Genomic DNA, 57671 nt, shown 5'->3' with positions numbered 1-57671 from the left:
CGAGGGGAGCCTGCAGCGTCGTCGACACGACCGTCGTCGGCATGGTCCGCATCCGGGTGTTGAGCGGGTCGGTGACCTGGGCCGGGTCCAGGAACTGCACGAACTCGCGGAAGGTGGCCGCTCCGAGGACCAGCCGCTGGTCCGCGCGGTACTGCGCGAGGCGGTGGTCGAGGAACTCCGGGCCCTCCTTGCCCCAGTAGCCGCCCCAGTCGCCGTCCTCGCCGTAGGAGCCGAAGCCGTCGAGGCTGGAGAAGACGTCGAAGGTGTAGGTGGCGGTCACGGGGCCCTCCGGGGATGTGGTCGAGCGGCTGTCAGGAGGGACCGCGGACCGCGCCGGAAATCATCGCGCCGGTCCGGGTGCGGCCCCCGCCGCGGGCGGTCAGCACTCGAGCCCGCCCTCGGCGACGCCGACGTTGACGCAGTCGAGGGTGGCGGCGAACTCCCTGCGCTCCGCTGCCGTGAGACCCCCGGGTTCGAAGCGGACGACGATCCACCCGGAGAGGTGGGCCTCCCCGGCGAACGCGCGGGCCGTGGCCACCGCGTCCTCGCGGTCCGCGAAGCGGTACATCGTCAACGTCTCGGCCCGCACCGCCTGGATGCACGGGAGGTCGGCGCCGCACAGCTCGTCCGTGGCCCACCGCGCTCCGGGCACCACGGACTCCGTCCAGGGGTCCTCGGCCCGGACCCAGCTCCCCAGGTCCACGTGCTCGCGGCCGCCGTAGAGGAAGCCGTCGCTCCCGAGGTACACGGCCAGCCCACCCACGGCCGCCCCCACGACCGCACCGGCCGCCGCCGGGACCCACCTCACCACGCGCCTCGCTCCCTCCGCCGGACCCGCACGGGCACCCGGGTACCACATCGGCGGGTCCTCGCGGCTGCTCCAGCCGGATGGCCGCATCCGGACCGCAGTGGACGCCCCCGGGACGCCCCCGGGACGCTGCCGGCACCTCCCGGCCTCGACCAGGGGAGAGCGCAGCCGCGATCAGCCGTGGGTCGCGGTCATCCCCGCGCCGATCCTGCTCCGGCTCCGACGACCCGGGGAGACGGGTCCTGGGCCCGTCGGGCGGCGTAGCGCAGCAGGACCACACCGTTGCCGAACCGCCGGGTCTCCAGGAGCTCCAGGTCGGTGGGGTCGTCGGAGGTCTCGAACAGCCGTCGCCCGCGGCCGACGACGACCGGGTTGACGTAGAGCCGGTACTGGTCGACCAGGTCCAGCCGGCGGAAGGTCTCGACCAGGTCGGCCCCGCCGAGCGTCATGTCCCCGCCGGGCTGCTGCTCGAGTGCGCGGATCTCGTCGGGGTCCACCTCCGCCCGCAGCGAGGCGTTGGGCCCGACCTCCTGCAGGGTGCGGGAGAACACGATCTTCGGCACCGCTCGCCAGATGCCGGCGAACTCACGCACGACCGCTGGGTTCTCCGGGTCCTGGTCGGCGGTCGGCCAGAACGCCTCCATGAGCTCGTAGGTGACCCGCCCCTCGATGAAGGCGCTCTGGGTCGCGAGCTGCTCGTTGAAGTGCGCGTGCAGCTCGTCGTCGACGCAGTGCCAGCTCAGGTCGTGGTCCGGCCCCTCGAAGAAACCGTCCAGCGACAGCATCATGTGCACGACGATCTTCCGCATCCGTCCTCCTGGTCCTCGCCCCGGTCCGGGAGCCGGGACCGGCGGACGCGGACGATCTCATCGGTCCCGTCCGTCGGGAGCCGCCCCGGGCGACACGGCAGAGCGCCCCCTACGCCGGTACCTCCTGGAAGGCGCGGACCTCGATCCGTGCGCCGAGCGCCCTAGACGCCTTCGCGGCCCAGGAGACGGCGGTCTCCCGGTCCGGCGCCTCGACGACCCAGAAGCCACCGAGGTACTCCGGCGCCTGCGTGTACGGCCCGTCGGCGACGGCGAGGTCGTCCCCGGTGTGGTCGACGGTGACCGCGGTCGACGGCGGGTGCAGCCCACCGGCGAAGACCAGCGCGCCGGAGGCCACCAGCTCCTCCAGGAAGGCGCCGGCCGCCGCCAGGGCGGCCTCCAGCTCGGCGGGGTCCATCGACGCCATCGTCGGTTCCTCGGCCGAGTCGTGCGGCATGGACAGCAGGTACTGCGTCACGGGTCCTCCCGGGTCGTCGCCGCGGCCCGTCCGGCCGCCCCCACGAGAGAGGACCCCGGTCGCTGCGGCGACTCATCGGTCGGGTCCCGCCGGTGAGGGTCGGGTCGCGGGCACACCGACAGCCACCTGACACCGGATCCGGACGACCGGACGCCGTCGACCCGGTCGTGCGCGGGTCGGCGGGGAGCGTCGACCGCTGCCTGCCACGTGCCCCTGGCGGCGGCTCCAGGGACCGTCGCGCCTCAGTGCCTGGTCTCGTACCTGGTCAGGAGCACGCCGTCGGGGAACGTCCGGGTCTCGACCAGGGTCAGGTCCACCCAGTTGTCCAGCGCCGTGAAGAACGGCGTGCCCCCGCCCACCAGGACCGGGTGGGTGACGATCGCGTACTCGTCGACCAGCCCGGCCCGCATGGCCGCCGCGGCGAGGGTGGCGCCGCCGACGTCCATGGGACCGCCGTCCTCGGTCTTGAGTCGGGCGATCTCGGAGACGGCGTCGCCGGTGACCAGGCGGGCGTTCCCGTCGACCGCGCTGATCGTGGAGGAGAACACCACCTTCGGCATGTCCCGCCAGCGGCGGGCGAACTCGATCTGCGCCGGTGTGGCGCCGGGCTGCTGGTCGGCGGTGGGCCAGTGGGAACTCATCCCCTCCCACAGCCTGCGCCCGTACAGCGCCAGGCCCGTCGCCCCCACCCGGTCGGACCACCACTGGAACAGCTCGTCGCTCGGCACGCTCCAGCCGAGGTCGTCACCGGGCGCGGCGATGTAGCCGTCCAGGCTCGCGTTCATGCCGAAGGCGAGTTTCCGCATGGCGTCATGCCTCCCGTGAGTCGGTTCGGCGTACAGACCAGCACGGCGCGGGGAACTGATCGGTCAGGCCACACCGAGGGCCGGCCGCCGCACGGCGTCCCCGCGGCCGTCTCACGACCCGCGGCGCGCCGCGCCTGGCTCGGTGGCGTGACGTGCACTCCCTGTCGCCCCCTGGACGCACGGGTCCAGGTCGGCGGCGGGCGACGGACGAGTCGGCCTGTACGCCGGGTTCTGTCCTCGGGCGCCTCGCGGCCTCCCGATGGGCGGTCATCCATCTAGGCCCGCCGTTGCCGGCGGGCTCGAGCGGTCCACCCGCAGGCTCGGGCGGGCAGCCCTCGAACGCCTGCGCAGGACGGCGTCCGGTCGCCCAGCCGCCGCCCCTTCTCGACCTTGCTCCGGGTGGGGTTTACCGAGCCGCACCGGTCACCCGGTGCGCTGGTGGTCTCTTACACCACCGTTTCACCCTCACCAGCAGCGAACTGCTGGCGGTCTGTTCTCTGTGGCACTGTCCCGCGGGTCACCCCGGGTCGCCGTTAGCGACCACCCTGCCCTGTGGAGCCCGGACGTTCCTCGGCGGCGGGGTCTCCCCCGCCGACGCGACCGCCCGGCCGACTCGTCCGTCGTGCCGACCAGTCTACGGACCCTCTCAGCGGAACTCATGAGTCCGCGCTGCGGGCCCCGGCGGACGCTCCTACGGTGGCTGCGTCCGGCCGGTCGTCACGTCCTCCACCGGGGGAGCCGAGCCGGGTGCCGCCGAGTCACGGCCACCGCGGGTGGCCGCGAGCCGGGGACCCACCGCACCACCGGGGTGAGTCCCACCTCCCGAGCCCCGGGAGGGGGTAGGGCGCAGATCCCCGCCCGAACCCGTCAGCTGACCCGGTAGGCGGCCACGGGAGAACGGAGAACCACCACGGGGTGCGCCGACGGCGCCTGCCCCGGCGTGCCCCGCCCCCTGCGACGAGCGCCGCGACCCGCCCACCTCCGCCGGTCGCCGCCCTCCACGGACCGGAACCGACCGCCCTGGCGTCGGCCTGCCCTCCAGCAGTCGCCCGCCGCCCGGCCGCGCGCCGGCCCGTCCCGCAGGTCCCCCTCACGCGACGGGTGACCGCCGAGCCACGGACGGCGCCGCGCGACACCGACGTCAGGAGCTCTCCTCGTCATGCCCTCCAGCAGCAAGCGCACGATCCGCCGCACCCTCACCGCCGGCGCCCTCGCCGTCGCCTTCGGGCTCACCGGCCAGTCGGCGGCCCAGGCCGACTGGGACGGTCCCCGCCGCGACCGGTCGGACAGCTGGTCCCAGGACCGGGGAGGAGCCGCGGCGCCCGCGGCCCCCGCCGCACCGGCCGCGGCCCCCGCCGCACCGGCCGCGGCCCCCGCCGCCGCGGCGGCGGTGTCCACGAACCTCACCGGCAGGCCGACCGCCTCCTCGACCTCCTACAGCGCCTGGGCGGCGCACGTCCGCCCGGTCGTCGCCGAGGTCGCGCAGCGGTTCGGGGTGTCCACCGTGCTGACCCGCCCCGGGCACTCCCCCACCCAGCAGCTCGCCGCGGACTTCATGGTCTACGCCGACTCCGCCAAGGGGAACGCCGTCGCCCAGTACGTCGTCGACAACGCCTCGCGCCTCGGCGTCGACTACGTCATCTGGAGGCAGCGGATCCTCGTGATCGGGAGCGGCGGCTGGCGGGCGATGGAGGACCGCGGGTCCCCCACGGCCAACCACATGGACCACGTCCACGTGAGCTTCAACCCCTGACCGCCCCGGACGCGGCCCCGGGAGCTCCCCGGGGCCGCGTCCGGCGTCAGCCGGCGTACAACGCGAAGCCGGCCACCCGCCGGCCGTCGACGACCGGGGTCGCCATGTCGACCTGTCGCCGTGCCTGCTCCTCGACCGGGTCGGCCGACAGCGCCTCCAGGTAGCGGCGGTGCTCGGCCAGCGAGGCCACCGCCCGGTCGACGACGTCGGTCACGTCGACGGTGTGCGTGACCCCCACCGGCGTGGAGACGGCGGTCCAGCGCACCCCGCGCCACGGTTCCGGGTCGGCGAGCTCGGCGAAGATCCACTCGTTGGCCGCGTCGCCGACGGCGTCGACCACCGCCCGGCCCAGCACCCGGTGGTCGGCGCTGTTCCAGTAGCCGAGCGCGGAGCCGGGCGGCGTCCACGTGTCGCCGAAGTGCAGCGTCACCACGAGGTCGGGCCGGTGACGCCGGATCGCCGCCGCGATCGCCCGCCGCAGGTCCAGCCCCTCGGTCAGCCGGCCGTCGGGGTGGCCGAGGAACTCGACCACCGACACGCCGACCACCGCCGCCGCGGCCCGCTGCTCGCGCTCGCGCAGCGGCCCGGCGGCCTCCGGCGGCAGCCCGGCGATGCCGGCCTCGCCGCTGGTGGCCATCACGTACCGGACGTCGCGCCCGGCCGCCGTCCACGCCGCGACGGCGGCCGCGCAGCCGTACTCCACGTCGTCGGGGTGGGCGACGACGACCAGGGCGCGCTGCCAGTCCTCGGGGAACGCCTCCGCCATGCGGGCAGTCTGCCGGGCTCAGCGCCGGCGTCGGCCGGGGGCGCGGCCGCTGACGCCCCGGTGTCCCCGGGCCACGCGCAGCGCTGCGGCGATCATCGGCGCCTGCAGCGGCAGCCGGACCGCCGCCGCGGCCACCAGCGCAGGCCGCCCGCGCGCCACCCGGAAGTGGTGCAGGTGGGCCGGCACGAACGCGGCCAGCAGCACGGCCGCGGCCCATCCCCCGGCCCGGCGGCTCGCCGGCGCGGCCAGCAGTGCCGCGGTGCCGACCTCGGCGACCCCGCTGCCGAGCACCCAGGCGCGGGCGTCGCCGAGCTCGGGCGGGACCAGCCACTCGAACGTCCGCGGCCGCACGAGGTGCAGCACGCCGGAGCCGCCGAGGGCGGCGGCCAGCCAGGTCGCCGGGGCCGGGGGTCGCATGCGCCGACCGTAGGCTGGCGCTCCGTGACGGCCGCCGACCTCCTGATCGCGGCCGCGGTGGCCCTGGGCGCGGGAGCGGTCAACTCGATCGCCGGCGGCGGGTCGCTGATCCTCTTCCCCACCCTGGTCGGGCTGGGCCTGGGGACGGTGGCGGCCAACGTCACCAACTCGGTCGCGCAGTGGCCCGGCTACCTCGGCGGGATGGCCGGGTTCCGCCGCGAGTACGCCGGCCAGCGCGGGCGGCTGGTCCGGCTGGGCGCCGTCTCCGCGCTGGGCGGCGTCGCCGGCAGCGTGCTGCTGCTGACCACCCCGAGCGAGGCCTTCGACGTCGTCGTGCCCGTGCTCGTGCTGCTGGCCAGCCTGCTGCTGGCGGTGCAGCCGCTGCTCACCCGCCGGCTGCGCGACCGCGACGACGGCGCCGCCCGCGACCCGTGGTGGCTGTACCTCGCGCTGTTCCTCGCCACCGTCTACGGCGGCTACTTCGGCGGCGCGCTCGGCGTCATCCTCGTCGGGGTCCTCGGGACGGCGCTGCACCGGCTGCCGCTGGCCAACGCGCTCAAGTCCGCGCTGTCCGCGGTGACGGCGACGGTCACGCTGGTCGTGTTCGGTGTCTTCGGGCCGGTCGCCTGGCAGGTGGTCGCCGTCGCGGCGCCGGCCAGCCTGGTCGGCGGGTTCCTCGGCGCCCGGGTCGCCAGCCGCATCCCCGCGACGCCGCTGCGGGTGCTGATCGTCGTCTTCGGCGTCGCGGTGTCGGTCTACCTCTTCACGCGGATCTGAGCGTCACTCACCGCCGCGGCCGGGCTCGCCGATGGCGATCATCGCCTCGACGGCGCGGCGGGCGTGGGCGGCGGTCTCCGGGTCGACGTCGACCGCGCCCTCGCCGGTGCGCAGCGTGTGCAGCAGCTTGGCCGGGGTGATCATCTTCATGTAGCGGCAGGCCGCGCGGCTGTTCATCGGGATGAACGCCGTCCCGCTGTTGAGCGCCCGCAGCTGGTGCAGGATGCCGACCTCGGTGGCCACCAGCACCTGGCCCGACGAGGTCCGCGCAGCGGCCTCGACCATGCCGCCGGTGGACAGCACGCGGGTGCGGTCGGCGGGCAGGTCGCCGTGGCTGACCAGGTCGAGGACCGAGGTGGTGCAGCCGCACTCGGGGTGCACGAGGATCTCGGCGTCCGGGTGCGCGGCGACCTGCGCGCGGACGTCGGCCGGGCTGATGCCCGCGTGCACGTGGCACTCCCCCGCCCAGACGTGGATGTCCTGACGCCCGGTCACGCGCTTGACGTGCGCGCCGAGGAACTGGTCGGGACAGAACAGGATCTCGCGGTCCTCGGGGATGGAGCGGATGACGTCGGCGGCGTTCGACGACGTGCAGCAGATGTCGGTCTCCGCCTTCACCGCGGCGGTGGTGTTCACGTAGCTGACGACGACGGCGCCGGGGTGCTCGGCCTTCCACTCGCGCAGCTGCTCCGCGGTGATCGAGTCGGCCAGGGAGCAGCCGGCGGCGTGGTCGGGCAGCAGCACCGTCTTGTCCGGCGAGAGGATCTTCGCCGTCTCGGCCATGAAGTGGACGCCGCAGAAGACGATCTCGCGGGCGTCGGTCTGCGCCGCGACCCGCGACAGGTAGAGCGAGTCACCGGTGAAGTGGGCGACGTCCTGGATCTCGGGCACCTGGTAGTTGTGCGCGAGCACCACCGCACCGCGCTCGTCGGCGAGCCGGCGGACCTCCGCCGCCCAGCTCTCGTACTCGGCGGGAGACAGGGTGCGCTCGTCGCCGGCGACGGTGGTGGTGGCGGGCGCGATGGTCGCGGTCACGGGGCTCCTCGGGATGCGGGGGGCTCATCGTCCCCGGAGCGCCGCGGCGGGCGGCGGCGGGGTGTCCGGTACAACGCCGGACCCCCGGGCCCGCTTCCCGTCCCGACGACGTCAGCGCCGCACGTCGTAGAGCAGGTGGGTCACCCGCCTGCCCTGCACCACCACCGGGTCCTCGAACGGGATCTCCGGCGGGCCGCCGGCGCCGAAGTACGGCCGGCCCGAGCCCAGGACCACCGGGACCAGGGCCAGCACCACCCGGTCGACCAGGCCGGCCCGCAGCGCCTGCCCGCCGACGTCCCCGGCGCTCACCGTGACGTCCCGGTCGCCGGCGAGCTCCCTCGCCCGCTCGATCGCGGCCGGCACGTCGGGCGCGAAGGTGAACGGCGCGGTGCCCCGGTGCGGCCAGTCGTCGGCCGGCCGGTGGGTGACCACGACGACGTGCTCGCCGTTCGGGGGCACGCCGCCCCAGCCGTCGGTGATGTCGAACAGCCGGCGCCCGCACACCATGACGCCCACCCGGGTGGCCATGTCGGTGAGGAACTCCGCCGTCTCCGCCGTCACGTGGAAGGGCCGGTCCGGGTCGCTGAAGGTCATCTCGACGTCGCCGTTCGCGTACCAGTCGAACAGCGGCCCCGGCATGTCGTCGTCCCGCCCGACGTACCCGTCCAGCGACACCGCCGCGAACAGCACCACCCGCCCCATGGCGCACCTCCTCGGTCCCGGCTCCGGGGTGGAGCCGCCTGGAGGGGAGACCGGCGGGCGGTCGTCAACTCATCGGTTGACGACGGGCTCAGTGACCCGCCGGCGCAGGCTCCCCTGCCGAGATCCCGTGATCTCGACGTCTAGAGGCCTCTGCGACGTCGAGATCACGGGATCTCGACGGGACGGCGCCTCAGCGCAGGTGGGCGGTGTCGTTCACCAGGCGGACCGAGGTGCGGCCGTCGGAGCTCCACGCCACCGTCGACAGCGACGCCGCCTCCAGGAAGACCCGGTGCACCACCTCGTCGCCGGTGCCGAGGCCCGCGGCCAGCAGCAGCTTGATCGGCGTCACGTGGCTGACCACGAGCACCGTCCTCCCGGCGTGCCGCTCGAGCAGCCGCTTCCTCGCCCGGGCCACCCGCCGCGACACGTCGGCCACCGACTCGCCTCCCGGCGCGGCCACCGTCACGTCGGCCGTGAACCGTCGGGCGGCCAGCGGGTGCCGCCGCTGCGCCTCGGTGGCGGTGAGCCCCTCGAGGTCGCCGAAGTCGAGCTCGACCAGGTCGTCGTCGATCTCCACCGGCAGGCCCAGCGCGCCGGCCACGACCTCCGCGGTCTCCCGGGTGCGGCGCAGCGGCGAGGCGACCACGACCTCGATGCCCAGCTCCTTCGCCCGGACGGCGGCCGCCTCCGCCTCCGCCCGCCCGGTGGCCGACAGCGGCAGCTCGTTGCGGCCGCTGTACCGGCGCTCGGGGGTGTGCTCGGTGCGCCCGTGGCGGAGCAGGTGCGTCACCGTGGTGACGACGGGGGCGGGCTCGGCGGCCGGCTGGACGTCGTCCCCGGCCACCGACGGCTCGGCGGCGGCGTCGCGGTGCACCGGCCGGCCGTCCATCGCGCTGTTGGCCAGGGCGTCGGCGGCGCCGTTCTGCGCGCGCGGCACCCACGTGTAGCGGACGCTGCCCAGCTGCCGGGCGATGTCGCGGGCCTGGACGGCGAGCTTCTGCATGTCCGGGTGCTTGATCTTCCAGCGGCCCGACATCTGCTCGACGACGAGCTTGGAGTCCATCCGCACCTCGACGTCGGCGCTCGCATCGAGGTCCAGCGCCGCCTGCAGCCCGGCCACCAGCCCGCCGTACTCGGCGACGTTGTTCGTCGCCCGGCCCACCGACGCCGCGCGCTCGGCGAGCACCCGCCCGGTGGCGGCGTCGCGGACCAGCGCGCCGTAGCCGGCCGGGCCCGGGTTGCCCCGCGAGCCGCCGTCCGCCTCGACGACCAGCTTGCGGTTCACAGGCCCGACTCGCCGGTGCGCACGAGGATCCGGCCGCAGTTCTCGCAGCGGACCACCTCGTGGGGGTCGGCGTTGCGGACGGCGGCCAGCTCCTTGCCGAACAGCTCGATGCGGCAGCCCTGGCACTGCCGGGCCTTGAGCATCGCCGCGCCCGTGGTGCCGGTCTGGGTGCGGATGCGGTCGTAGAGCGCCAGCAGCGGGGCGGAGAGGCCACCGGCGACCTCCGCGCGCCGCGCCTCGTGCCGGGCGGTGGAGTCGGCGATGTCGGCGAGGGCGTCGTCGCGCAGCTGCTCGGCCCGCTCCCGGTCGGCGACGGCGGAGGCGCGGCCGGACTGCGCGTCGGCCAGCGCGGCGTCCGCGGTCTCCCGGCGCTCCATGAGCTCGAGCACCTGGTCCTCCAGGTCGGACTGCCGCCGCGCGAGCGACTGCAGCTCCGACTGCAGCGAGGTGATCTCCTTCGGCGTCGCCGCGCCGGAGTCGATCCGCGACCGGTCGCGGTCGGCCCGCTGCCGGACGGTGTCGACGTCGGCCTCGAGCCGCTTCTGCTCGCGGTCGAGGTCGCGCACCTCGGTCTCCGCGCGGACCTCGGCCTCGGCGAAGGTCCGCTCGGACTCCGCGGCGGCCTCGACCGCGGCGACCTCCGGCAGCGTGCGCTTCCGGTGGGCGAGCTGGGTGAGCGCGACGTCCTCGTCGGCCAGGGCCAGCAGCTTCTGCTGCTCGAAGTGGTCGGCCTTCACCCACTCAACCTACCTGCGCCCGCTGGCCTCCCCCGTCGCGCCGCGACCCGCGCCGGGCGGCGCGGACTCCAGCGGGTCGGGCAGGTCGCGGAAGGTCGGGTCCTCCCGCTCGGCGGTGTAGTCGCTCTCCGCCGTGCCGTCGACGCCGTCGTCCACCTTGGCCGCGCGCAGCGCCACCGTCACCAGCACGGTGACCAGCAGGTTGACCAGCAGCGCGAGCAGGCCGGTGTAGACGGTGTAGGTGGTGTCCAGGCCGAGCTTCGACAACGCGAACGACGACCCGCCGAAGTGCTCGCGGACGACCTCCTGGTTCGGTCCGAGCCGCGGGGTGTTGTAGAGCATCAGCAGGCCGGCGGCCATGCCGGCGACCCAGCCGGCGATCAGCCCGCCGCGGTGCATCCACCGGGTGTAGAGGCCCAGCGCCACCGACGGCAGCGTCTGCAGGATGATCACGCCACCGATGAGCTGCAGGTCGATGGAGAACTGCGGGTCGATGAACAGGATGGCCGCGACCGCGCCGACCTTCACCACCAGTGAGGTCACCTTCGCGACCTGCGCCTCCTGCCGCGGGGTCGCGTCCTTCTTGAGGAACTCCTTGTAGATGTTGCGGGTGAACAGGTTCGCCGCGGCGATCGACATGATCGCCGCCGGCACCAGCGCGCCGATGCCGATGGCGGCGAAGGCGATGCCAGCGAACCAGCTCGGGAACATCTCCTGGAACAGCACCGGGACGACCGTGTTGCCGTCCTCGCCGATCGGCGTCACGCCGGCCGCGATCGCCATGAAGCCCAGCAGCGCGATGAAGCCCAGTGCCAGGCTGTAGACCGGCAGCGCGCTCATGTTGCGCTTGAGCACGTCGCGGTTGCTGGCCGCCAGCAGCCCGGTGATCGAGTGCGGGTAGAGGAACAGCGCCAGCGCCGAGCCCAGCGCCAGGGTGGCGTAGCCGAGCTGGCCGCTCGCCGGGAGGAGCAGCCCCGCCCCCGTGCCGGCGGAGAACTTCTCCTCCGCGGCCCCGAAGATCGCGTCCCACCCGCCGAGCTTCGACGGGATGACGATGACCGCCACGATGATCGTCAGGTAGATCAACGTGTCCTTGACGAAGGCGATCAGCGCCGGTGCCCGCAGCCCGGAGTTGTACGTGTAGAGCGCCAGGATCACGAACGCGACGATGAGCGGCAGCTCGCCCTCGACGCCCATCGCCTTGAGGATCGCCTCGATGCCGACCAGCTGGAGGGCGATGTAGGGCATCGTCGCGACGATCCCGGTGAGGGCCACCAGCAGAGCCATCGTCGGGGAGTCGAACCGGGAGCGCACGAAGTCGGCCGGCGTCACGAACCCGCGCACGTGGCTGACCGACCACAGCCGGATGACGACCAGGAAGACCAGCGGGTAGATCACGACCGTGTACGGGACGGCGAAGAACCCGGCCGCCCCGGCGCCGAACATCAGCGCGGGGACCGCGACGAAGGTGTAGGCGGTGTACAGGTCACCGCCCAGCAGGAACCAGGTGATCCAGGTGCCGAAGCTGCGCCCGCCCAGCCCCCACTCGTCCAGGTGCATGAGGCTCTCCGCCCGCCGCCAGCGCGACGCGACGAACCCCATCACCGTGACGACCAGGAACAGGACGACGACGATCGTCAGCTCGACGACGTTGACCCCGTCCACGGCTCAGCGCTTCCTGTCCCGCTCGATGGCGGCACGGGCGGCGGCCTGCTCCGCCGGGCTGCGCCGGGTGGCGCGGTAGACGACCACGGTGGTCAGCACGCCCAGCCCGACGAACAGCAGCTGCAGCCAGTAGAAGAACGGCCAGCCGAACAGGGTCGGCTCGACGCGGTTGTACAGCGGCACCAGCAGCGGCACCACGATCGGGACCAGCAGCAGCCAGTTCCAGGGGCTGCGGTCGCTCCTCCGGGGGACCGCACCCCCCGTCGGCGGTCGTTCGGCGGTGGCCACGGCGCCCCTCCCCGTCTCAGCCGGCCGTGCGGGCCGGGTCCCCTCCTGCCGTCCGGTCCCGGTGCACCGTCCACGGGTCGGTGCGGCGCCGGGAGGCGACCGCCTCGACCCTGCCGGACAGGTCCGTGGCCAGCACGTCGGCGACCACGGGCACCCAGGGCCACTCGGACGCGAAGTGTGCCACGTCACACAAGGCCGGTCCTGCCGCCTCCCCGGACTCGGAGACCGGGTGGTGCCGCAGGTCGCTGGTGAGGAGGACGTCGGCGCCGGCCGCCGTCGCCTCGGGCAGCAGCGAGCCGCCGCTGCCCCCGCAGACGGCGACGGTGCGCACCGGCCGGTCCGGGTCCCCGGCCGCGCGGACCCCGCCCGCGGTCTCCGGCAGGACGGCCGCGGCGTGCGCGGCGAACCCGGCCAGCGTCGTCGGCTGCGCCAGCTCCCCCACCCGGCCGAGCCCGGCGCGGGAGCCCGGTGCGACCGGCTGCAGCGGGCGGGTGCCGGTCAGCCCGAGGACGGCGGCCAGCGCGTCGTTGACGCCGGCGTCGGGGGCGCGGTCGGCGTTGGTGTGCGCGACGAACAGCCCGCAACCGGCGCGCACCAGCCGGTGCACCAGCCGCCCCTTCGGGTCGTCGGCGGGGACGCCGTGCACCGGGGTGAGGAACAGCGGGTGGTGGGTGACCAGCAGCCCGGCGCCGAGCTCGAGCGCCTCGTCGACGACGGCGGCCACCGGGTCGACGGCGACCAGCACCCGCTCCACCGGCTCGGCGGGGTCCCCGCAGACCAGGCCGACGGCGTCCCAGCCCTCCGCGAGCGCCGGGTCGTAGCGGGCCTCCAGCGCGGCGACGACCTCGCCCAGGATGGCGGTCACGGGCGCCGACCCTAGGTCAGACCCCCGGCCGCGCGGTCAGCCGCCGCAGCACCTCGGGCAGGAACCGGCGGCGGAAGGGCCGCGTCAGCGCGAGCCGGGCCCGGCCGAGCGCGTCGTACCGCTGCGCGACGGTCACCGCCACCAGCTCGTGCCACCCGGCGACCGGCCGCACGTGCAGCACCAGCCGCAGGTCCAGGTGCCGGTCCCCGCCGCCGGCGACCACCGTGTCCGCCGTCGCCGCGCGGACCGTCCACGGGGTGCGCCGCCCGGCCGGCGCGCGCGCCGGCGACCGGTCCGCGGCCGGGCCGACCAGCGCCCACCACTCGCGGGCGTCGACCGGGGACCCGGCCGGCAGCGGCACGGTGAAGGCGTCGGTCGCGTCCGGGGCGGCCAGGCCCGCGGCCGCGACCAGGCCGGGCGGTGCGAGCACCGGGCGGACCCGGGTGGCCGGGTGGCCACGCAGGCCCCGGGGACCGCTCCGGACGGGGCGTTCGTCACCGGGTCGGGCGTGGATGTCCACGGTGGGCCTCCGTAGGCGGGGGACGGCTCCGGCCACCGTGGCGCACAGGAGTCCGGGCGGACGAGGACGTCCGCGACCGTCGGGGTCCGCCGCGCTGCCCCCGCCGCCGCGTCGCCACGTGCCGTGCCCCGCCGGTGCCGACGCGCTGCCGGACCGCGGGGCCGGCGTCCGGCCGGGGCCCCTCGTCGTCCGCACCGCCGCGTGCACCGGGTGAGAGGCTGCGGGGCGTGGCGGACAGGTCGCTGCGCGCACCGGCGTGGCTCGAGGAGCTGCTCCGCACCACTCCCCCACCGGTGCCCTGGCGCGACGTCGTCCGCTTCGCCGTCGTCGTGCCCGCGCCGCTGGCGGTGGCCCTGGCCGTCGGCGGGCAGACGGCGCTGGGCGCCGGCGTCTTCGCCACCACCGGCGCGCTCGCGGCCACCCTCGCCCCGCAGGGCGGCCCGCTGCGCGACCGGCTGCGCCGCACCGCCGCCGCGGTCGGCCTCGGCGCGGTCGGCCTGGTCGCCGGGCAGTTCGCCGCCGGCGGCGGCGTGTGGCCGGTGGTGGTCGTGGCGGTGCTGTCGGTGGCTGCCGCGGTGATCAGCGCCGTCAACTCGGCGATGTCGCTGGGCGCGCTGCAGCTGCTGGTCTACACCGCGCTGGCTTCCGGGTTGGTCACGCCGCTGCCCCAGGCGGCCGAGGTGGCGTTCTTCGCCGCCGGCGCGGCCTGGGCGACGCTGGCCACGCTGGTGCAGGCCGCGACCGAGCCCAGCGACCCCGACCGCAGCGCCGTCGCCGCGGTGTTCACCCGGATCGCCGGGCTGCTCACCGCCGTCGGCACCGAGGGCACCGACGACGCCCGCCGTGAGCTCACCACCGCGCTCAACGCCGCCTACGACCGGGTCATCCGCACCCGCAGCCTCGCCGCCGGCCGCAACCGGCAGCTGTCGGAGCTGGCCGGGGTGCTCAACGCCGCCGCCCCGCTGGTGGAGGCCGCGGTCGCCGCCGCCCGCGCCGGGGTGCACGCCGACCCGCACGACGTGACGGCGGTGCACGCCCTCGCCGCCGCCGTCTCCGGCAGCCGCGAGCTGCCCGCCGAGCGCCCACCCGCCCTCGACGACGGGCCCGCCGTCCGCCGCGCGGTGCGCCACGGCGTGCGGCTGGCGTGGGCCGTCGTCGGCGACCCCGAGGAGCGCGCGGGGGCCGCCGTCACCCCGCCCCGGCCGCCCTGGCGGGACCGGCTGCGCGACCTCGCCGACCGCACCCTCGGCAGCACCGACACCCGCGAGTTCGCCCTCCGGCTGACGCTGTGCATGACCATCGCGGAGGTCGCCCGCCAGCTGCTGCCCATCGAGCGGCCCTACTGGGTGCTGCTCACCGTCGCGATCGTGCTCAAGCCCGACTACGGCTCGGTGTTCACCCGCGCGGTGCAGCGCGGCGCGGGCACGCTGCTCGGCGTCCTCATCGGCTCGCTGCTGCTGTCGGTGCTGCCCCGCGACGGCTGGGTGGTGGTCGCCATGGCCGTCGCCGCCGGCCTGCTGCCCTGGGCGCGCGGCGCCAACTTCGGCCTGTTCTCCGTCTTCCAGACGCCGGTGATCATCCTGCTGCTCGACCTCGCCGTCCCCGGCGGGCCGGAGCTGGTCGGCGCCCGGCTGGTGGACACCCTCATCGGCTGCGCGATCGTGCTGGTCGCGGGCTACCTGCTGTGGCCGCAGACCTGGCGGGCGCCGCTGGAGGACGCCCTGCGCGCGGCCGCGCTGGCCCTCGACGCCTTCGTCGGCGCCGCCTTCGGCGAGGACCCCGTCGCGCGCCGCCGCGCCCGCCGCGCGACCTACCGGGCGCTCACCGAGCTGCACACCCAGCTGCAGCGCCGGCTGGCCGAGCCGCCGCCCATCAGCACCCGCGCCGCGGCCTGGTGGCCGGTCATCGTGCAGCTGGAGCGGACCGCCGACGCCGTCACCGAGGCGGTCATCGCCGTCCGCGGCGGGGAGCCCGGGCCCGACCCGGCGCAGGTCGCGGTGCTGCGGCGGGCGCTGCGCGAGCTGGAGGACGACGTCCGCGCGCACCGGGTGCCCGACGACGCCGAGATCCACGCCGACGGCGTCCTCGCCCCGGTCGCCCGCGAGGTCGACGCCGCCCGCCGGATGGTCCGCGACGCCGCGCCGGGCCGCCGCCCGGAGACGGCGGCGCCCGGGAGCTGAGCCCCCGCCGATCCCCACGGGACGGCGGCGCCCCGGAGCTGAGCCCCGGTCCGCCCTCCGCGCGAGAGGCGGCTGAGTCGCCGCTCCCCCGGAGCTGCGCTGTCATGGACGGGTGCCGCTCCGCCGCTACCGCCCCGCCCCCGTCCCGCCCCGCATCCCCGTCGTCCCGGGGATCGACGGACCCCCGCCGCCGGGCTCGCGCACCGTCCGCACCGACGACGGCGTGGACCTGCACGTGGAGTTCGACGGACCCGAGGACGCCCCGGTCACCGTGGTCTTCTCCCACGGGTTCACCGCCCGCCTCGGCGAGTTCCAGCTGCAGGTCGAGGCGATCCGCGACCGCGCCCGGATCGTGCTGTGGGACCAGCGCGGCCACGGCCGGTCCCGCTGGGTCGACCCGCGGACGGCGACCATCGACCGCACCGCCCGCGACCTCGGCCAGGTGCTCGACGCCGTCGTCCCCGCCGGGCGGCCGGTGGTCCTCGCCGGCCACTCGATGGGCGGCATGACGATCATGGCGCTGGCCCGGCAGCGGCCCGAGCTGTTCGGCACCCGCGTCGTCGGCGCGTTCCTGCTGGCCACCTCGGCCGGCGGCCTGGTCGCCCGCGGGCCCCTGGGGTTCGCGGTGAAGGCGATGCGCGCGCTGCACCTGCTGGGCCTCTACCTGTGGTGGCTGCGGCTGCTGGCCCCCGGGCTGGAGCGGCTGCGGCGGCGCGGCACGCGGCTGGGCCACCGGTTCACCCGCCGCTACCTGTTCGGCCGCGACGACGCCACGCGCGAGGCCGTCCGCGTCGTGCAGGCGATGCTCGAGGAGACGCCGCTGACGGTGACCATGGCCTTCTACGGAACCTTCCTCGACCACGACGAGACCGCGTCCCTGCCGGTGCTCGGGCGGGTCCCGTGCACCGTCGTCGCCGCCGAGTACGACCGGCTGACCCCGGCCGAGCACGGCCGGCAACTGGCCGAGGGGATCGGCGAGCGGGCCGAGCTGGTCGTCGTCCCGGGGGCCGGGCACAGCGTCAACCTCACCCGCACCGCCGTCGTCGACCGCGCCCTCACCGACCTGCTCGACCGGGTGGCAGCGGCTGGCCCCGGCAGCGTCCGGCAGGCAGGCTGACCGCGGACCTGCCTACCGTGTCCGGCACCACACGACCGTGTTCCGACGGCCGGGTCGCTGGATACGGGACCGGCCGACACCGTCTCGACGAGTTGGGGAGCGACCGTGGACCGCCTGAGCGCGACCGATGCCGGCTTCTACTACGCGGAGACCGAGAACGCACCGCTGCACGTGGGCTCGGTGGCGGTCTTCGAGGGACCGGCGCCGTCCTACGGCGACCTGGTGCGGCTGCTGCTGAGCAAGCTGCCGCTGGTGCCGCGCTACCGGCAGCGGGTGCGCGAGGTGCCCTTCAACCTGGGCCGCCCGCTGTGGGTCGACGACCCGCACTTCCAGATCCTCTACCACGTGCGGCACACCGCGGTGCCCAAGCCCGGCGGTGAGGAGCAGCTGCGCAACCTCGCCGGGCGGGTGCTCGGCCAGCGCCTGGACATGGCCAAGCCGCTGTGGGAGGTGTGGCTGGTCGAGGGCCTGGAGGACGACCGCTGGGCGATCATCTCCAAGGTCCACCACTGCATGGTCGACGGCATCGCCGGCACCGACCTGATGCAGGTCATGTTCGACCTCGACCCGAACGCCGAGCACAAGGCGCCGCGCGACTGGTCGCCGCAGCGCAGCCCCTCGGGCGTCGAGATGATCGCCGGCGCGCTCACCGAGACCCTCACCGCTCCCCTGCGCCAGCTCGTGCACGGCCCGGAGGCCGTCAGCACCGGCGCGAAGGGGCTGTTCAACAGCGCGAAGGCGGCGGTGTCGTCGGTCCCGCAGCTGGCCCGCCAGGCGCTGACCCCGATGGCCCGCACGCTCACCGGCCCGATCGGCCCGCACCGGCGCTGGGCGTGGGCCGACGCCGAGTTCGAGGACCTGCGCACCGCCCGCACCGCGCTCGGCGGCACGGTCAACGACGTCGTCCTCACCGCCATCACCCGCGGCTTCCGCGACCTGCTCAAGGGCCGCGGCGCGCTCGGCGGCGACACCGTCGTCCGCACGATGGTGCCGATCTCGGTGCGCAAGGAGGGCGAGCGCGGGTCGCTGGACAACCGGGTGACCGCCGTCTTCGTCGACCTGCCGGTCGGCGAGCCCGACCCGCGGGCCCGGCTGGCCGCCGTCAAGCAGCAGATGGACGAGTACAAGAGGACGATGCAGGCGGTCGACGCCCGCTCGATCATCGGGGTGGGCGACTACGTCGCGCCGACGCTGCTGGCCCTCGGGGTGCGGTCGGCCATGCAGACCGGCCAGATGTGGTGCCAGGCGGTGACGACGAACGTGCCCGGCCCGCGGGTGCCGCTGTACGTGCTCGGCAAGCGCATGGTGTCGGCGCACCCCTACGTGCCGATCGCCGGCGGCACCCGGATCTCCATCGGGATCTTCAGCTACCTCAACTCGATGACCTTCGGCATCAACGCCGACTTCGACGCCTTCCCCGACGTCGACGTGCTGGCCGAGGGGATCTGCCGCGGCATCGCCGAGCTCGTCGGACTCGCCGCGGAGCCGCAGCCGGCCGCGGCCGCGCCGTGACCCGGCGGTCGCCGGGCGTGACCCGGTTCACGCCCGGCGACCCCGGGTAGCGCGCCGTCGTGACTGTTTCCGAGACCGATCTGACCGTCGCCGTCACGGGCCCCACCGGCACCTTCGGGGAGGGCCTGGTCCCCCTGCTGCAGGCCGACGACCGGGTCCGCCGGGTGGTCGGCATCGCCCGCCGCCCCTTCGACCCGGCCGCCCGCGGCTGGACGAAGATGGAGTACCGCCGGGGCGACGTGCGTGACGCCGACGCGCTGAAGGACGCGTTCGCCGACGTCGACGTCGTGGTGCACCTCGCGTTCCTGATCACCGGCAACGCCTCGCGGCAGACCACGCGGGCGATCAACGTCGACGGGACGCTCAACGCGTTCCGCGCCGCGGCCGCCGCCGGCGCACGCCGGTTCGTCTACGCCTCCTCGCTCGCCGCGTACGGCTTCCACCGGGACAACCCGGTCGGCATGACCGAGGACTGGCCGGTGCGCCCCGCGTCCCGGCTGTTCTACGCGCAGGAGAAGGCCGAGCTCGAGCAGCTGCTGCGGCAGGAGGCGCAGGCCCACCCGGAGCTCGGGCTGTACCTCCTGCGCCCGCCGGTGGTGCTCGGCCCGCACACCGTCGGCGCCAAGGACCTGCTGCCCGGCCCGCTGGCCCCGCTGGGACGGTGGCTGGCCGAGCAGAGCACCCGGCGGCTGCCGGTCCCGGTGCCGGTCGCGGTACCGGCCCTGCCGCTGCAGTTCGTCCACGAGGACGACGTGGGCTCCGCGCTGCTGCAGTGCGTCGTCGCCGCCGGCCCGCCCGGGGCCTACAACATCGCCGGCGACGGCGTCCTGACCGCCGCCGACGTCGCCCGCGAGTACGGCGCCCTCCCGGTGCCGCTGCCCGCGGCGCCGGCGCAGTTCGCCGCCCGCGCGGTGTCCCGGCTGCCGTTCCTGCCGCCGGCCGCCGAGTGGGTGGAGGCGGTCAGCCACCCGGCGATCATGGACACCACCAAGGCCAAGCAGGAGCTGGGCTGGCGCCCCAACTACTCCGGCCTGGAGGCGCTGCGCGCCACCCTCGACCAGCGCTGAGACCGGCCCGCGCCGCGCCGGGCGGGAGCAGGATCGGCTGCACCCGCCGGCGCCGGCCCCGTGACCGGCGGGGCGTCCCGACCGTTGTACCCGGCGCCGGCGAGCCGTGACGAGCCCCGAGGAAGGAGTGCGCATGAGCCCCGGAGCGGACGACGTCCCCCGCATCGTGCTGGTCGACGCCGCGAGCGAGGTCGAGCGGCGGATGGCGACCGAGGGGCTGCCCCCGGGCGGGACGGTCCTGCCGCTGAGCGGCTCGGCGCTGGCCGGGCCGCTGGCCGACGCCGACCCCGCCACCGTGGTGACCGCGACCCGGGTGGCGTGGACGCCGCGCGGCGGCGCCGAGGTGACCCGCCGCGGCCCCGGCCGGCGCGGGCGGTGGTCGGCGGCCCGGCCCTCGCTGCTGCGCCGCCCACCGGCCCCGCTGCAGGCGGCGGCGGTGCGCCGCGACCCGGACCGGGCGCGGGTCGTCGTCGCCGAGCCGGCCACCGTGGGCGAGCTGACCGGCCGGTGGGACGGCACGGGCAGCCTCGCCGCGTTCGTCGCCCACCAGGCGGCGCTGGCCCTCGACCGGGCCGAGCGGCAGGTGGTCGGCGACCGGGCCAAGGTGCCCCGGCACGTCGCCGAGGCGATCCGGCACAGCCCCGAGTGGCGCGCGGAGGTCGCCGCGCTGGCCGGGCGGCTGGAGCTGCCCGAGGAGGAGGTGGCCGCCGAGGCCGCCGCCGACCTCGACGAGCTGGTCGCGGCGATGGACCCGGCCGCCGTCGAGGTGTTCACCGGGCTGCTGCGGCCGGTGCACGCCCGCGCCTGGGACGTGCAGGCCGACACCGCACGGCTCACCGACCTGCGCGAGCTCAACCGGACCCACCCGCTGGTGTTCCTGCCCAGCCACCGCTCCTACGTCGACCCGCTGGTCCTCGCCGACGTCCTGGCGCAGCACGACTTCCCGCGCAACCACGTGCTCGGCGGGGAGAACCTGCGGTTCTGGCCGGTCGGGTCGATCGCCAAGCGGGCCGGGCTGATCTTCATCCGGCGCAGCTTCGGTGACGACCAGGTCTACAAGACCGCCGTCCGCGAGTACCTGGCGTTCCTGCTGGCCAAGCGGTTCAACCTCGAGTGGTACATGGAGGGCGGCCGCTCCCGCACCGGCAAGCTGCGCCCGCCGCGGCACGGGCTGCTCGGCTTCGTCGCCGACGCCGTCGAGCGCAAGCGGGTGGAGGACGTCTACCTGGTCCCGGTGTCGATCACCTACGACCAGCTCCGCGAGGTGTCGGGCATGGCCGCCGAGCAGGGCGGCGCGGCCAAGCGCGGCGAGGGCCTGTCGTGGATGGCGTCCTACATCCGCGAGCAGGTGCGCACGCCGCTGGGCACGGTGCACGTGGGCTTCGCCGAGCCGCTGTCGCTGGCCGCGGCGCTGCGCGGCGCCGACCCGGCCGACCCGGGCTCGCGCCGGCTGAGCCTGCAGAAGGTGGCCTTCCGGGTCGCCGTCGGCATCAACGACGTCACCCCGGCGACGGCGACGGCGCTGGTGACCCTCGCCCTGCTCGGCGTGCGGGACCGGGCGCTGACGCTGGCGCAGGTGCAGCGGGTGCTCGAGCCGCTGCTGCGCTACCTCACCGAGCGGGGCCTGCCGCACTCCGGCGCCGCGCTGGGGACGCCCCACGGGGTGCGGCGGGTGCTCGGCGCGCTGGCCGGGCAGGGCGTGGTGACCGTGTACGAGGGCGGCGAGGAGCCGGTGTACGCGATCGAGCGCGGCCAGCACCTGGTGGCCGCCTTCTACCGCAACAACGCGATCCACCACTTCGTCGACCGGGCGATCGCCGAGCTGGTGATGCTGCGCGACCCGGCCGACCGCTGGGACGAGGCCTACCGGCTGCGCGACCTGCTCAAGTTCGAGTTCTTCTTCGAGGACCGCGACGCCTACCGCGCCCGGCTGGCCGCCGAGCTGGAGCGGCTGGACCCGGGATGGGAGACCGCCGACGGCCGCGACGTCCTCTGCCGCGCCGACCTGCTGGTGGCCCACCGGGTGCTGCGGTCCTTCGTCGACGCGCAGCTCGTCGTCGCCGAGCGGCTCGCCGCCCGCGACCCGCGGACGCCGGTCACCGAGCCCGAGTTCCTCGCCGAGTGCTCCGGCGTCGGGCAGCAGATGCTGCTGCAGGGCCGGTTGCACGGGCCCGAGTCGCTGTCCCGGGAGCTGTTCGCGGGGGCGCTGCGGCTGGCCGCCAACCTCGACCTGGTCGACCCCGGCCGGGAGGACGTGGCCCGCCGGCGGCAGGAGTGGGCCGCTCAAGTCCGGGACGTCGTCGGCCGAGTAGTGGTGATCGACGAGTTGGACGCCGCGGCGCGGCGGGAGAACGTGGGGGTGGAACCGTGACGGCCGAGACGTCGACGGGGGGCGGGCTGCGCGACCAGGCGGCCGCGATGGCCCGGAGCAACGTCTGGACCGAGGAGCAGCTGGTCGCCGACGTCGAGGCGGCGCCGCCCGGCCCGCGGGTCGGGGCGTTCTTCGACTTCGACGGGACGGTGATCGACGGCTACTCGCTGGCCGCCTTCGCCCGACACCACCTGCGCTCGCTGCACGTCACCCCGACCGACCTCGGCCAGCTGCTGCTCACCGGCCTACGCGGGGTCACCACCGAGGAGGACTTCGAGCGGTTCACCGTCGCCGGCATGCGCGCCTGGGCCGGCCGCAGCGAGGACGAGCTGGCCGAGCTCGGCGAGCGGCTGTTCGTCCAGGGCATCGCGGGCTCGCTGTACCCCGAGGCCTGGCGCCTGGTCACCGCCCACCTGCAGGCCGGGCACACCGTGGTCCTGGCCTCGTCGGCGACCCGCTTCCAGGTGGAGCCGGCCGCCCGCGCGCTGGGCGTGCAGCACGTGCTGGTCTCCCCCGTCGAGATCGTCGACGGCGTCTGCACCGGCCGCCCCGGCGGCCCGCTGCTGTGGCGGGCGGGCAAGGCCGCGGCCGTGCGCGCCTTCGCCGAGGAGCACGGCATCGACCTGCTGCAGAGCTACGCCTACTCCAACGGGGACGAGGACGTCCCCTTCCTGCGCACCGTCGGCCGCGCCCGCGCGCTCAACCCGGGCAAGGGGCTGACCGCCGCGGCCCGGCACTACTCGTGGCCGGTCGCCCGCTTCAAGCGCCGCGGGAGCACCTCCCCGGCCGACGTCGCCCGCACGCTGGCCGGCGTCGGCGGCATGTTCGGCGGCTTCGCCACGGGCCTCGCGGTCGGCGCGCTGGGCGGCTCGCGGCGGGAGGCGGTCGACCTCGGCCTCACCCTCGCGGGTGAACTCGGCAGCGCGCTGGCCGGCGTCCGGCTCGACGTCCAGGGCGCCGAGCACCTGGCCACCCGGCCCGCGGTGTTCCTGTTCAACCACCAGAGCCAGCTCGACGTCCTCATCCTCGCCAAGCTGCTGCGCGGCGGGTTCACCGGCGTGGCCAAGAAGGAGCTGGCGCGGACGCCGGGCTTCGGCCTGGCGTTCCGGCTGGCCGACGTCGCCTTCGTCGACCGCAGCGACCCCGCCCAGGCCCGCCGTGCCCTCGAGCCCGCCGTGCAGCGGCTCGAGGAGGGCATCTCGCTCGTCGTCGCCCCCGAGGGCACCCGCTCGGCCACCCCGACCCTCGGGGCGTTCAAGAAGGGCGCCTTCCACGTCGCGATGCAGGCCGGCGTGCCGGTCGTGCCGGTGGTCATCCGCAACGCCGGCGAGCTGATGTGGCGCGGCGCGACGACGATCTCCCCCGGCACCGTGCAGGTGCGGGTGCTGCCCCCGGTCGACACGGCCGGCTGGTCGGTCGAGGACCTCGACCGGCACGTGACCGAGGTGCGCGACTCCTTCGTCGCCACGCTGGCCAACTGGTCCGGGCGCACGCAGCGGCCGGTGGTCGCCGAGTCCCCCACCGCCGAGGAGGCCGGGCCCGCCCCCGCGGTCCCCGCCGCGCCGCTGGACTGGGGCACCTCGCCGGAGATGAACCCCATCGAGACGGCGATGTGGCGCGCCGAGGCGGCCGACCCGCGGCTGCGCGCCAACGTCACGCTGCTGGAGGTGCTCGAGACCGCGCCGGACTGGGACCGCTTCCTCGGCGCGCACGAGTGGGCCTCGCGCATGGTGCCGCGGATGCGCCAGAAGGTGGTCGAGCCGGCGCTGGGCGTCGGCGCGCCCCGCTGGGTGACGGTGGACGACCTCGACCTGGCCCGGCACGTGCGCCGGGTGCGGCTGGAGGAGCCCGGCTCGACGCGGCAGCTGCTCGACGTCGTCGGGGAGTTCGCCTCCGCCCCACTGGACCGCGGCCGGCCGCTGTGGGAGGTGCTGCTGGTCGAGGGCCTGGCCGAGGGCCGCGCCGGCTACGTCGTCAAGACCCACCACAGCACCACCGACGGGCTGGGCGCCGTCCAGCTCATGGGCCTGCTGCACCGCCGCAGCCCCGACCGCGACCCCGCCCGGCCCGAGCCGCCGGCCCCGGTGCCCGGCGAGGTCTCCCGCGTGGGCGCGCTGACCGAGCAGCTGGTCGGCACCGCGCGCTCGGTACCGCTGGCCGCGCTGCGCCGCGGCGTGGAGGCGCTGGGCACCCTGCGCCACCCGCGGGACGTGGCGGCGCAGGCGCTCGACGCCGCCCGCGCGGCCACGAAGACCCTCGCGCCGCCGCGCGGCAGCTCCCCCGCACTCGCCGCCCGCGGCGGCGACTGGCGGTTCGAGGTGCTCGAGGTGCCGCTCGCCGACCTCAAGCGCGGCGCGAAGGCGGCCGGCGGGAGCCTCAACGACGGGTTCCTCGCCGCGGTGGTCGGCGGCTTCCGCCGCTACCACGAGCGCACCGGCGCCCCGCTGGGCACGATGACCGTCGGCATCCCGATCAGCCTGCGGGCCCGCGACGACGCCCAGGGCGGCAACCGGTTCACCGGCGCCCGGTTCACCGCGTCGCTCGCCGAGGCCGACCCGGCCGCGCGGATCGCCACGATCCGGCAGTTCGTCCTCTCGGCCCGCGAGACCAGCGCCAGCGGCGTCACCGACGACCTGCTCGGCCCGGCGCTGCACTGGCTCCCCGCACCGGTGGTCGGCGCGGTCTCCGGGCGGCTGACCAGCGCCAACGACGTCCAGGTGAGCAACATGCCCGGCGTCGCGCACCCGGTGTACATCGCCGGCTCGCGGATCCTGCGGATGTACCCGTTCGGCCCGCTGCCGGGCTGCGCGGCGATGGTCACGCTGCTCTCGCACGAGGACCAGTGCTGCATCGGCGTCAACCTCGACTCCGCCGCCGTCACCGACCCGGCGGGCCTGGTGGCCGACCTGCAGGCGGGCCTGGACGAGGTGGTGGCACTCGGTCAGGTGTGAGCCAGGTCTCCTGCGGTACAGCACCGTGCGGAAGCCGGTGTCCCAGCCCAGGAGAGGCCATGACCTTCAACCTCGCCACCATGCTGCGCGAGTCCACCGCCGCGCAGCCGGACAAGCCGATGCTGCGGCTCGGCCCGCTCACCCTGACCTACGGGCAGGTCGACCAGCTCTCGGCGCAGGTGGCCGGCGGGCTCCGGGAGGCCGGGCTGCAGCGCGGCGACAGCGTCGCGCTGCAGCTGCCCAACGTGCCGCAGTTCGTGCTCGCCTACTTCGGGGCGCTGCGGGCCGGGATGACGGTCGTGCCGCTCAACCCGCTGCTCAAGGCGCCCGAGGTGAGCTACCACCTCTCCGACAGCGGCGCGAAGGTGCTGGTCACCTTCGACGCGTTCGCCGAGGAGGCGGTCAAGGGTGCGGCCGAGGCCGGCGGCGTCCGGGTGTACGTGGTCTCCGCGCCCGGCGGCCCGGACGCGCCGCCGGACACCACCCCGTTCGACGCCCTGGTCGCCGCCGGTGCCGGCGCCGACCCGGCCGACGTCGAGCAGATGTCCCCCGACGACACCGCCACGATCATCTACACGAGCGGGACCACCGGCCGCCCCAAGGGCGCCGAGCTCACCCACTTCCAGATGTACATGGCGGCGTCGGTGGCGGCGGAGACCTTCCAGTACCGGGACGACGACGTCGGCATGGCGGTGCTGCCGCTGTTCCACGTCTTCGGGCTGTCCAGCGTCATGAACTGCGCGATCCGCGCCGGCGCGACGCTGTCGCTGGTCCCCCGCTTCGACGTCGGCGCCGTCCTCGACGCGATGGAGGAGCACCGGGTCACCGTGTTCTGCGGCGTCCCCACCATGTTCGTGGCGCTCATGCACGCCGACCTGTCCGGCCGCGACGTCTCCCGGCTGCGGGTGTGCGTCTCCGGTGGCGCGTCGATCCCCGGCGAGGTCATCAAGGGTTTCGAGGCGGCCTACGCCGGGGCGACGATCCTCGAGGGCTACGGGCTGTCGGAGACCTGCGCGCTGGCCACGTTCAACCGCAGCGCCGAGGAGCGGCGGGTCACCTCGATCGGCAAGCGCATGTGGGGCTGCGAGGTCCGCGTCGTCGACGGCGAGGACCGGCCGCTGCCGCCCGGGCCGGACAACGTCGGCGAGATCGTGCTGCGCGGGCACAACGTCATGAAGGGCTACCTCGGGCGGCCCGAGGCCACCGCCGAGGCGATGCGCGGCGGCTGGTTCCACACCGGCGACCTCGGCTACGTGGACGAGGACGAGTTCTTCTACATCGTCGACCGCAAGAAGGACCTGGTCATCCGCGGCGGCTTCAACGTCTACCCGCGCGAGATCGAGGAGGTCCTGCACGCCCACCCGGCGGTGATGGAGGCCGCCGTCGTCGGCCGGCCCGACGAGCGGCTCGGCGAGGAGGTCGTGGCCTTCGTCAGCCTGCGCTCGGGCGCCTCGGTCGAGCCGGACGAGGTGATCGCGTTCTGCAAGGAGCGGCTGGCCGCCTACAAGTACCCGCGCGAGGTGGTCGTCATCGACGAGCTGCCCAAGGGCCCGAGCGGCAAGGTCCTCAAGACCGAACTGCGCGGCCGCTGACGGTCTCGCCCATCCAGGAGAGCACCAGGTCGGCCAGGCGGTCGGGCACCTGCAGCTGGGGCACGTGCCCGACCCCGGCCAGCTCCTCGTACCGCCAGCCGGGGTGCGCCTGCGCCAGCTCGCGGGCGGCGTCGACGGGGACCAGCCGGTCGCGGTCGCCGTGCACCAGCAGCACCGGCGCGGCCACCCGCGCCATCGCCGCCCGGTAGCGGCGCGGGTCGGCCAGGATCCCCAGCAGCGAGCGGGCCGCGGCGAGGAAGGCACGGTCCATCCCGGCGACGTCCTCGCGCTGCTCGAGCAGGGTGACCGCGCGGTCGACCACCGGGGCGGGCAGCTCGTCGGGGTCGATGCCGACCAGCTCGAGCATCTTCCGCACCCGGGTCAGCGGCGTCGAGCGGGCCCGCCGCAGCGCGAGGAACCGCTCCCCCAGACCCGGCAGGGCGTAGAGGGCGAAGGTGCCCGCGACGAGGGGGTCCAGCCGGCGCCGGCCGCCGGGCAGCGCGGGGTCGAGCAGCACCAGGCCCCGCACGAGGTCCGGCGTCGCCGCGGCGGTGAACAGCGAGACCATCCCGCCCATCGAGTTGCCGACCAGCACCGCCGGCTCGCGCACCACCTCGCGCAGGAAGCGCTGCAGGACCGCGACGTTCGCCGGCACGGTGGCGCGGCGCTCGCCCGGCTCGCTGCGGCCGAAACCGGGCAGGTCCAGGGCCCACACCCGGGCCGACGGCGTCAGCAGGGGCGCGAACAGGTCCCAGTTGCCGTGCGACCCGCCCAGCCCGTGCACCAGCACGACCACCGGGCCGTCGTCGGCGCCGCCGTGGTCCACGACGTGCACCGGGCCGCCCAGGTCGACGGTCCTGCTGGTCCCCGGCACCTCGTCCACCCTGACGGTCCCCTCCCGCTGCGCGTGCCGGCGGCACCCGGTGGGCCGCCGTCCGGTCATTGATACGGCACAGGAAAGTGCCCTGGTCGCGCGCCTGGGACCCCTGTGACGCATGTGATCGGGGCCACACTGGACACCGCGAGTCGTCGCAGTCAGGTGTGACCGGTACTCCAGGGTGGGTACCGGCCCGGGCGAGGCGGTGAGTGCCGCCGGCGAGGAGGACGACGTGTCGCGACAGCCCCACGACGGGCCCGGCCTGCCCCTGTACCTGACAGAGGTGAGCCGTGCGATGGCCGACTACGGCCTCTACCTGGCGGCCCGCCCGCTGCTGCCGCGACTACCGACCGGTGACGGCCACCCCGTCCTGGTGCTGCCCGGCCTCATGGCCGACGACATGTCGACGGCGACGCTGCGCCGCACGCTGCGGCGGCTGGGCTACCGCGTCCACGGCTGGCGGCTCGGGCGCAACATCGGCCCGACGCAGGAGTGCGTGGAGGGCATGAGCCGCCGGATCGAGGACCTCAGCGACCGCTACGGCCGCTCGGTCACCCTCATCGGCCAGAGCCTGGGCGGCATCTTCGCCCGCGACCTCGCCCGCAAGACCCCCGACGCGGTACGCCAGGTGATCACCCTGGGCAGCCCCTTCGGCCTGAAGCGCGACAGCCAGACCCGCGCGCACAAGGTGTTCGAGCGCTACTCGCACCTGCACGTGGAGAAGCGGACGCTGCCGCTGGAGAGCGAGTCGACGCCGCTGCCGGTGCCGTCGACGTCGATCTACTCGCACCAGGACGGCATCGTCGCCTGGCAGGCGTGCCTGGACCGGCTCTCGCCGCACGCCGAGAACATCGCCGTGTACGCGAGCCACCTGGGCATGGGCCACAACCCGGCGGTCATCTACGCCGTCGCCGACCGGCTGGCGCAGCGGGAGGGCACCTGGCGGCCGTTCCGCCCGCCGCTCACCCTGCGCCCGGCCTTCCCGCGCCCGGACGTCCCCGAGGTCCCGCTGCACCCGGCCGCCGCGGCCTGAGCCCACCGGTCGATCAGCTGTGGTGGTCCCCAGGCGTCCGTGACCACCACGGCTGACCGCTGGGTGCCGGGACGTGCCGGACGGCGGGTCGCGGTGACGGGTACGGAGTGGTCGCGGCAGGGATCGGACGCGCGACCGCTCGCTCGTGGGCGTCGGGTCCGGGGTCACTCGGCCAGGGCCGCGAACTCACCGAGACGACGGAGTCCGAGACCGTCGACCGTTCGGCGTGCCTGTCGCAGGTGCTCAGCACGGGCAGCGGACCCCTCCGGGAGCTGCCCGGCCAGGCACAGCCGGAGCCGGGCTCCGTCGAGGAGGAGCCGGTCGTCCTCCGCGGTCCGCAGCCCACGACGCCAACAGCGCCGGGCGGCGTCGTCCCTGCCCTGGGCGGCTCGGTACCGACCGAGGAACAGCTCGTACCGGGTTCGCGCGAACGGGTAGATCCGCTTGTACGTCCTCAGCGCGCGGAGGGCCCGCCGCGTCACGTTGCGGACGTCCTTCTCGCGGGGAGTCCCCCGCTCCTGGTCGAGCATCTCGAGGCAGGCCTGCAGCAGCGCGGTCAGGCCGGCGAGGTGGGTGTAGGGGACCATCCCGAACGCATCCATGACCCGCCGGGCACGGGTGAGCGCAGCGGCCGGTCCCCCCCGGGCGAGGAGCGCCCGGACGTGGCCACCCTGGAGGACCGGGGCGAACAGCTTGTACTCGTCGCTGGACACCTCCATCGCCTCGTCGTCCACGGCCAGCGCCTCGGCCGTGCGGTCCAGGCTGAGCAGCAACGGCAGCAGCAGGGCCATGCCCCAGAGGACGTGCTCGGTGTTGCCCCGCCGCCGGGCCGAGGTGATCAGCTCCTCGAAGTCCGCCCGGGCCGAGCGCAGCTCCCCGGTCACCTCGAGGAAGAACCCCCGGACGACCAGACAGATCTCCACGGCCCAGTTCTGGCCGGAGCTCCGGTACTGGCGCAGGACGTCGTCCAGCATCGGGGTCACGTCCACGCTGCGGTTCATGGTCCGCAGGTAGACGGCTTCCGAGACGGTCGCCGTGAGGTCGTGCTCCCACACCGCGTCCGGCAGGACCTCGACGGTCAGCGGACCCGGACGGCCCGTGGACTCGCGCGCGAACTTCCACCGGGCCCGGTCGAAGTACCGCACCGCGAGCCGGTGCAGGCGCATCGTGCCCACGAGATAGGCCAGCTCGCCGTAGGCCCGGCCGGCGAGACCCTCGTTGCCGGCTCGCTCCGCCAGGTTGATGGCCGCCAGCTGGCTGGCGGCCGACGGCACAGCCTGGGCCCTGAAGTAGAGGATCTCGCCTAGCCTCGACAGGATCCAGGCGGCCTGGCCCAGCAGTGCGACGTCCCCCCGTGGCCTCCACCGGCGCGGGAGGACCAGGTGCACGATCTGCCCGACGACCTCCCGTCCGAGCCGTGTGGCCCAGCCGAGCCGGCTCGTCGGCACCCGGTGCCCCACGAGTGCGAGCGCCCTCCGGGAGTGGGTGACGGCATCCTCGAGCCGGTTCTGGGTGGCGAGGGCCTCGGCCAGCGCGTCCTCCCAGAAGGCCCTCCTGGCGTCCGGGACCGCGGGCAGGGGCACGTCCAGCCGCCCGTCGACCGCGAGGGCGGTCTCGAGGAGGGACGCGGCCTCCTCGGCCGCACCCTTGGCGAGCGCGTCGGTCGCCGCGGCCTCGAGGTACTCGATCTCGCGCGCCGGTTCGCCCGCCTCGGCCCAGTGGTGGGCGAGTACGGCGTACGTCTCGGAGCGCCGCCCCTGGGCCTCGTACCACTCCGCCAGCGCACGGTGCCTCTGCCTGAGCTCGGAGGGCAGCAGGGACTGCTGTGCGACGTCGCGGATCAGGCCGTGGACGAACCGCCAGCCCTCGGGCCGAGCCGCGATCACCTTCTTGCGCCCGAGGTCACGGAGGTCCTCGGCGAGGGACGCCGCATCGAGCCGGGGATCCGCGGCCAGGATCCGCTCGGCGTCGAAGCTGGTCCCGATGACGCTCGCCGCCCCGATCACCATGCGTTGGCGGGCGGACAGCGCGCTCAACCGGGCGCGGAAGACCTCCTCGACACGGACCGGCAGCCGGAGCCGGTCCAGGTCGACGGAGGGCACCGCCAAGCGGGCCCGCGCCAGGTCGCCGCGCCCGACGACCGAGATCAGCTCGTCCGTCCGCAGCTGGTACGCCAGCTCGACGGTGAACAGCGGGCTGCCGTCGACCTTGCCTCGAAACAGCGATCGAACCGGTTCGTCCAACGTCTTCACCTGCAGGAAGTCACGGGCGATCTGCTCGGTGACGTCCGCCGGGAGCGGACGCAGGCGCAGCACCAGGGCGCCGTGCTCGCGCAGGTGGGTGAGGACCTCCGCCGCCGTGCGGACGAGCCCCTCGTCCGGTCCGGGGGGCGGCGCGGGATCGGCCGGCTCGACGTCCTGTGGCGAGGGTTCCTGCACCGGCCGCGTGAACAGCGCGAGCATGCTGGGGGCGACACTGCGGTGCACCGCCCTGACCAGCTCCCAGGACGCCGAGTCCATCCAGTGGCAGTCGTCCAGCACGATGAGGAGCGGGGTCGTGGCGGCCACCTCGCTCAGCAGCTGGACCAGGACGCGGACGGTGTTCTCCCGCCGCGCCCGGCCGGTCATGCCCCGGAGCGCCGAGTCGTCGAGCGCGAGGTCGAGGACCTCGTTGAGCAGCGGCGTCCACTCCACGAGCTCGGGCCACTTCGCGAGCCGCTCCGTGACCAGGAGCGCTCGCCGGTGCGGGTCCCGCTCGGACGAAAGCCCCAGCGCCTTGCTGAACGCGCGCTTCCAGACGTGGTACGGACGCGGATCCACGTCGTCGCCGCTCCCGACCAGGACGGTGACGTGCTCATAGCTGTCGCTGGCCTGCAGGAGGTCCACGGCCAGGTGGGTCTTGCCCACCCCTGGCTCACCCTCCACGACCACGGCGGTCGAGGTCCCGAGGCCGAGCGCGACCAACCGCCCCATCAGTTCCTCGCGCTCGTGATCGCGCCCTCGGGTGAGCACGGCCGGTTGTTCGCCGGCCAGTCGGCGGATCGTCGGGAGCCCCGGCTCCGGTTCGTGCCATTCGGGCCGGTACACCTCCACCGGATCGGCGAAGCCCTTCACCCCCATGCGGCCCCGGGCGGAGAACCGAAGCCGATCACGGCTCAGGTGCTGACTCACGTGATCGCTGAGGACCTCGTTCTGGGCCCGCTGCATCAGTCGCGCCGCGAGGTTGACGACGGGGCCGACCATCATGTACTGCCGGTAGGCCGGACTCCCGCGCACCCCGCAGAAGGCGTGGCCCGTGGCGACGCCGATTCCGTGCTCGACGACCTGGCGCATGGCCCGGCTGATCTCTAGGGCCGCCTGGTTCGCCCGCGCTGCCTCCCGTTCCCGCACCAGCGGAGGGAGGCCGAAGCCTGCGACCAGCGTGAGGCCCTCTACGTCCTGGGCCGCGTTGACGACCGTGCCGGCGTAGCGGTCGAGGACGTCCAGCACCTGTTTCGAGGCCTCGGCCACCGCCCGGACCCCGTCCTCGTCCCACGGCCGTGGCCGGAGCGAGACGAACATGACGGTGATCGGGGCGAGTTCCGCGAAGTCCTCGTGGCCGGAGCTGACGACCTCGGCGACCCAGTCGGGCACGTAAGGGATGGCCAGGGCCGGAGGCACCGGCACCCGCGCGTGCGGAGGAGTCGCCAGCGAACGGGGCGCCGACCCGGCGATCGGGGCACGGAGGAGCGGTTCCCCCTCTCCCGCGGCATCCCGACCCCCGCCTTCCCGGATCAGACGGCGCACCTCGGCGCTCATGCCGATCTCGCCCGCTGCCACGGCCTTCTGCGCCTGGGCCATCTCCTCCAACGCGGGCCCCACGGGGACGAAGAGCCGGTGCCCGAGTTCGTCCCCGACGTCCAGCAGCCAGGCCCGCCCCACTCCGAGCCCCGCGCGCAGGCGGATGGGGTAGCCCCCCACCGGTGCGAGGCCGCCCACCTGGTCCCGGACGGCCGTGGCGGCGCGCGCGGCCCAGGCCACAGAGGCGACCGCGCCGCCCGTCTCGGCGGTCGGCCACACCGCGACGACCTCGTCGCCCGCCAGCGTGGCGATCGAGCCGCGATGCGCCGTGACCACGTCCGCCAGCAGCGAGAAGACACCGTCCAGCGCCCGTGCGATGGTCTCGGGTCCGTCCGGGGTCCACCGCACGAGGTCCTCGATGATCGCGGTGGACTCGGAGATGTCGAGCCCGAGCACCACCAGCTCGGCCGCCTCGCTCGTCCACGTGCCAGGAGGTTCCGAGCGGTCGAGGATGCGACGTGCCAGTACCTCCGGCACGAAGCTCGTCAGGACGTCGCTCGGAACCGTCATGACTCTCCGTTACGACGGTAGTCGCTCTCCGTGGGTGCGATCCGGGCAAGACTAGCGCTGTTCACCGGGGCAGGCGTACGGTCGACCGCCCCGTTTCCTGACGAGCGGTGAGGCGACCGTGCTCGACAGCCGGACGATCAAGTCCCGTGTGGACCAGCGGTTGATCGAGGCGCGGGACGAGATGCGGCCGCGGATCCGCGGGGCGTTCGACGGACTGCTCGACGAGCGCGGCCTGCTCCGCCTCGATCCCGCCCCGTACTCCCACCCCTTGGGGCATCCCGTCCTCGACCTCCCGGTCTGGGTGGTCGACCGCCTGGGTGACGAGGGGATCGAGATCCCCGAGAAGATCCTGACGGACGTCCTGGAGATCAGCGCCCTGGGTTACCTGTACGTCCGGGCGCAGGATGACTGGCTCGACAGCGCGTCACGGGACGACCCCACCCTCGTCGCCCTGGGTGAAGCACTCCTGGCGCTGTGCACCCGACGGCTGGTGGAGGTGGTGGGTGACTCCGCCCGGTTCTGGGAGTTCTGCTGCAGCGTGCTCCAGGGGTACTCGGAGTCGCTCCTGCACACCCATGAGCTCCGGAGGGAACAGGCGCCGGTTCCGCGACGGGCCTTCGAGCAGCTCCTGGCGCAGTCCCGGCCGCTCGTCCTCCCTGCCGCCGCGCTGCTCGCCCGAGCGGACCGGTGGCAGTTCCTGCCTCTCCTCGAGGAGTTCGTGTTCACCGCGACCGCGGCGTCGCAGCTGTTCAACGACCTGACGGACCTCTACCCGGACCGCCGGCGAGGGCATCGCTCGTGGACCCTCGACGCCGTGGGCGGTCCGGCGACGGACCCCCTGCGACCGGAGACGGTGTGGGCCCCGGCCGGGCAGTCGTCGGGACGGGTCCACGAGCGGATCGACGAGGCACTGTCCTACCACGGACGTTCCGAGCGTGCTGCGGGGGCGCTGGCCCTCGCATCGGCCGAGGAATGGCTCGCCGTTCGACGGGCGCTGCTCGAGCAGCTGCCCTCGGCGCTCGATGAGCGCCTGCTCGCCACCTTCCTGGAGCGGATGAGCGGTCGGTTGCCGGACCGGGAGGACGAGCGGACGCAGGGGTCCTGAGAGGGGTGGGCGATGACGACACCGAGCGGATTCGCGCCGGACGGGATGACGGAGGAGGGAGGGCGGCGCCTGGCCGGGATCCCCGCGACGGTCGTGCTGAGAGCTGTGCAGAACAGGGACTTCGCGCTCGCCCTCCTGCACGAGGACACGCGGCGCCCGGCGCTCGACGACCCGACGCTGGGTCTGACGGACGAGCAGCGGACCGAGCTCTCGGCCCGTCTCGACGAGATGGCGCAGTTGTCCTTCGCCGAAGCCCTGGGGCAGTTGCGCGAAGAGGGCTTCCCCTTCCTGTGACGGGCAGGTCGTCCGCCCCGCACATCGAGGTCCGCCGGTTCTACGACCGCTGGACCCCGGTCATGGTGGAGGCCGCCGGCCCCATCCTCCAGGGCGGCCTCGTCAAGGCGTCGGCCGACGCCCCGATCCGGCCCGACTCGTCGGTCCGGTACCTGGCCGAGCTCGCCGGCATCGCTCCGGGCGACCGGGTCCTGGACGCCGGGTGCGGTGTCGGCGGCCCGGCGATGGCCATCGCCGGGGCGCTCCCGGGCGTCGTCATCGACGGAGTCACCGTCTCCGAGGTCCAGGCGACGATGGCGCGGGGGCTCGTCGCGCAGGCCGGCCTCGCCGACCGGGTGCGGGTCCACGTCGGCGACTTCCAGCGCCTCCCGTTCCGCGACGGGGCGTTCGACGTGGCGCTCTACCTGGAGGTGACCGGCTACTCGCCGGACCGTGGCGCCCTGTACTGCGAGTCGGCGCGGGTCCTGCGGCCCGGTGGCACCGTCTACGTCAAGGACGTCTTCTGCCGTGAAGGCCCCCTGACGGAACGGCAGCGCCGGTCGATGCAGGACTTCGACCGACTCTGGGCCTGTGTCCGGAGCCCCACCTTGAGCGAGACCGAGACGGCGATGCGCGCCGCGGGCTTCGTCGACGTCCGCGTGCGCGAGTACCCCTTCGTCGACATGAGCCACCACTATGAGTCGATGGTGTCCAGGGACGAGGGAGGGATGCGCCTGAACGCGTTCGGGGACGCCTTCCTCCGCTTCCTCCCCGATCTGCCGATCTTCTTCGGGGAGGCGACGGCGCACACGTCAGGCGGCTCGGCCACGGGGCCGGACGAGGCGTAGCGGAGGGTCCGCGATGAGCGCGCGGTACGACGCCGTCGTCGTCGGGGCCCGTTGTGCGGGTGCACCCACGGCCATGCTGCTGGCTCGCAGGGGGTGGCGGGTGCTGCTCGTGGACCGCGCGCGCTTCCCGAGCGACACCCTCTCCTGCCACTTCCTCCACCAGTCGGGGGTCGCGTCGCTCGTGGGCTGGGGCCTCCATCCGGTGCTCGCTGGCTCCCCCTGCCCACCGATCCGCTCGCTGGTCCTCGACACCGGCACCGTCGTGCTCCGGGGAACGCTGCCCGCCGCCGAGGGCGCGTCGGACGCCTACGCGATGCGGCGGACCGTGCTCGACGCCGCGCTCGTGGACGCCGCCGCGGCGGCGGGCGCCGAGGTCCGGGAGTCGTTCGACGTCCGGGAACTCCTCACCGACGACGACCGGGTGACGGGCATCCGTGGCCGGGGAGAGGCCGGCCGCGCAGTGACCGAGAGGGCCTCCGTCGTGATCGGCGCGGACGGCATGAGGTCGACGGTCGCCCGGGCCGCGGGTGCGCCGGCCTATCACGTGCACCCCTCGCTGACCTGCGCCTACTACAGCTACTGGCGCGACGTGGAGGTGGACGGCCTGGAGATCCACCTCCGACCCGGCCACCTGGTCATGGCCGCACCGACCAGCGACGGCCAGGTCTTCGTGGTCGTCTACTGGCGGGCCGCGGAGTTCAGCCGGGTCCGGCGCGACGTCGAGGGCAGCTTCGGAGACGTCCTGCACCTCGTCCCGGACCTGGCCACGCGCCTGCGCACCGGCACCCGGACCGAGCGTTTCCGCGGCACGAACGCCCTGCCGAACTTCTACCGGCGTCCCCACGGGCCCGGCTGGGCGCTGGTGGGCGACGCCGGCCACCACCAGGACCCGGTCACGGGTCTCGGGATGACCGACGCGTTCCGCGACGCCGAACTGGTCACCAACGCCCTGCACGCCGGCTTCTCCGGTGCCGAGCCGCTCGACGAGGCCCTCGCCGCCTACGAGCGCCGGCGCAACGAGTCGACCGGCCACACGCACGCCGCAGCCGTCCGCTGGGCCGAACTCGAACCCCTGCCGCCCGGGATGCAACTGCTGGCGGAGGGTCTGCGCGGCGACCCGGTGGCGGTGGGACGGCTCTTCGGGACGGCCGTCGGAACGGTTCCGCCCAGCGACTTCTTCTCCGAGGAGAACCTCGCGCTCCTGGTCCTGCGCGCTTCGATGCAGCAGGCAGCCGCACCCGCGGCGACGGACCAGGACCCCGGGCGGTCCGCCGGGAACGCGTGAACCGGGCAGCGTGACGCGCACGCCGCGGGACCGGGGGGTGGGCGCGGCCGGGATCGAACCGGCGACCGCTCGCTTGTAAGGCGAGAGCTCTCCCGCTGAGCTACGCGCCCCGCCCGCCCAGGGTAGGTGCCCCCGGGCGGTGGGTCCGGGACCCGGCCTCAGGCCGCGATCTTCTCGACGGCGTCCTTCCAGCCGGACTGCTCGCGCGCGTCACCGGGCGCGTTGACCTCGGCGAAGGCGATCGTGCCCTCGGCGTCGACGAGGAAGGTGCCGCGCAGGGCCATGCCGGCCTTCTCGTTGAACACGCCGTAGGCCTGCGCGGTGGCGCCGTGCGGCCAGAAGTCCGACAGCAGCGGGAAGTCGAGGCCCTCCTTCGCCTTGAACGCCTTGAGGCTGAACACCGGGTCGGTGCTGATCGCCACCACCGTGACGCCGGCGTCGGTGTAGGTGGTCAGCTCGTCGCGGAGCTGGCACAGCTCGCCGGTGCAGATGCCGGAGAAGGCGAACGGGTAGAAGACGACGAGGACCGGCGTCCCGCGCAGCTCGGCGAGCGAGACGACCTGGCGGTCCTGGTCGGGGAGGCTGAACTCGGGCGCGACGTCACCGACGGAGAGGCTCATGAGCCCGATCGTGCCGCACGGGCGCGAGCGCCCCCGCGGCGGGACGGCGTCACCGTCTGCTGCGGGCGGCCTTCGGGGTGACCAGCCGGATCCCCGACCAGTCCTTGGCGGCCGAGATGCTGCTGGTCTGCGCGAGCCCGGCGGTGGGCGCCACCTCGGTGACGTCGCCCGGCTCGACGTGGCCCGGCCGCCCGGACTTGGGCACCAGCAGCCACACGACGCCCTCGTCGGCGAGCGAGGTGAGCGCGTCGGTGAGGGCGTCGAACAGGTCGCCGTCGTCCTCCCGCCACCACAGGACGACGACGTCGGCGACCTCGTCGGTGTCCTCGTCGACCATCTCGCTGCCGGAGACCTCGACGATGGAGTCGCGCAGGTCCTCGTCGGCGTCCTCGTCCCAGCCGAGCTCCTGCACGACCATGCCCGGCTTGATGCCCAGCCGGGCCGCCATGCCGGCGCTGCCCGAGTCGACGCTCATCCCTGCTGTTCCTCCGAGAGATCACGAACCGCCGGTGTCGCACCGGCGGGCACGAGGCGCCGGCTGACGGGCGCGTGGGGTGGACGGGGGCCGACGGCGGACACGACCGGCGGGGAGGACACCCGCTGCCTGGTCATGTCACCCCTCTCGTGCCCGGAACGCGCGGCTGCCGACGGCGTCGGTCCGCGTGGGCAGGAGCGTAGGGCATGCCTGGTCACGCGCAAGCCGTCGACGACGACGCGCCCGGAGCACCCCGCGCACCGCTGGCCGGGAGCTCCTGCGTGACGCGGACCATCCCGGCGCGCGACGATGGGGGCATGAGCGCACCGCAGCAGGGTGGAGACCCCACCCGCGACGCCGGACAGCCCCGCGCGGTCATCACCGACGGGCTCCCGAGCCAGCTGGTCGACACCGACCCCGACGAGACCCAGGAGTGGGTGGAGTCGCTCGACAGCGTCGTCGAGCACGCAGGCCGCGGGCGAGCCCGCTACCTCATGCTCAAGTTGTTGCAGCGCAGCCGTGAGCAGCAGGTGGGCGTCCCGTCCCTCCGCAGCACCGACTACATCAACACGATCCCGCCCGAGCGGGAGCCCTACTTCCCCGGTGACGAGGACACCGAGCGGCGCATCCGCGCCTACATCCGGTGGAACGCCGCGATCATGGTCCACCGCGCGCAGCGGCCGGGCATCGGCGTCGGCGGGCACATCTCCTCCTACGCCTCCTCCGCCAGTCTCTACGAGGTCGGCTTCAACCACTTCTTCCGCGGCAAGGACCACCCCGGCGGCGGCGACCAGATCTGGTTCCAGGGCCACGCCTCCCCCGGCATCTACGCCCGCGCCTTCCTCGAGGGCCGGCTCACCGAGCAGCAGCTCGACGGCTTCCGCCAGGAGGTCAGCCACCCCGGCGGCGGGCTGTCGAGCTACCCGCACCCGCGGCTGATGCCGGACTTCTGGGAGTTCCCCACCGTCTCCATGGGCCTCGGCCCGATGAACGCGATCTACCAGGCGCGGTTCAACCGCTACCTGCACGCCCGCGGCATCAAGGACACCTCCGACCAGCACGTGTGGGCGTTCCTCGGCGACGGCGAGATGGACGAGCCGGAGTCGCTGGGCCTGATCGGCCTGGCCGCCCGCGAGGAGCTCGACAACCTCACCTTCGTCGTCAACTGCAACCTGCAGCGCCTCGACGGCCCGGTGCGCGGCAACGGCAAGGTCATCCAGGAGCTGGAGTCCTTCTTCCGCGGCGCCGGCTGGAACGTGGTCAAGGTGATCTGGGGCCGCGAGTGGGACCCGCTGCTGGCCGCCGACCGCGACGGCGCCCTGGTCAACCTCATGAACCAGACGCCCGACGGCGACTACCAGACCTACAAGGCCGAGCACGGCGCGTTCGTCCGCGAGCACTTCTTCGGCCGCGACCCGCGCACGCGCAAGCTCGTCGAGCACATGAGCGACAAGGAGGTCTGGGACCTCTCCCGCGGCGGGCACGACTACCGCAAGGTCTACGCGGCGTTCAAGGCGGCCGTGGAGCACAAGGGCCAGCCCACGGTCATCCTCGCCAAGACCATCAAGGGCTGGACGCTGGGCAGCCACTTCGAGGGCCGCAACTCCACCCACCAGATGAAGAAGCTGACCGCCGAGGACCTCGCCGCCTTCCGCGACCGGCTCTACCTGCCCATCCCCGACGAGCAGCTCGACAAGACGCTGCCGCCCTACTACAAGCCGGCGCCCGACTCCGACGAGATGCAGTACATGCTCGAGCGGCGGCGGGCCCTGGGCGGGGCGGTGCCGCGGCGCCGCTCGGAGTTCAAGACGCTCAAGGCGCCCGACGACAAGGCCCTCGACGTCCTGCGCCGCGGCTCCGGCAAGCAGGAGGTGGCGACGACGATGGCGTTCGTCCGCCTGCTCAAGGAGCTGCTCAAGGACAAGGAGCTCGGCCCGCGCTTCGTGCCGATCATCCCGGACGAGGCCCGCACCTTCGGGATGGACAGCCTCTTCCCGTCGCAGAAGATCTACAACCCGGCCGGTCAGCGCTACACCTCGGTCGACCGCGAGCTGATGCTGGCCTACAAGGAGTCCGAGCAGGGCCAGATCCTGCACGAGGGCATCAACGAGGCCGGCTCGACGGCGTCGTTCACCGCCGTCGGGACCTCGTACGCCACGCACGGCGAGCCGATGATCCCGATCTACATCTTCTACTCGATGTTCGGGTTCCAGCGGACCGGCGACTCGTTCTGGGCCGCCGCCGACCAGATGACCCGCGGGTTCGTCCTCGGCGCCACCGCCGGCCGGACGACGCTCAACGGCGAGGGCCTGCAGCACGAGGACGGCCACTCGCTGCTGCTGGCGCAGACCAACCCCGCCGTCGTGTCCTACGACCCGGCCTTCTCCTACGAGGTCGGCCACATCGTCAAGGACGCGCTGGCCCGCATGTACGGCGAGGACCCGGGTGCGCCGCTGGGCGGGCACCGCAGCCCCGACGTCATGTACTACCTGACGGTCTACAACGAGCCGTTCCAGCAGCCGGCCGAGCCCGAGGGCCTGGACGTGCAGGGCCTGCTCGCCGGCATGTACCTCTACGCCCCCGGCTCCGGTGAGGGCCACAGGGCGCAGGTGCTGGCCTCCGGCGTCGCGGTGCCGTGGGCGCTGCGGGCACAGGAGCTGCTGCGCGAGGACTGGGGGGTGTCGGCCGACGTCTGGTCGGTGACGTCGTGGAACGAGCTGCGGCGGCAGGCCGACGAGGCCACCGAGCACAACTTCCTGCACCCCGAGGACGACCCGCAGGTGCCCTACGTGACCCAGCGGCTGCAGGACGCCGAGGGCCCGGTCGTGGCGGTGTCGGACTGGATGCGGGCGGTGCCCGACCTGATCGCCCCGTTCGTCCCGGGCGGCATGGCGACGCTCGGCACCGACGGGTTCGGCCTGTCCGACACCCGCCCCGCGCTGCGCCGGCACTTCCACGTCGACGCCGAGTCGATCGTCGTCCGGGTGCTCGCCTCCCTGGCCGACCGGGGGCTGGTCGAGCGCTCGACGGTCCGCGAGGCCGTGGAGAAGTACCGGATCCGCGACGTGCAGGCCGCCCCGGCCGAGGAGCGGACCGACCCGAGCCCCGCGACCTGAGCGGGCACCGGCCCGCTGCCGGCGGCGGCCCCCTCGCGGTGGCCGTCGTCGGCGGCGGGGTGGTCGGCCTGACGTGCGCGCTCGAGCTCGCGCGGGCCGGCCACCGGGTCCGGCTGCACACCGCCGACCCGTGGGCGGCGACCACCTCCGCGGTGGCCGCCGCCATCTGGTTCCCCTACCGGGCGTCGCCGGCCGATGCCGTCCTGCGCTGGGCGGCCGCCTCGCTCGGGGTCCTCACCGGGCTGGCCGACGACCCGGCGACCGGCGTGCGGATGCGCCCGGGCACCTACGTGCACCGCACGCCCGACCCCGACCCGTGGTGGACGCCGGGCATCCCGGGGGTGCGGCCGGCGACGCCGGAGGAGCTCCCGCCGGGTGTGCCCGCCGGCACCCGCTGCACGCTGCCGGTGGTCGACACCGGCAGCTACCTGCCCTGGCTGGCCGCCGCGTGCGGCGCGGCCGGGGTCACCACCGTGCCCGGCCGGGTCGGGTCGCTGGACGACGTGCCCGGCGACGTCGTCGTGGTGGCCGCCGGGCTGGCCTCGGGGCCGCTGCTCGGCGACGACTCCGGCGTGCCCGTGCAGGGCCAGGTCGTGCGCCTCGCCGACCCCGGCGTTCCCGAGTGGCTGCTCGACGAGGACGGCCCGGCCGGGCTGACCTACGTCGTCCCCCGCGGCCGCGACGTCGTCGTGGGCGGGACGGCGGTGGAGGGCGCCACCGGCCGCGACCCCGACCCGGCGGTGGAGGCGGCGATCCTGGAGCGGGCGTGCGCGCTGGTCCCGGCGCTGCGCGGGCAGCCGGTGCTCTCGCGGGCGGTGGGGCTGCGGCCGGGGCGGCCGACCGTGCGGCTGGAGCTGCTCGACGTCGGCGAGCGGCCCGTCGTCGCCTGCTACGGGCACGGCGGCGCCGGCGTCACCCTCTCCTGGGGCTGCGCGGCCGAGGTCGCCGCCGAGGTGAGCGCCCTGGCTTGAGCGTCGGCCAGCAGCAGCCAGGCCTGCGCCTCGGGCGAGTGCCCGGGGCGGTCGAACCGGGGTGCGGCCGCGGCGCCGGTGACCCGCCCGAGGCCGTCGAGACCCGCGCCGACGTGCGCGAGCAGCGAGCGGCCGACGTCGGCGTACCCCCGCGGCAGCCACCCCTCGCGGGCTCCGGTGAGCGCCGCCCAGGCGAGCACCGCGGCCACCGCGGTGTCCGGCGGCGAGGCGTCGTCGTCGAGGACGTCCCCGAAGCCGCCGTCGGGGCGGCGGGTGGCGAGGCAGGCGTCGAGGTGGGCGCGGGCCTCGGCGGCCGGCTCCGCCCCCGGCAGCCGGCGGACCGTCCGGGCGAGCGCGGCGGCCACCCAGCCGTTGCCGGTGCCCCAGGCGCGGCCGTCGGAGGGCCGCCCGGCGTCCTCGTCCCACCGCGCCCGCCACAGCCCGTCGGGCCGGCGCAGCCGGGCCCGGTGCCCGTCCAGCTGGGCCCGGGCGACGTCGGCGTACCCGGCCGCGGCCAGTGCCGGCACCACCATGAACACCGTGTCCGCCCAGACCTCGCGGGTGCCGACCAGGTGGAACAGCGTGCCGTCGGCGGCGCGCGGCGCCCGGCGCAGCAGCCAGTCGCGCTGACGGGCGGCCGCGGCGGCCAGCGCCCGGTCCCCCAGGCGCTGCGCCACCAGCTCCACGTACTCCCCGACGACGCCGCCGTTGACGCTGCAGGCCGGGTCGAGCTCGGCCAGCCGGCCGTCGGGCAGCTGCCGTGCCGCCGCGTCGTCGACCAGGGCGCGCAGCGCCGCCGCCTCGCCGGCGCCGTCGAGGACCGCCGCCGTCAGGCCCTGGTCCCAGGAGTGCCGCTGGCTGACCAGCAGGGCGGCCAGCACCCGCCGGCGGGCGGCGTCGGTCAGCACGTCGCCCGGCACCGGGTGCGGCGGGGGCCCGTGCGCGACCCCTCGCACGGGCCCCCGGTCCTCAGGACCCGTCGCGGTGACGGCGCAGCAGCTCGGCGTAGGCCCGGCCGCTGTCCTTCACCGTGCGCCGCTGGGTGGCGTAGTCGACGTGCACCAGCCCGAACCGCTGCGCGTACCCGCGGGCCCACTCGAAGTTGTCCAGCAGCGACCAGGCGAAGTAGCCGCGGACGTCGGCGCCGCGCTCCATCGCCGCCGCCATGGCGGTGAGGTGGCGGGCCAGGAAGTCGACCCGCTCGGGGTCGTGCACCGCGCCCTCGGCGTCGACCTCGTCCTCCCAGGCCGAGCCGTTCTCGGTGACCACCAGCGGCAGCCCGGGGGCGCGCTCGGTGAGCCACAGCAGCAGGTCGGTGAACGCCTGCGGGCTGATCCCCCAGCCCATGGTCGTCGTCGGGCCCTCGGGGTCCAGCTCGACGACGTCCCCGCCGCCGATGAACGACGTCGGCGGCATGTCCGCGGGGCGGGTGCCGGCCCGCACCGTCTGCTCGAAGTAGTAGTTGACGCCGAGCCAGTCCAGCGGCGCCGCGATCGTCTCCAGGTCGCCGTCGCGCACCGGCAGCGGGGCGCCGGCGGCCTCGAGGTCGGCGACGACGTCGGCCGGGTAGGCGCCGTGGACCACCGGCTCGAGGAACATCCGGTTCTGCTGGCCGTCGAGCCGGCGGGCGGCGTCGACGTCGGCGGGGTCCTGGCTCGCCGGGTGCATCGGCGTGAAGTTCAGCGTGACGCCGAGGGAGGTCACGCCGGCCTCGCGCAGCCGGGCCGCGGCCAGGCCGTGCCCGAGCAGCAGGTGGTGGGTGGCGCGGGCGCCGGCGACCGGGTCCTGCAGGCCGGGGGCGTGCGCGCCGGACACGTGGCCGAGCAGCGCGCTGCACATCGGCTCGTTGAGCGTCGACCAGTGCCGCACCCGGTCGCCGAGGGCGTCGACGACGACCGACGCGTAGTCGGCGAAGCGCTCGGCGGTGTCCCGGTCGGCCCAGCCGCCGCGGTCCTGCAGCGCCTGGGGCAGGTCCCAGTGGTACAGGGTCAGCCAGGGCGCCACCCCGACGGCGAGCAACTCGTCGACCAGCCGCCGGTAGAAGTCCAGCCCGCGCTGCTCGACCCGGCCGCCGCCCTCGGGCAGCACCCGCGGCCAGGCCACCGAGAACCGGTACGCCGACAGCCCGAGGCCCGACATCAGCGCGACGTCGTCGCGGTAGCGGTGGTAGTGGTCGACGGCGACGTCGCCGGTGTGGCCCTCGAACGTGCGGCCGGGCGTGTGGCTGTAGGTGTCCCAGATCGACGGTCCCCGCCCGTCCTCGGTCACGGCGCCCTCGATCTGGTACGAGGCGGTCGCGGCGCCGAACACGAAGCCGGGCGGGAAGGTCAGGCCGGCGAGGGCGTCCTCGCGGCTGTCGGTGGTGGTCACGGCAGGGGTGCTCCTCAGGGCAGGGGTGAGCGGGGCGAGGTCAGGGGGAGGCGCGGCGGCACGGGGCCGCCGTCGACGGGGAGGACGGTAGGGGCTAGTCGACGCGCAGCTGCGTCACGGGGTCGAAGACGTGCAGGCCGCCCTCGCGGACCCGCAGGTGCACGGTCTCCCCCACCGCCGCGGCCGAGCGCGGCTCGGTGCGGACGACGACGTCGGCGGTGTGCAGGACGTCGCCGTCGTCGGAGGCGCCGAGGGTGGCGTAGAGGTAGGCGTCCGAGCCGAGCTGCTCGACGACGTTGACCACCACGGGCACGCCCTGGCCGGGCCCTCCGTCACCAGGCGCAGCGGTCTCCAGCGCCTCGGGGCGGAAGCCGACGGTGACCTTCCCGGTGCCGGCGGCGGCCCGGTCGAGCAGGTCCCGCGGCACCGGCAGCACCGCGCCGGCGAGCCGGACGCCGCCGTCGACCGCGGTGCCGGTGACGACGTTCATCGCCGGCGAGCCGATGAACCCGGCGACGAAGGTGTTGGCCGGGCGGTCGTAGAGGGCGCCGGGGGTGTCGCACTGCTGCAGGACGCCGTCGCGCAGCACCGCCACCCGGTCGCCCATCGTCATCGCCTCGACCTGGTCGTGGGTGACGTAGACGGTGGTGACGGCCAGCCGCCGCTGCAGGGCGGCGATCTGGGTGCGGGTCTGCACGCGGAGCTTGGCGTCGAGGTTGGACAGCGGCTCGTCCATGAGGAACACCTGCGGGTTGCGGACGATCGCCCGGCCCATGGCCACCCGCTGCCGCTGGCCGCCGGACAGCGCCTTGGGCCGCCGGCGCAGGTAGTCCTCGAGGTCGAGGATCTTCGCGGCCTCGGCCACCCGCCGGCCGATCTCGTCCTTCGGGACGCCGGCGATCTTCAGCGCGAAGCCCATGTTCTGCTCGACGGTCATGTGCGGGTAGAGCGCGTAGTTCTGGAAGACCATCGCGATGTCCCGGTCCTTGGGCGGGGCGTCGGTGACGTCGCGCTCGCCGATCCGGATGCTGCCGGCGTCGATCTCCTCCAGGCCGGCGAGCATGCGCAGGGAGGTGGACTTGCCGCAGCCCGAGGGGCCGACGAGGACGAGGAACTCGCCGTCGCCGATCTCCAGGTCCAGGCCGTCGACGGCGGGCCGGTCGGCCTTCGGGTAGATGCGGGTCGCGGAGTCGAAGGTGACGGTGGCCATGGCTCAGGTGCCTTCCGGGGTGCGGGGGACGGGACGGTCGGACGGGCGCCTCATCCCTTCACCGCGCCCTGCATGATGCCGCCGACGATCTGCTTGCCGAGGACGACGAAGACGACGAGCACCGGCAGGGTCCCGACGAGGGTGCCGGCCATGATCACCGCGGTGTCGGGGACGTAGCCGCCGCCGAGTCCGGCCAGCGCGACCTGCACGGTCGGGTTCTCCGTGGTGAGGGCGATGATCGGCCAGAAGAAGTCGTTCCAGGCGGTGAGGAAGGTCAGCATCGCCAGCACCGCCATGGCGGGGCGGGCGACCGGGACGACGACGGACCAGAAGGTCCGCAGCGTCGAGGCGCCGTCGACGCGGGCGGCCTCGAGCAGCTCGTCGGGCAGCGCCTGGGACAGGAACTGCCGCATGAAGAAGACGCCGAACGCGCTGACCAGCGTGGGCAGCACGACCGCCTGCAGGTGGTCGACCCACTGCAGCTGGGCGATGAGGATGAACAGCGGGATGATCGCCAGCTGGGTCGGCACCATCATCGTGCCGACGACCAGCGCGAGCAGCGTCTTGTTGCCGCGGAAGCGCAGCTTGGCGAAGGCGAAGCCGGCCAGCGTGCTGCACAGGACGGTGCCCACGGTGATGCAGCCGGCGACGACCACCGAGTTGACGATCGCCAGGCCGATCGGCGCCTCGTCCATGGCCCGGCCGATGTTCGTGAACAGGTCGGCGTCGGGGAGGAACGGCGGCGGGGTGCCGGCGAGCTCGGCGTTGGTCTTGGACGCCGCGACCGCCGTCCAGTAGAGCGGGAAGACCGACAGCAGCGCGGTGAGCCCGAGCAGCACGTAGGTCACCGGCCCGGCGGAGGTCACCTTCCGGGCGCGCCGGCGGTGCGCGGCGGGGGCGGGGACGGACACGGTCCGCTCCGGCGGGGAGGCCAGGGTGGTCATGAGGGGCTCCTACCGCTCGGCCCGGGCGCGCCGGCGGGCGACCAGCCCGTAGAGGCCGACGACCACGAGGATGATCAGGAACATGGTCCAGGCGGTGGCCGCGGCCTGACCGAGGCGGAAGTTGGTCCAGCCCTGGTCGTACATGAGCAGGCCGAGGGTCTGGTACTGGTTGGAGACCCCGCCGCTGGTCATGCCGTTGCCGCTGAACAGCAGCGGCTCGCCGAACAGCTGCACCGCGCCGATCGTCGAGACCACGATCGTGAAGAGGATCGTCGGCCGCAGCGACGGGACGGTCACGTGGAGGAACTGCTTCCAGCGGCTGGCGCCGTCGATGGTGGCGGCCTCGTACAGGTCGTTCGGGATGGCCTGCATGGCGGCCAGGTAGATCAGCGCGTTGTAGCCGGTCCAGCGCCACGTGACGATCACCGAGATGGCGATCTGGCTGGTCCAGGTGCCGCTCTCCCAGTCGACCCGGTCGAACCCGACCGCCTCCAGGCCGGCGTTGATCAGTCCGTGGTCGTGGCCGAAGAGCTGGGCGAACACCAGCGTGGCCGCGGCGATGCTGGTGGCGTAGGGCATGAGCATCGCGACGCGGAAGAAGGTGCGGCCGCGGAGCCGGTAGTTCAGCAGGTGCGCCAGGCCCAGGGCCATGGCCAGCTGGGGCACGGTCGAGAGGACGCCGATGGTGAGGGTGTTCCTCGCGGCGTTCCAGAAGAACTCGTTCTGCAGCAGCTCGGTGTAGTTCCCCAGGCCGACGAACTCGGCGCCGTCGATGTCGGACAGCCGCACCTCGTGCAGCGAGATCCAGGCGGTGTAGAGGAACGGGTAGAGGCTGAAGGCGGCGAAGAGGACGAAGAACGGGGCGACGTAGGCGTAGCCCCAGCGGTTGCGGGTGAGGCGGGACCGGCGCCGGCCGGCCGCGGGGCGGACGGGCGGGCTCGGTGGCGCCGGTGCGGCGGCCGCCGCGACCCGGGGGTCGTCGCTGGCGATGGTCATGCCGGGCCTTCCGGGGAGGTCTCGGGCGGGGTCCCCGCGAGGGGGTGGAGCCGGCCGGCGCCGGGGCGGGTGGACTCGCCCCGGCGCCGGCCGGGGTCTGTCAGCCCCCGACGATCTGTTCGATCTCGTCGAGAGCGGCCTGGAAGGCGTCGTCAGGACTGGTCCCCTCGGCGACGGTGCTCAGGGCGTTGGTGAACGCCTCCTGGATCTGGGTGTCGTAGGGGCCGATCGGCGTGAACCGCAGCGCCGCCGCCGACTCCCCGAAGATCTGGCCGACCGGCGCCCCGCTGAAGTAGTCGTTCGTCGCGTCGGACACCTGCGGGTCCTCCGCCGCCTGCTGGCTGGACGGGAAGTGCGCCTCCCGGGTGAACATCTTGACCTGCTGCTCGGGGGCGGTCAGCCACTCGACGAGGGCGACGGCCTCCTCCTTGTGCTCGCTGGACTCGGTCACCCCGAGCCACGAGCCGCCCCAGTTGCCGGCGCCGCCGGGCAGCAGCGCGACGTCCCAGGTGCCCGCGGCCTCCTCACCGGCCTGGCCGGTGATGTAGCCGAGCATCCAGGCCGGGCAGGAGATGGTCGCGAACGCGCCGTTGGCGAAGGCGGAGTTCCACTCGTCGCCGAACTGGATGAGGTTGGCCGTCATCTGCTCCGCGGCCGCCACGCTGGCGTTCTGCCACGCCGTGGTGACGCCGTCGCTGGAGTCGGGGATCGGGTTGCCGTCCGCGTCGTTGTACGCGGTCTCGCCCTGGTAGACGGCCGCGGAGAAGACGCTCGCCGGGCTGTCGACGAACGAGCTGCCCTCGGGCTTGGTCGGCGAGGCCTCGTACTGCCGGCCGAGCTCGAGGTAGCCCTCCCAGGTCGACCACAGCGAGGCGAGCTCGGCCCGGTCGGTGGGCAGGCCGGCCTGCTCGAACAGGTCGCGGCGGAAGCACATGGCCTCGGGGCCGGCGTCGGTGCCCAGGCCGATCACGCGGCCGTCGGAGGTGGTGGCCTCCTCGACCTTCCAGTCGTAGAAGTGGCCGAGGACCTCGTCGGCGTCCTCCCCGGCGGCGAAGTCGACGAAGGCGTCGGCGTGGTTCTCCACCACGTCGGCGACGAAGCCGATCTCGATGCCCTGGATGTCGGCGAGGCCCGAGCCCGCGGCCAGGCGGGTCTGCAGCGCCCGGTAGTAGTCGGCCGACCGCTCGACCGACTCCTCCTCGATCCGGATCTCCGGGTGCAGCTCCATGTACTCGTCGTAGAGCCCGGCCTCCTCGAACCCGAACGTGCCGAACAGGCCCAGGTCGAGGGTGATCGTGCCGTCGTCGTCGGAGCCGGAGCCCCCACAGCCGGCGGCCATCAGCGTCGTGACGAGCGCGGCGCCCAGCGCCGCCCTGCGTCTCCGGGGAACGGTCATCGGTCCTCCTGGATCGGTTCCCGAACGGCTGTGTCCGGGCTACGGTGGCGTCCGTGAGAGCGCTCTCACGATCGGTGGGAGCAGAGTGGCGGGGATCACACCACCGTGTCAAGAGAGCGCTCTCACGAGACGCCGCGGACCTGCGCCGTGCACCATGGACGCCCACGACGAGGACGGAGGAGGTCACGTGACGACGGTCGCCGGACGCGGCTCCTCCCCCACGCTCGACGAGGTCGCGCAGCTCGCCGGGGTGTCCCGCGCGACGGTGTCCCGCGTGGTCAACGGCTCGCCGAAGGTGCGCCCGGAGGCCCGGCGCGCCGTCGAGGAGGCCGTCGCGCGGCTGCACTACGTCCCCAACCCCGCGGCCCGCAGCCTGGTCACCCGGCGCACCGACACCATCGCGCTGGTGCTCTCGGAGTCCAACGCCCAGGTCTTCAGCGACCCGTTCTTCGCCCGGATCGTGCGCGAGCTGTCCGGGGCGCTGGCCGACACCGAGATGAACCTGGTGCTGCTGGCCGCCCGGGGCGGGCGCGAGCAGGAGAAGGTCGGCCGGTACGTGCGCCAGGGGCACGTCGACGGCGTCATCCTCGTGTCCCCGCACCGCGACGACACGCTGCCCGGCGTGCTCGCCGAGGCGGGCGTGCCGCTCGTGCTCTCCGGCCGCCCGCCGGACGGCCGCGCGGCCTGCTACGTCGACGCCGACAACGCCGGCGGCGCCCGCACGGCCACCGAGCACCTGCTCGCCACCGGCCGGCGGCGGGTGGCCACCGTGACCGGCCCGCAGGACATGATCGCCGGCCTCGACCGCTATGCCGGCTACCGCGCCGCGCTGGACGCCGCGGGTGTCGGGCTCGACCCCGCGCTCGTCGCCGAGGGCGACTTCACCGAGGCCGGCGGCGCCCGCGCGATGGCCGGGCTGCTCGAGCGGGCACCGGACCTGGACGGCGTGTTCGTCGCCTCCGACCCCATGGCGGTGGGGGCGCTGCGCGCGCTGCGGGAGGCCGGCCGCTCGGTGCCCGGCGACGTCGCGGTCGTCGGGTTCGACGACGCCGCGGTGGCCGCCACCACCGAGCCGCCGCTGACCACGGTCGCCCAACCGCTGGGCGAGATGACGCGCCACATGACCGACCTGCTGCTGCGCCAGGTCGAGGGCGACACCGGGGTGGAGGCGCGGGTCTGCCCGACCCGGCTCGTGCAGCGCGCCTCCGCCTGAGGTCGCGGCGGCGGCCGGGCCCCGGGCCGGCCCCCGCCGCGCGGGGCGGTCCCCCGGTCAGGTCGCCCAGGCGGGGCGGGCCGGATCGACCCGCCACACGACGGCGACCCCGCCGCCGGGGCGCAGCACCACGCCGTCCGGGACGTCCGGACCGTCGGCCCCCAGCCACAGCCGGGCGTCGGGCCGGCCGAGGTCGACCCAGCCCGCGGGGGCGCGCACGACCTCGTGCGCCGGGGCCGCGGCCGGGTCGGCCGCGCGCAGGTAGCTCTGCAGCACCCGGGCGCCGTCGGGGCCGGCGACCTCGTCGTGGTCCAGCCCGGTGCCCGCGCGCAGCACGCCGACGTCGCCGGCGGCCAGCGGGGCGACCCCGCCCCACCGGTGGGTGAGCGAGCCGGCCAGCACCACCGCGACGACGTCGACGGCGCGGTGCGCGTGCACGCCGTAGCCAACCCCGGGCGGCAGCCGGTCGTCGGTGACCCGCAGCAGGGGGCCCAGCGAGCCGTCGCCCGGCTCGAGCAGCGGCGTGCCCGCGATGCCGGTCACCGCGCGGCGTCCCGGCCGGGGAGCGCCGCGGGACCCCCGGGCAGGCCGCCCGCGACCAGCGCGACCAGCAGCGACCACGCCGTCCCCAGGCACAGCCCGCCGACGACGTCGGACGGGTAGTGCACGCCGAGCCACACGCGGGTCAGCCCGACCAGCACCGCGAGCGCGATCCCCGCGGCCACGGCGGCGCGGCGGCCCGGCGCGGCCAGCCGCGGCCAGGCCAGCACCAGCGCGACGGTGACCAGCGTGGCGATGCCGGACGAGTGCCCGCTCGGGTAGCTGAGCCCCTCGTACACCAGGCCGCCGTTCTCGAACGCCGGGCGGGCGCGCCCGACCAGGTCCTTGAGCGCGGTGGTGAGCGGCCCGACCGCGGTGACCGCGACGGCGACCCACAGGACGGTGCGCCACGCGCGGCGGCGGACCAGCCAGACCAGCACGGGCAGGAACACCAGCACGCGGAACCAGGTGACGCCCGGGGTGGTGAGCGTCTCCAGCAGCGCGCTCACCGGCGCCGAGCGGTCGTCCCCGGCGTACAGCTCCCGGCTCACCGCGTCGTCGAGGCGCACCTGCGGGCCGAAGCGGGCGGCCACCCCGGTCCCGAGCAGGGCGAGGACGGCGAGGCCGCCCCCGATCGCGCGGAGCACCCGGCGGCGGGCCCGCGCGGGCGCGGTGGTCGGGGCGGTCACTCCCCCACTCTCCCCGAGGCGACCGGCCGTGACACGCTGACCGCGTGGCCCACCGGGTGATCGACCGCCCACCGTCCGCGGCGACGCTGCGGCGGCTGGAGCGCGCCTCCGGGGCCATCGCCACCCGCGCCGTCGCCCGGATGGACGAGGACCTGCCCTGGTTCCGGACCATGCCGGCCGACCAGCGCTCCTGGGTCATGCTCGTCGCGCAGGCCGGCATCGCCTCGCTGGTCGAGTGGTGCCGATCCCCCGACCGGCCGCCCCGGCTGACCGGCGAGGTGTTCGGCGCCGCGCCGCGCGACCTGGTCCGCGCCGTGCCCCTCAAGCAGACCGTCGACCTGGTCGAGCTGACCGTCCAGGTGATGGACGACCACGTCGAGTCGGTGGCCGAGCCCGGCGACGCCGACGCGCTGCGGATGGCCGTGCTGCTGTTCAGCCGCGAGGTCGCCTTCGCCACCGCGCACGTCTACGCCAGCTTCGCCGAGAACCGCGGCGCCTGGGACGCGCGGCTGGAGGCGCTGGTCGTCGACGCGCTGGTCCGCGGCGAGCGGTCCGAGGAGCTGCCCGGCCGCGCCTCCGCGCTCGGCTGGGACGGCACCGGCCCGGTGGCCGTGCTGGTCGGGGTCGCCCCCGCCGACGGCGACACGCACGCCGACGTCCGCCGCGCCGCCCGCTCGCACCGCTGCGAGGTGCTCGTCGGCGTGCACGCCGAGCACCTGGTCGTGGTGCTGGGCGGCGCCGAGGACCTGCGCTCGGCGGCCGAGCGGGTCGCCGAGGAGTTCGGGCCGGGCCCGGTGGTCCTCGGCCCGGTCGTCGACCGGCTCAGCGCGGCCGGCGGGTCGGCCGCGGCGGCGCTGGCCGGGCTGCGGGCCGCGCGGGCCTGGCCCGGGGCGCCGCGGCCGGTGCCCGCCGACGCGCTGCTGCCCGAGCGGGCCCTCGACGGCGACCCGCTGGCCCGCGCGGCGCTCACCGAGCGGGTGGTGTTGCCGCTGCGCACCGCCGGCGGCGACCTGCTGGAGACGGTGCGCGCGGTGCTGGCCGGCGGCGGCAACCTGGAGGCCAGCGCGCGGGCCCTGTTCGTCCACCCGAACACCGTCCGGTACCGGCTCAAGCGGGCCGCCGAGGTGACCGGGCAGGTGGCCACCGACCCGCGCGGCGCCTGGACCCTGCAGGTCGCGCTGGCCCTGGCCGACCTGGGCGGCGAGCGCTCCCTCTGGCACTAGCGGGACCCGGGGCCGCAAGGGGTCCTGCAGTGTTGTCCACCACGGATCGCGGTGGCGACGGCCCGTCCGCGCCTTCCCGTTGTGGGAACCCTCCAAACGGCAGTGGTGACCTTTCGTTCCGGACGAGCGCGCGGGGAACCGTGACCAATGAGACGGTGAGGGGGTGCTGGCCGTCCTCGCGCCCGGGCAGGGTGCGCAGAAGCCCGGGATGCTCACCCCCTGGTTGGAGCTCCCCGGCGCCGAGTCCTTCTTCCGCTGGGCCGGGGCGATCGCCGACGCCGACCTGCTGACCCTGGGCACCACCGGCGACGCCGAGGCGATCCGCGACACCGCGGTCACCCAGCCGCTGGTCGTCGCGATGAGCCTGTTCGTGGCCCGCGAGCTCGGTGGCCTGCCCGGCCCGGTCGCGCACACGCCGCAGACCGGCCGCGACGTCGTCATCGCCGGGCACAGCGTCGGCGAGCTCACCGCCGCCGCGCTGGCCGGCGTGCTGTCGGTCGAGGCGGCGATCGCGCTGACCGCCGTCCGCGGCCGCGCGATGGCCCGCGCCTGCGGCCTCACCCCCACCGGCATGTCCGCCGTCCTCGGCGCGGACCCCGACGAGCTGGAGAAGGCGCTCGAGCGGCACGGGCTGGTCGCGGCCAACCTCAACGGCGGCGGCCAGGTCGTCGTCGCCGGGCCGCTCGACGGGCTGGCCGCGCTCAAGGCCGAGCCGCCGGCGAAGGCGCGGGTGATGCCGCTGTCGGTGGCGGGCGCGTTCCACACCTCCTACATGGGCCCGGCCCGCGAGGAGCTCGAGGGCCTGGTCGACGGCCTGCGCCCGGCCGACCCGAGCCGGCTGCTGCTGTCCAACGCCGACGGCGCCGCGGTCGACTCCGGCACCGAGGTGCTGTCCCGCCTGGTCAGCCAGGTCACCAGCCCCGTGCGCTTCGACGCGTGCCTGGCCACCCTGCGCGAGCTCGGCGTCACCGCGGCGATCGAGCTGCCGCCGGCCGGCGCGCTGGCGGGCCTGGCCAAGCGCGAGTGGAAGGGCGCCACCTCCAACGGGGACGCGGTCGAGGTGCTGGCGCTGGCCGGCCCCGGCGACCTCGACCGCGCCCGCGCCCTCATCGACGCCGCCCGCGGCCGGCCCGAGGCCGAGCACCAGCCCGACTGGCGGGTCGTCGTCTCCCCCGTCCGCGGCACGGTCAGCCCCGCCGACGTCCCCGAGGGCACCCACCTGCCCGCCGGCACCCCGCTCGGCTGCGTGCGCAGCCGCCGCGAGGAGGTCCGGGTCTCGGCCGGGTACGACGGCGTCCTCGCCGAGTGGCTCGTCCAGGACGGCGACCTCGTCGACGCCGGCGACCCGCTCGCCCGTCTCTACCCGGAGGTCCCCGCGTGAGCATCCGACTGCCGAAGGGCGCCCCCGGGGCGCGCATCCTGGGCCTCGGCGGCTACCGGCCGCGCCGGCGCGTCACCAACGACGAGCTCGCCCAGGTGATGGACACCAACGACGAGTGGATCCAGACCCGCGTCGGCATCGCCGAGCGCCGCTGGGCCTCGGAGGACGAGACCCTGCAGGAGATGGCCGTCGCCGCCGGCGGCAAGGCCCTGGCCGCCAGCGGCCTGGCGCCCGACGAGGTCGACCTGGTGATCCTGGCCAGCGCCAGCCTCAAGGAGCCGATCCCCGGCATCGGCCCGCAGGTGGCCCACCGCCTGGGCATCCCCCGCCCGGGCGCGTTCGACCTCAACGCCGGGTGCGCCGGCTTCTGCTACGCGCTGGAGGTGGCCTCGGCGGCCATCCGCGCGGGCTCGGCGCGCAACGCGCTGGTGGTCGGCGTCGAGCGGCTCACCGACGTCGTCGACAAGACCGACCGCTCGACCGCGGTGATCTTCGCCGACGGCGCGGGCGCGGCCGTGGTCGGCGCCTCCGACGAGCCGGGCATCGGCCCGGTGGCCTGGGGCAGCGACGGCGACCAGTTCTCCGCGATCGAGATCGTCGCCGGCTCCAGGGGCATCTCGATGGCCGGCCAGGCGGTGTACCGGTGGGCCACCACCCGGCTCACCGACACGCTCATCCAGGCGATGGAGGCCGCCGGCGTCGGGCCCGAGGACATCGACGTGTTCGCCCCGCACCAGGCCAACCTGCGCATCGTCGAGTCGATGACCCGGCGGCTCGGGTTCAGCAAGGAAACCGTCGTCGCCCGCGACATCGTCCAGGCCGGCAACACCTCCGCGGCGTCGATCCCGCTGGCGCTGACCGCGCTGATGGAGTCCGGCGAGGCGAAGAGCGGCGACCTCGCGCTCGTCCTCGGCTACGGCGCCGGCCTGACCTTCGCCGGCCAGGTGCTCGTCCTGCCCTGAGCGGCACCCCAGACCCCCGGGACGCCCGGGCCCGACGGCGGGCAGCGCCCGCCCCCACCGAGAGAGAGGACTCCCGCGTGAGCGAGGACATCCAGGCAGGTCTGGCCGAGATCCTGGAGGAGGTCGCCGGGGTCGCCCCCGCCGACGCCACCCCGGAGAAGTCGTTCACCGAGGACCTCGACGTCGACTCCCTGTCGATGGTCGAGATCGCCACCGCCGTCGAGGACAAGTTCGGCGTGGCCATCCCCGACGACGAGCTGGGCAACATCAAGACCGTCGGTGACGCCATCAGCTACATCCAGAAGAACCAGGGCTGAGCCGGATCCCCGGCCGCCCGCGCCCGCACGCCCCCAGGAGAGGACCCGTCATGAGCACGCACGACGACGTCGTCGTCACCGGCCTCGGAGCCACCACGCCGCTCGGTGGCGACGTCGCCAGCACCTGGGACGCGCTGCTGGCCGGACGGTCGGGGGTCCGCCGCCTCGACGACGACTGGGTGAAGGAGTTCCCCGCCCAGCTCGCCGCGACCCTGGCCGCCGACCCCATCCAGCAGCTGGACCGGGTCCGCGCGCGCCGGCTGGACCGCAGCCAGCAGGTCGCGGTCATCGCCGCCGAGCAGGCGTGGGCCGACTCCGGCGCCGCCGACGCCGGGGCCGCGCCCGAGCGCGTCGCCGTCGTCTTCGGCACCGGGATCGGCGGCGCGCTGACCCTGCTCGGCCAGGACGACGTCCTGGAGGAGAAGGGCCCCAAGCGGGTCTCCCCCTTCACCATCCCGATGCTCATGCCCAACGGCCCGGCCGCGGCCGTCGGGCTGGCCGTCGGCGCCCGCGGCGGCGTGCACGCCCCGGTCAGCGCCTGCGCCTCCGGCGCCGAGGCGATCCGCTGGGGCCTGGACCTGCTGCGCTTCGACCGCGCCGACGTCGTCCTGGTCGGCGGCGCCGAGGCCGTCGTCCACCCGCTGCCCATGGCCGGCTTCGCCGCCATGCGGGCGATGAGCACCCGCAACGACGAGCCCGAGCGCGCCTCGCGGCCGTTCGACAAGGGCCGCGACGGGTTCGTGCTCGGCGAGGGCGCGGCCGCGCTGGTCCTCGAGCGCGCGGGCTCGGCGAAGGCCCGCGGCGCCCGGGTGCACGCCCGGCTGGCCGGTGCCGGCGCCACCGCCGACGGCTACGACCTCGTCGCCCCGCACCCCGAGGGCGAGGGCGCCGCCCGCGCGATCGGCGCCGCCCTGCGCGACGCCGGCATCGACCCCGCCGACGTCGGCCACGTCAACGCGCACGCCACCTCGACACCGGTCGGCGACACCGCCGAGGCCGCCGCCATCCGCAGCGCCGTCGGCGACCACCCGCTGGTCACCGCGACCAAGAGCCAGACCGGCCACCTGCTCGGCGCCGCCGGCGCCCTGGAGTCGGTGTTCACCGTCCTCGCGCTGCGCGAGCAGGTCGTCCCCGCGACGGCGAACCTCGACGACCCCGACGACGACGCCGCCGTGCAGGCCCTCGACATCGTCCGCCGCGAGCCGCGCCAGGCGTCCCTGACCGCCGCGGTCAACGACTCCTTCGGCTTCGGCGGCCACAACATCGCGCTCGTCTTCACGACCGCCTAGCCCCTCCCCGCCCGGCCTCCGGGCCGGCCCCGCCGACTGGCCCGCCCTGGAGGTCCGGTGACCACCGTCCACGCCGTCCCGACGCTGCCCACCCCCGACCCGCGCGACCCCGAGGACCGCCTCTCCCGCTTCTTCGACGCCGGGTCGGTGGCCCTGCTCGCCCCCCGCGACACCTCGGGCGTCCTGGCCGCGCGCGGGACGGTGGCCGGCAGCCCCGCCGTCGCCTTCTGCACCGACGCCACGGTGATGGGCGGCGCGATGGGCGTCGAGGGCTGCCGGCACATCGTCGACGCCATCGACACCGCACTGCGCGAGCGCGTGCCGGTGGTCGGCATCTGGCACTCCGGCGGCGCCCGCCTGGCCGAGGGCGTGACCGCGCTGCACGCCGTCGGCGAGGTGTTCGCCGCGATGGTGCGCGCCTCGGGCCGGGTGCCGCAGATCTCGGTCGTCCTCGGCCCCGCCGCCGGCGGCGCCGCGTACGGTCCGGCGCTCACCGACCTGGTGATCATGGGTCCGGCCGGGCGGGTGTTCGTCACCGGTCCCGACGTCGTCCGCTCGGTCACCGGTGAGGACGTCGACATGGAGCGCCTCGGCGGCCCGGACACCCACGGCCGGCGCAGCGGCGTCGTGCACGTGGTCACCGAGTCCGAGGCGGCGGCGCTGGAGACCGGCCGGCAGGCGGTGGACCTGTTCGCCGCGCAGGGCTCCTTCGCGCCGGCGGCAGACGCCCCCGACGTCGACCTGCGCTCCCTGCTGCCCGAGCAGCCGCAGCGGGCCTACGACGTCAAGCCGCTCGTTGCTGCCGTGCTCGACGGGCCGGGGCTGGAGCTGCACCCGCGCTGGGCGCCGAACATCGTCACCACGCTGGGCCGGCTCAACGGGCGGACGGTCGGCGTGATCGCCAACAACCCGCTGCGCCTGGGCGGCTGCCTGGACTCGGCGTCGGCGGAGAAGGCCGCCCGCTTCGTGCGGATGTGCGACGCCTTCGGGGTGCCGCTGGTGGTGCTGGTCGACGTCCCCGGCTACCTGCCCGGCGTGGGCCAGGAGTGGGACGGCGTGGTGCGGCGGGGCGCGAAGCTGCTGCACGCCTTCGCCGAGGCGGTCGTGCCGCGGGTGACGCTGGTGACCCGCAAGTCCTACGGCGGGGCCTACATCGCGATGAACTCGCGCTCGCTGGGCGCCACCGCCGTGTTCGCCTGGCCCGGCGCCGAGGTCGCGGTCATGGGCGCCAAGGCCGCCGTCGGCATCCTGCACCGCAAGAAGCTGGCCGCGGTCCCACCGGCCGAGCGGGAGGCGCTGCACGCGCAGCTGGCCGCCGAGCACGAGCGGATCGCCGGCGGGGTGAACCGGGCGCTGGAGATCGGCGTCGTCGACGAGGTGGTGGAGCCCTCCCGCACCCGGCGGCGGCTGGTGGAGGCCCTCGCCTCCGCCCCGGCCGGCCGCGGGGCGCACGGCAACATCCCGCTCTGAGGCCGTACGCACCGAGGGGGGGGGGGGGGGGGGGGGGGGGGGGGGGGGGGGGGGGGGGGGGGGGGGGGGGGGGGGGCGGGGGGCGGCGGGGCGGGGGGGGGGGGGGGGGGGCGGGGGGGCGCCGGGGCCCCCCCCCCCCCGACCCGGGGGTCGTCGCTGGCGATGGTCATGCCGGGCCTTCCGGGGAGGTCTCGGGCGGGGTCCCCGCGAGGGGGTGGAGC

At 75.1% G+C, this 57671-nt stretch carries 50 protein-coding genes, 1 tRNA gene, 1 other RNA gene and 1 riboswitch (1 of these 53 running past the window's edge); of the genes, 23 read left to right on the top strand and 29 right to left on the bottom strand.

Translation table 11 applies throughout. The features are described 5' to 3' along the window. The 6 genes from ACI798_RS03480 to rnpB form a co-directional block, all read right to left on the bottom strand. A protein-coding gene (locus ACI798_RS03480; RefSeq protein WP_456941900.1) for a dihydrofolate reductase family protein crosses the window boundary here: on the bottom strand, window positions 1-280 show its start. It extends 293 nt beyond the left edge of the window; the window shows 280 of its 573 coding nt (coding positions 1-280); its start codon is at window positions 278-280; its stop codon lies beyond the left edge, outside the window. A gap of 99 nt (window positions 281-379) precedes the next feature. Then, window positions 380-808 carry a hypothetical protein gene (locus tag ACI798_RS03475; protein WP_457047241.1) on the bottom strand — a complete coding sequence of 143 codons (429 nt, stop codon included), beginning with the start codon at window positions 806-808 and terminating at the stop codon, window positions 380-382. A 191-nt stretch (window positions 809-999) separates the two neighbouring features. Next, entirely contained in the window at window positions 1000-1617 is a 618-nt protein-coding gene (locus ACI798_RS03470) for a dihydrofolate reductase family protein (protein WP_457047240.1), read from the bottom strand. Between the two features lie 109 nt (window positions 1618-1726). Beyond that, a complete protein-coding gene (locus tag ACI798_RS03465) occupies window positions 1727-2092 on the bottom strand; it encodes a YciI family protein (protein ID WP_456941897.1) in 366 nt (121 codons plus the stop codon). A gap of 242 nt (window positions 2093-2334) precedes the next feature. Then, on the bottom strand, window positions 2335-2898 hold the full coding sequence (locus ACI798_RS03460) for a dihydrofolate reductase family protein (protein WP_457047239.1): 564 nt from the start codon (window positions 2896-2898) through the stop codon (window positions 2335-2337). A gap of 204 nt (window positions 2899-3102) precedes the next feature. Further along, window positions 3103-3514: RNase P RNA component class A (gene rnpB / locus ACI798_RS03455), an RNA gene on the bottom strand. A 125-nt stretch (window positions 3515-3639) separates the two neighbouring features. Then, window positions 3640-3799: riboswitch (cyclic di-AMP (ydaO/yuaA leader) on the top strand. A gap of 258 nt (window positions 3800-4057) precedes the next feature. Between rnpB and ACI798_RS03450 the strand changes: the two genes are divergently transcribed. After that, window positions 4058-4651, top strand: coding sequence for a hypothetical protein (locus ACI798_RS03450; RefSeq protein WP_457047238.1), 594 nt, complete (start codon window positions 4058-4060; stop codon window positions 4649-4651). 46 nt (window positions 4652-4697) lie between these two features. On the opposite strand, the gene ACI798_RS03445 is transcribed toward ACI798_RS03450, so the two are convergent. Then, window positions 4698-5417, bottom strand: a complete 720-nt coding sequence (locus ACI798_RS03445; RefSeq protein ID WP_456941894.1) for a PIG-L deacetylase family protein — start codon at window positions 5415-5417, stop codon at window positions 4698-4700. Window positions 5418-5435: 18 nt separating this feature from the next. Continuing rightward, window positions 5436-5834 (bottom strand): DoxX family protein, encoded by a 399-nt coding sequence (locus tag ACI798_RS03440; RefSeq protein WP_456941893.1) that lies wholly within the window; start codon window positions 5832-5834, stop codon window positions 5436-5438. Window positions 5835-5858: 24 nt separating this feature from the next. On the opposite strand from ACI798_RS03440, the gene ACI798_RS03435 reads away from it, so the two are divergent. Beyond that, a complete protein-coding gene (locus ACI798_RS03435; protein ID WP_456941892.1) occupies window positions 5859-6611 on the top strand; it encodes a sulfite exporter TauE/SafE family protein in 753 nt (250 codons plus the stop codon). 3 nt (window positions 6612-6614) lie between these two features. On the opposite strand, the gene nadA is transcribed toward ACI798_RS03435, so the two are convergent. The 8 genes from nadA to ACI798_RS03395 all read right to left on the bottom strand — a co-directional run bounded on the left by nadA (window position 6615) and on the right by ACI798_RS03395 (window position 13618). Continuing rightward, window positions 6615-7646: a quinolinate synthase NadA gene (gene nadA / locus ACI798_RS03430; protein WP_457047237.1), complete on the bottom strand. Its 1032-nt coding sequence runs from the start codon at window positions 7644-7646 to the stop codon at window positions 6615-6617. 111 nt (window positions 7647-7757) lie between these two features. Continuing rightward, window positions 7758-8348, bottom strand: coding sequence for a dihydrofolate reductase family protein (locus ACI798_RS03425; protein ID WP_456941890.1), 591 nt, complete (start codon window positions 8346-8348; stop codon window positions 7758-7760). A gap of 190 nt (window positions 8349-8538) precedes the next feature. Then, window positions 8539-9633, bottom strand: a complete 1095-nt coding sequence (locus tag ACI798_RS03420; protein WP_456941889.1) for a bifunctional RNase H/acid phosphatase — start codon at window positions 9631-9633, stop codon at window positions 8539-8541. After that, window positions 9630-10370 carry a zinc ribbon domain-containing protein gene (locus ACI798_RS03415; RefSeq protein WP_456941888.1) on the bottom strand — a complete coding sequence of 247 codons (741 nt, stop codon included), beginning with the start codon at window positions 10368-10370 and terminating at the stop codon, window positions 9630-9632. The genes ACI798_RS03420 and ACI798_RS03415 overlap by 4 nt, the downstream gene beginning before the upstream one ends. A gap of 9 nt (window positions 10371-10379) precedes the next feature. Next, window positions 10380-12035 carry a monocarboxylate uptake permease MctP gene (gene mctP / locus ACI798_RS03410; protein ID WP_456941887.1) on the bottom strand — a complete coding sequence of 552 codons (1656 nt, stop codon included), beginning with the start codon at window positions 12033-12035 and terminating at the stop codon, window positions 10380-10382. A gap of 3 nt (window positions 12036-12038) precedes the next feature. Then, on the bottom strand, window positions 12039-12323 hold the full coding sequence (locus tag ACI798_RS03405) for a DUF3311 domain-containing protein (protein WP_456941886.1): 285 nt from the start codon (window positions 12321-12323) through the stop codon (window positions 12039-12041). Between the two features lie 16 nt (window positions 12324-12339). Further along, window positions 12340-13188: a Nif3-like dinuclear metal center hexameric protein gene (locus tag ACI798_RS03400; RefSeq protein WP_457047236.1), complete on the bottom strand. Its 849-nt coding sequence runs from the start codon at window positions 13186-13188 to the stop codon at window positions 12340-12342. 16 nt (window positions 13189-13204) lie between these two features. Then, the gene (locus ACI798_RS03395) at window positions 13205-13618 is read right to left on the bottom strand and encodes a DUF2867 domain-containing protein (RefSeq protein WP_457047235.1); all 414 of its coding nucleotides are present in this window, start codon (window positions 13616-13618) and stop codon (window positions 13205-13207) included. A 317-nt stretch (window positions 13619-13935) separates the two neighbouring features. Between ACI798_RS03395 and ACI798_RS03390 the strand changes: the two genes are divergently transcribed. The 7 genes from ACI798_RS03390 (at window position 13936) to ACI798_RS03360 (ending at window position 26498) form a co-directional block, all read left to right on the top strand. Continuing rightward, window positions 13936-15888 (top strand): FUSC family protein, encoded by a 1953-nt coding sequence (locus tag ACI798_RS03390; protein WP_456941883.1) that lies wholly within the window; start codon window positions 13936-13938, stop codon window positions 15886-15888. Between the two features lie 112 nt (window positions 15889-16000). Next, window positions 16001-17005: an alpha/beta fold hydrolase gene (locus tag ACI798_RS03385; protein WP_456941882.1), complete on the top strand. Its 1005-nt coding sequence runs from the start codon at window positions 16001-16003 to the stop codon at window positions 17003-17005. A 105-nt stretch (window positions 17006-17110) separates the two neighbouring features. Further along, window positions 17111-18517 (top strand): WS/DGAT/MGAT family O-acyltransferase, encoded by a 1407-nt coding sequence (locus ACI798_RS03380; protein WP_457047234.1) that lies wholly within the window; start codon window positions 17111-17113, stop codon window positions 18515-18517. Between the two features lie 59 nt (window positions 18518-18576). Further along, window positions 18577-19584, top strand: a complete 1008-nt coding sequence (locus ACI798_RS03375) for an NAD-dependent epimerase/dehydratase family protein (RefSeq protein WP_457047233.1) — start codon at window positions 18577-18579, stop codon at window positions 19582-19584. Between the two features lie 133 nt (window positions 19585-19717). After that, entirely contained in the window at window positions 19718-21955 is a 2238-nt protein-coding gene (locus tag ACI798_RS03370) for a glycerol-3-phosphate 1-O-acyltransferase (protein ID WP_457047232.1), read from the top strand. Beyond that, window positions 21952-24906, top strand: a complete 2955-nt coding sequence (locus ACI798_RS03365; protein ID WP_457047231.1) for a wax ester/triacylglycerol synthase family O-acyltransferase — start codon at window positions 21952-21954, stop codon at window positions 24904-24906. Before ACI798_RS03370 ends, ACI798_RS03365 begins: the two co-directional genes overlap by 4 nt. 59 nt (window positions 24907-24965) lie before the next feature. Further along, the gene (locus tag ACI798_RS03360; protein ID WP_456941877.1) at window positions 24966-26498 is read left to right on the top strand and encodes a long-chain-fatty-acid--CoA ligase; all 1533 of its coding nucleotides are present in this window, start codon (window positions 24966-24968) and stop codon (window positions 26496-26498) included. Here the strand turns inward: ACI798_RS03360 and ACI798_RS03355 are convergent. Next, on the bottom strand, window positions 26473-27381 hold the full coding sequence (locus tag ACI798_RS03355; RefSeq protein ID WP_456941876.1) for an alpha/beta fold hydrolase: 909 nt from the start codon (window positions 27379-27381) through the stop codon (window positions 26473-26475). The genes ACI798_RS03360 and ACI798_RS03355 overlap by 26 nt on opposite strands. A gap of 226 nt (window positions 27382-27607) precedes the next feature. On the opposite strand from ACI798_RS03355, the gene ACI798_RS03350 reads away from it, so the two are divergent. Further along, on the top strand, window positions 27608-28408 hold the full coding sequence (locus ACI798_RS03350) for an esterase/lipase family protein (protein WP_457047230.1): 801 nt from the start codon (window positions 27608-27610) through the stop codon (window positions 28406-28408). A 164-nt stretch (window positions 28409-28572) separates the two neighbouring features. On the opposite strand, the gene ACI798_RS03345 is transcribed toward ACI798_RS03350, so the two are convergent. Continuing rightward, window positions 28573-32757 carry an AAA family ATPase gene (locus ACI798_RS03345; protein ID WP_457047229.1) on the bottom strand — a complete coding sequence of 1395 codons (4185 nt, stop codon included), beginning with the start codon at window positions 32755-32757 and terminating at the stop codon, window positions 28573-28575. A 118-nt stretch (window positions 32758-32875) separates the two neighbouring features. Here ACI798_RS03345 and ACI798_RS03340 point away from each other — a divergent pair, with 118 nt between their 5' ends. From ACI798_RS03340 to ACI798_RS03325, 4 genes are read left to right on the top strand one after another with little or no spacing between them, the layout of a single operon-like run. After that, window positions 32876-33862, top strand: coding sequence for a hypothetical protein (locus ACI798_RS03340; RefSeq protein ID WP_457047228.1), 987 nt, complete (start codon window positions 32876-32878; stop codon window positions 33860-33862). 12 nt (window positions 33863-33874) lie between these two features. After that, window positions 33875-34156, top strand: a complete 282-nt coding sequence (locus ACI798_RS03335) for a hypothetical protein (RefSeq protein WP_456941872.1) — start codon at window positions 33875-33877, stop codon at window positions 34154-34156. Continuing rightward, a complete protein-coding gene (locus tag ACI798_RS03330; protein ID WP_456941871.1) occupies window positions 34153-34983 on the top strand; it encodes an SAM-dependent methyltransferase in 831 nt (276 codons plus the stop codon). The genes ACI798_RS03335 and ACI798_RS03330 overlap by 4 nt, the downstream gene beginning before the upstream one ends. 13 nt (window positions 34984-34996) lie before the next feature. Then, the gene (locus ACI798_RS03325; protein WP_456941870.1) at window positions 34997-36268 is read left to right on the top strand and encodes an NAD(P)/FAD-dependent oxidoreductase; all 1272 of its coding nucleotides are present in this window, start codon (window positions 34997-34999) and stop codon (window positions 36266-36268) included. A gap of 38 nt (window positions 36269-36306) precedes the next feature. On the opposite strand, the gene ACI798_RS03320 is transcribed toward ACI798_RS03325, so the two are convergent. The 3 genes from ACI798_RS03320 to ACI798_RS03310 form a co-directional block, all read right to left on the bottom strand. Beyond that, window positions 36307-36378: transfer RNA gene (locus tag ACI798_RS03320), tRNA-Val, on the bottom strand. A 48-nt stretch (window positions 36379-36426) separates the two neighbouring features. Continuing rightward, window positions 36427-36888, bottom strand: a complete 462-nt coding sequence (locus ACI798_RS03315; RefSeq protein ID WP_457047227.1) for a peroxiredoxin — start codon at window positions 36886-36888, stop codon at window positions 36427-36429. A 49-nt stretch (window positions 36889-36937) separates the two neighbouring features. Beyond that, window positions 36938-37363, bottom strand: a complete 426-nt coding sequence (locus ACI798_RS03310; RefSeq protein WP_387984824.1) for a DUF3052 domain-containing protein — start codon at window positions 37361-37363, stop codon at window positions 36938-36940. Window positions 37364-37680: 317 nt separating this feature from the next. On the opposite strand from ACI798_RS03310, the gene aceE reads away from it, so the two are divergent. Continuing rightward, window positions 37681-40479 (top strand): pyruvate dehydrogenase (acetyl-transferring), homodimeric type, encoded by a 2799-nt coding sequence (gene aceE, locus ACI798_RS03305; protein ID WP_456941868.1) that lies wholly within the window; start codon window positions 37681-37683, stop codon window positions 40477-40479. A 38-nt stretch (window positions 40480-40517) separates the two neighbouring features. Continuing rightward, window positions 40518-41450: an FAD-dependent oxidoreductase gene (locus tag ACI798_RS03300; protein ID WP_457047226.1), complete on the top strand. Its 933-nt coding sequence runs from the start codon at window positions 40518-40520 to the stop codon at window positions 41448-41450. Here ACI798_RS03300 and ACI798_RS03295 read toward each other — a convergent pair. The 6 genes from ACI798_RS03295 to ACI798_RS03270 form a co-directional block, all read right to left on the bottom strand. After that, window positions 41369-42406, bottom strand: a complete 1038-nt coding sequence (locus ACI798_RS03295) for a glycoside hydrolase family 88 protein (RefSeq protein WP_457047225.1) — start codon at window positions 42404-42406, stop codon at window positions 41369-41371. The genes ACI798_RS03300 and ACI798_RS03295 overlap by 82 nt on opposite strands. A 13-nt stretch (window positions 42407-42419) precedes the next feature. Next, the gene (locus tag ACI798_RS03290) at window positions 42420-43820 is read right to left on the bottom strand and encodes a GH1 family beta-glucosidase (protein WP_456941865.1); all 1401 of its coding nucleotides are present in this window, start codon (window positions 43818-43820) and stop codon (window positions 42420-42422) included. Window positions 43821-43914: 94 nt separating this feature from the next. Further along, on the bottom strand, window positions 43915-45030 hold the full coding sequence (locus ACI798_RS03285; RefSeq protein ID WP_456941864.1) for an ABC transporter ATP-binding protein: 1116 nt from the start codon (window positions 45028-45030) through the stop codon (window positions 43915-43917). A gap of 50 nt (window positions 45031-45080) precedes the next feature. Next, window positions 45081-45974 (bottom strand): carbohydrate ABC transporter permease, encoded by an 894-nt coding sequence (locus ACI798_RS03280; RefSeq protein WP_456941863.1) that lies wholly within the window; start codon window positions 45972-45974, stop codon window positions 45081-45083. Window positions 45975-45983: 9 nt separating this feature from the next. Further along, window positions 45984-46970, bottom strand: a complete 987-nt coding sequence (locus tag ACI798_RS03275) for a carbohydrate ABC transporter permease (RefSeq protein ID WP_456941862.1) — start codon at window positions 46968-46970, stop codon at window positions 45984-45986. A gap of 100 nt (window positions 46971-47070) precedes the next feature. Then, on the bottom strand, window positions 47071-48366 hold the full coding sequence (locus ACI798_RS03270; RefSeq protein ID WP_457047224.1) for an extracellular solute-binding protein: 1296 nt from the start codon (window positions 48364-48366) through the stop codon (window positions 47071-47073). A gap of 187 nt (window positions 48367-48553) precedes the next feature. Between ACI798_RS03270 and ACI798_RS03265 the strand changes: the two genes are divergently transcribed. Next, a complete protein-coding gene (locus tag ACI798_RS03265) occupies window positions 48554-49579 on the top strand; it encodes a LacI family DNA-binding transcriptional regulator (RefSeq protein WP_457047223.1) in 1026 nt (341 codons plus the stop codon). Window positions 49580-49636: 57 nt separating this feature from the next. On the opposite strand, the gene ACI798_RS03260 is transcribed toward ACI798_RS03265, so the two are convergent. Together ACI798_RS03260 and ACI798_RS03255 are read right to left on the bottom strand one after the other, a co-directional pair. Next, complete coding sequence (locus ACI798_RS03260) at window positions 49637-50122, bottom strand: pirin family protein (protein ID WP_457047222.1); 486 nt, start codon at window positions 50120-50122, stop codon at window positions 49637-49639. After that, window positions 50119-50808, bottom strand: coding sequence for a phosphatase PAP2 family protein (locus ACI798_RS03255; RefSeq protein WP_456941858.1), 690 nt, complete (start codon window positions 50806-50808; stop codon window positions 50119-50121). Before ACI798_RS03255 ends, ACI798_RS03260 begins: the two co-directional genes overlap by 4 nt. A gap of 44 nt (window positions 50809-50852) precedes the next feature. Between ACI798_RS03255 and ACI798_RS03250 the strand changes: the two genes are divergently transcribed. From ACI798_RS03250 to ACI798_RS03225, 6 genes are all read left to right on the top strand, one after another. Then, on the top strand, window positions 50853-52031 hold the full coding sequence (locus ACI798_RS03250; protein ID WP_456941857.1) for a PucR family transcriptional regulator: 1179 nt from the start codon (window positions 50853-50855) through the stop codon (window positions 52029-52031). Between the two features lie 163 nt (window positions 52032-52194). After that, on the top strand, window positions 52195-53412 hold the full coding sequence (locus ACI798_RS03245; protein ID WP_456941856.1) for an acyltransferase domain-containing protein: 1218 nt from the start codon (window positions 52195-52197) through the stop codon (window positions 53410-53412). Further along, a complete protein-coding gene (locus ACI798_RS03240) occupies window positions 53409-54374 on the top strand; it encodes a beta-ketoacyl-ACP synthase III (protein ID WP_456941855.1) in 966 nt (321 codons plus the stop codon). The genes ACI798_RS03245 and ACI798_RS03240 overlap by 4 nt, the downstream gene beginning before the upstream one ends. Window positions 54375-54451: 77 nt before the next feature. Continuing rightward, a complete protein-coding gene (locus ACI798_RS03235; protein ID WP_387984847.1) occupies window positions 54452-54691 on the top strand; it encodes an acyl carrier protein in 240 nt (79 codons plus the stop codon). A 50-nt stretch (window positions 54692-54741) separates the two neighbouring features. After that, a complete protein-coding gene (locus ACI798_RS03230; RefSeq protein ID WP_456941854.1) occupies window positions 54742-55980 on the top strand; it encodes a beta-ketoacyl-[acyl-carrier-protein] synthase family protein in 1239 nt (412 codons plus the stop codon). A gap of 57 nt (window positions 55981-56037) precedes the next feature. Then, window positions 56038-57450, top strand: coding sequence for an acyl-CoA carboxylase subunit beta (locus tag ACI798_RS03225; protein ID WP_456941853.1), 1413 nt, complete (start codon window positions 56038-56040; stop codon window positions 57448-57450). Window positions 57451-57671 lie beyond the last annotated feature (221 nt).

This window comes from Geodermatophilus sp. SYSU D01045 (genome assembly GCF_054050295.1).
Note: the sequence above shows the minus strand (reverse complement) of the source record. Positions and strands in the feature narration are given on the sequence as shown.

Excerpts from the sequence above, each read along its gene's own strand:
- ACI798_RS03470 (WP_457047240.1), bottom strand. The coding sequence starts at position 1,617 with ATGCGGAAGATCGTCGTGCACATGATGCTGTCGCTGGACGGTTTCTTC.
- ACI798_RS03460 (WP_457047239.1), bottom strand. The coding sequence starts at position 2,898 with ATGCGGAAACTCGCCTTCGGCATGAACGCGAGCCTGGACGGCTACATC.
- ACI798_RS03450 (WP_457047238.1), top strand. The coding sequence starts at position 4,058 with ATGCCCTCCAGCAGCAAGCGCACGATCCGCCGCACCCTCACCGCCGGC.
- ACI798_RS03445 (WP_456941894.1), bottom strand. The coding sequence starts at position 5,417 with ATGGCGGAGGCGTTCCCCGAGGACTGGCAGCGCGCCCTGGTCGTCGTC.
- ACI798_RS03440 (WP_456941893.1), bottom strand. The coding sequence starts at position 5,834 with ATGCGACCCCCGGCCCCGGCGACCTGGCTGGCCGCCGCCCTCGGCGGC.
- ACI798_RS03425 (WP_456941890.1), bottom strand. The coding sequence starts at position 8,348 with ATGGGGCGGGTGGTGCTGTTCGCGGCGGTGTCGCTGGACGGGTACGTC.
- ACI798_RS03370 (WP_457047232.1), top strand. The coding sequence starts at position 19,718 with ATGAGCCCCGGAGCGGACGACGTCCCCCGCATCGTGCTGGTCGACGCC.
- ACI798_RS03360 (WP_456941877.1), top strand. The coding sequence starts at position 24,966 with ATGACCTTCAACCTCGCCACCATGCTGCGCGAGTCCACCGCCGCGCAG.
- ACI798_RS03345 (WP_457047229.1), bottom strand. The coding sequence starts at position 32,757 with ATGACGGTTCCGAGCGACGTCCTGACGAGCTTCGTGCCGGAGGTACTG.
- ACI798_RS03335 (WP_456941872.1), top strand. The coding sequence starts at position 33,875 with ATGACGACACCGAGCGGATTCGCGCCGGACGGGATGACGGAGGAGGGA.
- ACI798_RS03325 (WP_456941870.1), top strand. The coding sequence starts at position 34,997 with ATGAGCGCGCGGTACGACGCCGTCGTCGTCGGGGCCCGTTGTGCGGGT.
- ACI798_RS03315 (WP_457047227.1), bottom strand. The coding sequence starts at position 36,888 with ATGAGCCTCTCCGTCGGTGACGTCGCGCCCGAGTTCAGCCTCCCCGAC.
- ACI798_RS03310 (WP_387984824.1), bottom strand. The coding sequence starts at position 37,363 with ATGAGCGTCGACTCGGGCAGCGCCGGCATGGCGGCCCGGCTGGGCATC.
- aceE (WP_456941868.1), top strand. The coding sequence starts at position 37,681 with ATGAGCGCACCGCAGCAGGGTGGAGACCCCACCCGCGACGCCGGACAG.
- ACI798_RS03285 (WP_456941864.1), bottom strand. The coding sequence starts at position 45,030 with ATGGCCACCGTCACCTTCGACTCCGCGACCCGCATCTACCCGAAGGCC.
- ACI798_RS03280 (WP_456941863.1), bottom strand. The coding sequence starts at position 45,974 with ATGACCACCCTGGCCTCCCCGCCGGAGCGGACCGTGTCCGTCCCCGCC.
- ACI798_RS03275 (WP_456941862.1), bottom strand. The coding sequence starts at position 46,970 with ATGACCATCGCCAGCGACGACCCCCGGGTCGCGGCGGCCGCCGCACCG.
- ACI798_RS03270 (WP_457047224.1), bottom strand. The coding sequence starts at position 48,366 with ATGACCGTTCCCCGGAGACGCAGGGCGGCGCTGGGCGCCGCGCTCGTC.
- ACI798_RS03230 (WP_456941854.1), top strand. The coding sequence starts at position 54,742 with ATGAGCACGCACGACGACGTCGTCGTCACCGGCCTCGGAGCCACCACG.